At 70.4% G+C, this 54,388-nt stretch carries 60 protein-coding genes and 1 pseudogene (2 of these 61 only partly in view); 29 read left to right on the forward strand and 32 right to left on the reverse strand.

Translation table 11 applies throughout. The features are described from left to right. The 3 genes and pseudogenes from KZ829_RS44805 to KZ829_RS05335 all read left to right on the forward strand — a co-directional run. Positions 1–283, forward strand: a pseudogene (locus KZ829_RS44805) (serine/threonine-protein kinase); its annotated part reaches 785 nt to the left of the window's first position; the annotation flags it as partial. A 1,666-nt stretch (positions 284–1,949) separates the two neighbouring features. After that, on the forward strand, positions 1,950–2,165 hold the full coding sequence (locus KZ829_RS05330; protein WP_220142699.1) for a hypothetical protein: 216 nt from the start codon (positions 1,950–1,952) through the stop codon (positions 2,163–2,165). A 23-nt stretch (positions 2,166–2,188) separates the two neighbouring features. Next, positions 2,189–2,914 carry a M50 family metallopeptidase gene (locus tag KZ829_RS05335; protein WP_220142700.1) on the forward strand — a complete coding sequence of 242 codons (726 nt, stop codon included), beginning with the start codon at positions 2,189–2,191 and terminating at the stop codon, positions 2,912–2,914. Between the two features lie 137 nt (positions 2,915–3,051). Here KZ829_RS05335 and KZ829_RS05340 read toward each other — a convergent pair whose 3' ends face one another. Beyond that, positions 3,052–4,623: an acyl-CoA carboxylase subunit beta gene (locus KZ829_RS05340; RefSeq protein ID WP_220142701.1), complete on the reverse strand. Its 1,572-nt coding sequence runs from the start codon at positions 4,621–4,623 to the stop codon at positions 3,052–3,054. 124 nt (positions 4,624–4,747) lie between these two features. Here KZ829_RS05340 and KZ829_RS05345 point away from each other — a divergent pair, with 124 nt between their 5' ends. Genes KZ829_RS05345 through KZ829_RS05355 form a run of 3 tightly spaced genes read left to right on the forward strand, consistent with a single transcriptional unit; the run spans position 4,748 to position 7,001 of the window. Continuing rightward, positions 4,748–5,650: a hypothetical protein gene (locus KZ829_RS05345; protein ID WP_220142702.1), complete on the forward strand. Its 903-nt coding sequence runs from the start codon at positions 4,748–4,750 to the stop codon at positions 5,648–5,650. Positions 5,651–5,659: 9 nt separating this feature from the next. Continuing rightward, positions 5,660–6,481, forward strand: a complete 822-nt coding sequence (locus KZ829_RS05350) for a biotin--[acetyl-CoA-carboxylase] ligase (RefSeq protein WP_220142703.1) — start codon at positions 5,660–5,662, stop codon at positions 6,479–6,481. A gap of 4 nt (positions 6,482–6,485) precedes the next feature. Continuing rightward, complete coding sequence (locus KZ829_RS05355; RefSeq protein WP_220142704.1) at positions 6,486–7,001, forward strand: PH domain-containing protein; 516 nt, start codon at positions 6,486–6,488, stop codon at positions 6,999–7,001. On the opposite strand, the gene KZ829_RS05360 is transcribed toward KZ829_RS05355, so the two are convergent. From KZ829_RS05360 to KZ829_RS43830, 3 genes are read right to left on the reverse strand one after another with little or no spacing between them, the layout of a single operon-like run. Next, on the reverse strand, positions 6,998–7,537 hold the full coding sequence (locus KZ829_RS05360; RefSeq protein WP_183222660.1) for a GtrA family protein: 540 nt from the start codon (positions 7,535–7,537) through the stop codon (positions 6,998–7,000). The genes KZ829_RS05355 and KZ829_RS05360 overlap by 4 nt on opposite strands. Before the next feature lie 37 nt (positions 7,538–7,574). Continuing rightward, entirely contained in the window at positions 7,575–8,075 is a 501-nt protein-coding gene (locus tag KZ829_RS05365; RefSeq protein WP_308285348.1) for a GtrA family protein, read from the reverse strand. A 52-nt stretch (positions 8,076–8,127) separates the two neighbouring features. Next, on the reverse strand, positions 8,128–8,892 hold the full coding sequence (locus tag KZ829_RS43830; RefSeq protein WP_220142706.1) for a sigma-70 family RNA polymerase sigma factor: 765 nt from the start codon (positions 8,890–8,892) through the stop codon (positions 8,128–8,130). A gap of 299 nt (positions 8,893–9,191) precedes the next feature. Here KZ829_RS43830 and KZ829_RS05375 point away from each other — a divergent pair, with 299 nt between their 5' ends. Continuing rightward, a complete protein-coding gene (locus KZ829_RS05375; protein WP_183222663.1) occupies positions 9,192–10,997 on the forward strand; it encodes a phosphoenolpyruvate carboxykinase (GTP) in 1,806 nt (601 codons plus the stop codon). A gap of 162 nt (positions 10,998–11,159) precedes the next feature. Continuing rightward, positions 11,160–11,930: an isoprenyl transferase gene (locus KZ829_RS05380; protein ID WP_204294081.1), complete on the forward strand. Its 771-nt coding sequence runs from the start codon at positions 11,160–11,162 to the stop codon at positions 11,928–11,930. A gap of 271 nt (positions 11,931–12,201) precedes the next feature. Here KZ829_RS05380 and otsB read toward each other — a convergent pair whose 3' ends face one another. Beyond that, positions 12,202–13,008 (reverse strand): trehalose-phosphatase, encoded by an 807-nt coding sequence (gene otsB, locus KZ829_RS05385; protein ID WP_220142707.1) that lies wholly within the window; start codon positions 13,006–13,008, stop codon positions 12,202–12,204. A gap of 276 nt (positions 13,009–13,284) precedes the next feature. Here otsB and phoH2 point away from each other — a divergent pair, with 276 nt between their 5' ends. The 4 genes from phoH2 to KZ829_RS05405 all read left to right on the forward strand — a co-directional run bounded on the left by phoH2 (position 13,285) and on the right by KZ829_RS05405 (position 17,115). Then, the gene (gene phoH2, locus KZ829_RS05390) at positions 13,285–14,697 is read left to right on the forward strand and encodes an RNA 5'-3' helicase PhoH2 (RefSeq protein WP_220142708.1); all 1,413 of its coding nucleotides are present in this window, start codon (positions 13,285–13,287) and stop codon (positions 14,695–14,697) included. A gap of 212 nt (positions 14,698–14,909) precedes the next feature. Further along, positions 14,910–15,599 (forward strand): aggregation-promoting factor C-terminal-like domain-containing protein, encoded by a 690-nt coding sequence (locus KZ829_RS05395; RefSeq protein WP_220142709.1) that lies wholly within the window; start codon positions 14,910–14,912, stop codon positions 15,597–15,599. 67 nt (positions 15,600–15,666) lie between these two features. After that, the gene (locus tag KZ829_RS05400) at positions 15,667–16,449 is read left to right on the forward strand and encodes a S1 family peptidase (RefSeq protein ID WP_220142710.1); all 783 of its coding nucleotides are present in this window, start codon (positions 15,667–15,669) and stop codon (positions 16,447–16,449) included. A gap of 48 nt (positions 16,450–16,497) precedes the next feature. Further along, the gene (locus tag KZ829_RS05405) at positions 16,498–17,115 is read left to right on the forward strand and encodes a rhomboid family intramembrane serine protease (protein WP_220142711.1); all 618 of its coding nucleotides are present in this window, start codon (positions 16,498–16,500) and stop codon (positions 17,113–17,115) included. Between the two features lie 220 nt (positions 17,116–17,335). Here KZ829_RS05405 and glpX read toward each other — a convergent pair whose 3' ends face one another. After that, a complete protein-coding gene (gene glpX, locus KZ829_RS05410; RefSeq protein WP_220142712.1) occupies positions 17,336–18,373 on the reverse strand; it encodes a class II fructose-bisphosphatase in 1,038 nt (345 codons plus the stop codon). Positions 18,374–18,473: 100 nt separating this feature from the next. On the opposite strand from glpX, the gene KZ829_RS05415 reads away from it, so the two are divergent. After that, positions 18,474–19,031 carry a DUF4245 domain-containing protein gene (locus KZ829_RS05415; protein WP_308285349.1) on the forward strand — a complete coding sequence of 186 codons (558 nt, stop codon included), beginning with the start codon at positions 18,474–18,476 and terminating at the stop codon, positions 19,029–19,031. A gap of 3 nt (positions 19,032–19,034) precedes the next feature. Here the strand turns inward: KZ829_RS05415 and KZ829_RS05420 are convergent, their stop codons facing one another. From KZ829_RS05420 to KZ829_RS05435, 4 genes are read right to left on the reverse strand one after another with little or no spacing between them, the layout of a single operon-like run. Then, positions 19,035–19,238: an exodeoxyribonuclease VII small subunit gene (locus tag KZ829_RS05420; RefSeq protein WP_220142713.1), complete on the reverse strand. Its 204-nt coding sequence runs from the start codon at positions 19,236–19,238 to the stop codon at positions 19,035–19,037. After that, the gene (xseA, locus tag KZ829_RS05425; protein ID WP_220142714.1) at positions 19,238–20,464 is read right to left on the reverse strand and encodes an exodeoxyribonuclease VII large subunit; all 1,227 of its coding nucleotides are present in this window, start codon (positions 20,462–20,464) and stop codon (positions 19,238–19,240) included. Before xseA ends, KZ829_RS05420 begins: the two co-directional genes overlap by 1 nt. 9 nt (positions 20,465–20,473) lie before the next feature. Further along, positions 20,474–21,016, reverse strand: coding sequence for a hypothetical protein (locus KZ829_RS05430; protein WP_220142715.1), 543 nt, complete (start codon positions 21,014–21,016; stop codon positions 20,474–20,476). A 46-nt stretch (positions 21,017–21,062) separates the two neighbouring features. Further along, positions 21,063–21,554 (reverse strand): hypothetical protein, encoded by a 492-nt coding sequence (locus KZ829_RS05435; RefSeq protein WP_220142716.1) that lies wholly within the window; start codon positions 21,552–21,554, stop codon positions 21,063–21,065. 89 nt (positions 21,555–21,643) lie between these two features. Here KZ829_RS05435 and KZ829_RS05440 point away from each other — a divergent pair, with 89 nt between their 5' ends. Further along, entirely contained in the window at positions 21,644–22,612 is a 969-nt protein-coding gene (locus KZ829_RS05440; protein ID WP_220142717.1) for a 4-hydroxy-3-methylbut-2-enyl diphosphate reductase, read from the forward strand. On the opposite strand, the gene KZ829_RS05445 is transcribed toward KZ829_RS05440, so the two are convergent. After that, positions 22,609–23,742: a DNA recombination protein RmuC gene (locus tag KZ829_RS05445; RefSeq protein ID WP_220142718.1), complete on the reverse strand. Its 1,134-nt coding sequence runs from the start codon at positions 23,740–23,742 to the stop codon at positions 22,609–22,611. The genes KZ829_RS05440 and KZ829_RS05445 overlap by 4 nt on opposite strands. A gap of 53 nt (positions 23,743–23,795) precedes the next feature. Between KZ829_RS05445 and KZ829_RS05450 the strand changes: the two genes are divergently transcribed. Beyond that, positions 23,796–24,479, forward strand: coding sequence for a hypothetical protein (locus KZ829_RS05450; protein WP_372453838.1), 684 nt, complete (start codon positions 23,796–23,798; stop codon positions 24,477–24,479). Here the strand turns inward: KZ829_RS05450 and KZ829_RS05455 are convergent. From KZ829_RS05455 to KZ829_RS05490, 8 genes are all read right to left on the reverse strand, one after another. Next, positions 24,476–25,027: a hypothetical protein gene (locus KZ829_RS05455; protein ID WP_220142719.1), complete on the reverse strand. Its 552-nt coding sequence runs from the start codon at positions 25,025–25,027 to the stop codon at positions 24,476–24,478. The two genes, KZ829_RS05450 and KZ829_RS05455, sit on opposite strands and share 4 nt — an antisense overlap. Before the next feature lie 23 nt (positions 25,028–25,050). Continuing rightward, a complete protein-coding gene (gene valS, locus KZ829_RS05460; RefSeq protein WP_220142720.1) occupies positions 25,051–27,582 on the reverse strand; it encodes a valine--tRNA ligase in 2,532 nt (843 codons plus the stop codon). A gap of 86 nt (positions 27,583–27,668) precedes the next feature. Then, complete coding sequence (locus tag KZ829_RS05465; RefSeq protein WP_220142721.1) at positions 27,669–28,808, reverse strand: protein kinase family protein; 1,140 nt, start codon at positions 28,806–28,808, stop codon at positions 27,669–27,671. Continuing rightward, complete coding sequence (locus tag KZ829_RS05470; RefSeq protein WP_220142722.1) at positions 28,805–30,217, reverse strand: protein phosphatase 2C domain-containing protein; 1,413 nt, start codon at positions 30,215–30,217, stop codon at positions 28,805–28,807. The genes KZ829_RS05465 and KZ829_RS05470 overlap by 4 nt, the downstream gene beginning before the upstream one ends. A gap of 20 nt (positions 30,218–30,237) precedes the next feature. Then, entirely contained in the window at positions 30,238–30,957 is a 720-nt protein-coding gene (locus KZ829_RS05475; RefSeq protein WP_183222681.1) for a vWA domain-containing protein, read from the reverse strand. A 231-nt stretch (positions 30,958–31,188) separates the two neighbouring features. After that, entirely contained in the window at positions 31,189–31,914 is a 726-nt protein-coding gene (locus tag KZ829_RS05480) for a protein DA1 (RefSeq protein WP_220142723.1), read from the reverse strand. Positions 31,915–31,965: 51 nt separating this feature from the next. Beyond that, positions 31,966–32,460 carry a methylated-DNA--[protein]-cysteine S-methyltransferase gene (locus KZ829_RS05485; RefSeq protein ID WP_220142724.1) on the reverse strand — a complete coding sequence of 165 codons (495 nt, stop codon included), beginning with the start codon at positions 32,458–32,460 and terminating at the stop codon, positions 31,966–31,968. Between the two features lie 145 nt (positions 32,461–32,605). After that, on the reverse strand, positions 32,606–34,057 hold the full coding sequence (locus KZ829_RS05490; RefSeq protein ID WP_220142725.1) for an AlkA N-terminal domain-containing protein: 1,452 nt from the start codon (positions 34,055–34,057) through the stop codon (positions 32,606–32,608). Positions 34,058–34,167: 110 nt separating this feature from the next. Between KZ829_RS05490 and KZ829_RS05495 the strand changes: the two genes are divergently transcribed. From KZ829_RS05495 to KZ829_RS05510, 4 genes are read left to right on the forward strand one after another with little or no spacing between them, the layout of a single operon-like run. After that, on the forward strand, positions 34,168–34,962 hold the full coding sequence (locus tag KZ829_RS05495; protein WP_220142726.1) for an alpha/beta fold hydrolase: 795 nt from the start codon (positions 34,168–34,170) through the stop codon (positions 34,960–34,962). 22 nt (positions 34,963–34,984) lie between these two features. Beyond that, on the forward strand, positions 34,985–36,070 hold the full coding sequence (ychF, locus tag KZ829_RS05500; protein WP_220142727.1) for a redox-regulated ATPase YchF: 1,086 nt from the start codon (positions 34,985–34,987) through the stop codon (positions 36,068–36,070). Between the two features lie 39 nt (positions 36,071–36,109). Next, on the forward strand, positions 36,110–36,394 hold the full coding sequence (locus KZ829_RS05505; protein WP_220142728.1) for a hypothetical protein: 285 nt from the start codon (positions 36,110–36,112) through the stop codon (positions 36,392–36,394). Beyond that, positions 36,376–36,789 (forward strand): hypothetical protein, encoded by a 414-nt coding sequence (locus KZ829_RS05510; RefSeq protein WP_220142729.1) that lies wholly within the window; start codon positions 36,376–36,378, stop codon positions 36,787–36,789. The genes KZ829_RS05505 and KZ829_RS05510 overlap by 19 nt, the downstream gene beginning before the upstream one ends. A 376-nt stretch (positions 36,790–37,165) precedes the next feature. On the opposite strand, the gene KZ829_RS05515 is transcribed toward KZ829_RS05510, so the two are convergent. From KZ829_RS05515 to KZ829_RS05525, 3 genes are all read right to left on the reverse strand, one after another. Continuing rightward, positions 37,166–37,744, reverse strand: coding sequence for a Uma2 family endonuclease (locus tag KZ829_RS05515; protein ID WP_220142730.1), 579 nt, complete (start codon positions 37,742–37,744; stop codon positions 37,166–37,168). A 195-nt stretch (positions 37,745–37,939) separates the two neighbouring features. Then, entirely contained in the window at positions 37,940–38,551 is a 612-nt protein-coding gene (locus KZ829_RS05520) for a phosphatase PAP2 family protein (RefSeq protein ID WP_308285350.1), read from the reverse strand. 87 nt (positions 38,552–38,638) lie between these two features. After that, a complete protein-coding gene (locus tag KZ829_RS05525; protein ID WP_220142731.1) occupies positions 38,639–39,097 on the reverse strand; it encodes a MarR family winged helix-turn-helix transcriptional regulator in 459 nt (152 codons plus the stop codon). 186 nt (positions 39,098–39,283) lie between these two features. Between KZ829_RS05525 and KZ829_RS05530 the strand changes: the two genes are divergently transcribed. Beyond that, positions 39,284–40,147, forward strand: a complete 864-nt coding sequence (locus KZ829_RS05530) for a G5 domain-containing protein (protein ID WP_220142732.1) — start codon at positions 39,284–39,286, stop codon at positions 40,145–40,147. Between the two features lie 25 nt (positions 40,148–40,172). After that, on the forward strand, positions 40,173–41,006 hold the full coding sequence (locus tag KZ829_RS05535; protein ID WP_220142733.1) for a nucleotidyltransferase domain-containing protein: 834 nt from the start codon (positions 40,173–40,175) through the stop codon (positions 41,004–41,006). Between the two features lie 185 nt (positions 41,007–41,191). Here KZ829_RS05535 and KZ829_RS05540 read toward each other — a convergent pair whose 3' ends face one another. Continuing rightward, the gene (locus KZ829_RS05540; RefSeq protein ID WP_183222695.1) at positions 41,192–41,398 is read right to left on the reverse strand and encodes a hypothetical protein; all 207 of its coding nucleotides are present in this window, start codon (positions 41,396–41,398) and stop codon (positions 41,192–41,194) included. A 250-nt stretch (positions 41,399–41,648) separates the two neighbouring features. Here KZ829_RS05540 and KZ829_RS05545 point away from each other — a divergent pair, with 250 nt between their 5' ends. Then, positions 41,649–42,548 carry a hypothetical protein gene (locus KZ829_RS05545; RefSeq protein ID WP_183222696.1) on the forward strand — a complete coding sequence of 300 codons (900 nt, stop codon included), beginning with the start codon at positions 41,649–41,651 and terminating at the stop codon, positions 42,546–42,548. A gap of 6 nt (positions 42,549–42,554) precedes the next feature. Here the strand turns inward: KZ829_RS05545 and KZ829_RS05550 are convergent, their stop codons facing one another. Beyond that, positions 42,555–42,917 (reverse strand): PH domain-containing protein, encoded by a 363-nt coding sequence (locus KZ829_RS05550; protein ID WP_220142734.1) that lies wholly within the window; start codon positions 42,915–42,917, stop codon positions 42,555–42,557. Positions 42,918–42,941: 24 nt separating this feature from the next. Further along, positions 42,942–43,253, reverse strand: coding sequence for a 4a-hydroxytetrahydrobiopterin dehydratase (locus tag KZ829_RS42705; RefSeq protein WP_183222698.1), 312 nt, complete (start codon positions 43,251–43,253; stop codon positions 42,942–42,944). A gap of 184 nt (positions 43,254–43,437) precedes the next feature. On the opposite strand from KZ829_RS42705, the gene KZ829_RS05560 reads away from it, so the two are divergent. Next, positions 43,438–43,863: a (deoxy)nucleoside triphosphate pyrophosphohydrolase gene (locus KZ829_RS05560; RefSeq protein WP_220142735.1), complete on the forward strand. Its 426-nt coding sequence runs from the start codon at positions 43,438–43,440 to the stop codon at positions 43,861–43,863. Here KZ829_RS05560 and KZ829_RS05565 read toward each other — a convergent pair. Next, positions 43,860–45,410 carry a long-chain-fatty-acid--CoA ligase gene (locus KZ829_RS05565; protein ID WP_220142736.1) on the reverse strand — a complete coding sequence of 517 codons (1,551 nt, stop codon included), beginning with the start codon at positions 45,408–45,410 and terminating at the stop codon, positions 43,860–43,862. The two genes, KZ829_RS05560 and KZ829_RS05565, sit on opposite strands and share 4 nt — an antisense overlap. A 101-nt stretch (positions 45,411–45,511) precedes the next feature. Here KZ829_RS05565 and KZ829_RS05570 point away from each other — a divergent pair, with 101 nt between their 5' ends. From KZ829_RS05570 to KZ829_RS05590, 5 genes are all read left to right on the forward strand, one after another. After that, positions 45,512–46,141, forward strand: coding sequence for a TetR/AcrR family transcriptional regulator (locus tag KZ829_RS05570; protein ID WP_220142737.1), 630 nt, complete (start codon positions 45,512–45,514; stop codon positions 46,139–46,141). Continuing rightward, positions 46,138–47,547, forward strand: coding sequence for an aldehyde dehydrogenase family protein (locus tag KZ829_RS05575; protein ID WP_220142738.1), 1,410 nt, complete (start codon positions 46,138–46,140; stop codon positions 47,545–47,547). Before KZ829_RS05570 ends, KZ829_RS05575 begins: the two co-directional genes overlap by 4 nt. A gap of 73 nt (positions 47,548–47,620) precedes the next feature. Further along, a complete protein-coding gene (locus KZ829_RS05580; protein WP_220142739.1) occupies positions 47,621–48,709 on the forward strand; it encodes an alcohol dehydrogenase catalytic domain-containing protein in 1,089 nt (362 codons plus the stop codon). A gap of 106 nt (positions 48,710–48,815) precedes the next feature. Beyond that, entirely contained in the window at positions 48,816–49,037 is a 222-nt protein-coding gene (gene vapB / locus KZ829_RS05585) for a type II toxin-antitoxin system VapB family antitoxin (RefSeq protein WP_220142740.1), read from the forward strand. Next, positions 49,034–49,444, forward strand: coding sequence for a PIN domain nuclease (locus KZ829_RS05590; protein WP_308285351.1), 411 nt, complete (start codon positions 49,034–49,036; stop codon positions 49,442–49,444). Before vapB ends, KZ829_RS05590 begins: the two co-directional genes overlap by 4 nt. A 60-nt stretch (positions 49,445–49,504) precedes the next feature. On the opposite strand, the gene KZ829_RS05595 is transcribed toward KZ829_RS05590, so the two are convergent. Next, complete coding sequence (locus KZ829_RS05595; RefSeq protein ID WP_220142742.1) at positions 49,505–49,858, reverse strand: helix-turn-helix domain-containing protein; 354 nt, start codon at positions 49,856–49,858, stop codon at positions 49,505–49,507. Positions 49,859–50,064: 206 nt separating this feature from the next. Here KZ829_RS05595 and KZ829_RS05600 point away from each other — a divergent pair, with 206 nt between their 5' ends. After that, positions 50,065–50,607 carry a DUF6886 family protein gene (locus KZ829_RS05600; protein ID WP_220142743.1) on the forward strand — a complete coding sequence of 181 codons (543 nt, stop codon included), beginning with the start codon at positions 50,065–50,067 and terminating at the stop codon, positions 50,605–50,607. On the opposite strand, the gene KZ829_RS05605 is transcribed toward KZ829_RS05600, so the two are convergent. The 5 genes in view from KZ829_RS05605 to KZ829_RS05625 are tightly spaced (each overlapping or abutting the next) and all read right to left on the reverse strand, a layout consistent with a single transcriptional unit that may run on beyond the window. Further along, positions 50,604–51,203 (reverse strand): TetR/AcrR family transcriptional regulator, encoded by a 600-nt coding sequence (locus KZ829_RS05605; protein ID WP_220142744.1) that lies wholly within the window; start codon positions 51,201–51,203, stop codon positions 50,604–50,606. The two genes, KZ829_RS05600 and KZ829_RS05605, sit on opposite strands and share 4 nt — an antisense overlap. Beyond that, on the reverse strand, positions 51,200–52,399 hold the full coding sequence (locus KZ829_RS05610) for an acyl-CoA dehydrogenase family protein (RefSeq protein WP_220142745.1): 1,200 nt from the start codon (positions 52,397–52,399) through the stop codon (positions 51,200–51,202). The genes KZ829_RS05605 and KZ829_RS05610 overlap by 4 nt, the downstream gene beginning before the upstream one ends. Beyond that, the gene (locus KZ829_RS05615) at positions 52,399–53,376 is read right to left on the reverse strand and encodes a phosphotransferase family protein (RefSeq protein ID WP_220142746.1); all 978 of its coding nucleotides are present in this window, start codon (positions 53,374–53,376) and stop codon (positions 52,399–52,401) included. The genes KZ829_RS05610 and KZ829_RS05615 overlap by 1 nt, the downstream gene beginning before the upstream one ends. Continuing rightward, on the reverse strand, positions 53,373–54,152 hold the full coding sequence (locus KZ829_RS05620; RefSeq protein WP_220142747.1) for an SDR family oxidoreductase: 780 nt from the start codon (positions 54,150–54,152) through the stop codon (positions 53,373–53,375). Before KZ829_RS05620 ends, KZ829_RS05615 begins: the two co-directional genes overlap by 4 nt. Then, on the reverse strand, positions 54,149–54,388 hold the final stretch of the coding sequence (locus KZ829_RS05625) for an SDR family oxidoreductase (RefSeq protein WP_220142748.1). Its footprint extends 507 nt past the window's final position; only the last 240 of its 747 coding nucleotides appear in the window; its start codon lies beyond the right edge, outside the window; its stop codon occupies positions 54,149–54,151. Before KZ829_RS05625 ends, KZ829_RS05620 begins: the two co-directional genes overlap by 4 nt.

Below are 54,388 nucleotides of genomic sequence, written 5' to 3' on the forward strand. Positions count from 1 at the left end.
GGCCGAGCGCCTGCTGAACCGGGCGGCCGGCCGCCGGTCGAAGATCACCTTCCCGATGAGCCCGACCATGCGCCGGCCCGGTGTGGGCCGGGAGCGGCCGTCGTTGCCGAGCGGTCCGGGTGGTCCGCCGGTTCTGCCCGGTTCCGGGTGGGGCACCGCCACCGGTTCGGCGCCGGTGGTGCCCAATCCGCGTCCACCGGTCGCCCAGCCGCCGGCCGCCGACGGCCGGCAGCCGCATCGTCCGGCGGGCCAGCCGCAGCATCCGGCGGCGCCTTTCGCGCAGGGCAAGGCCCAGGTCGGCGGCCAGGTCCCGCCGGTCGGCCGGGACGGCAAACCCCTCGAGGCCACGCGCCTCGACACGCCTCCGGTCCGCGACTCCTCTTCGGGTACGGCGCAGGCGCCCCCGACCGCACCGCAGGGCGGCCCGGCCGCCACCCCGTCGTCGGTGGCGAGCGGTTCCGCTCCCACCAACGCGCTGCGCACCGGTTTCACGGCCGCCGACGTGGCCGCCAACCGGCGTAAGCAGGCCGCCCCCGAGCACGAGCAGTCGTTGGCTCAGGCCACGGCCGGCTACCCGGTGGTGACCCCGCGCAAAGAGGCGCCCGCGGGCGAGCAGGCGGAGACGCCGGCCGTCGAGGCGCCGCCGGTGACCGAGGCCGAGGCGGCGGCGAAGACGGTGACCAGCACCGAGCCGGAGGCCGCCACCAGCGCTGACGCCGGTTCCGAGCCGGACGCCGCGACGAGCGCCGGGACAGCCGAGCCCGTCACTGCCGACGACACCGGATCGGAGTCGAAGGCGGCGTCCGAGGTGACGACCGAGGCGGACGCCGGGTCCGAGGAGCCGCCGGCCGAAGCAGGGGCGGCGATCGGCACCGAGGCGAAGGACGAGCCGGCCGCGGAAGCGGACACGCCCGCCGAGGCCGTCGAGGAGACGGTCACGGCCCCGCCCGTACCGGAAGAGAAGACGACGCTGCTGGCACCGGCCGCCGAGGCCGGCCCCGCGGTGGAGGAGATGACCTCGGTGCTGGCCGCGCCGGCCGAGGAGAAGACCACCATGCTGGCGCTGGACGACGACCGCACCTCGGTGGTCAACATCCCGCCGCGGCGGCGCCCGGTGACGGACGCCACCCGGGTCGGTGACCTGGCGACGGTGCCGGAGTTCGCCCGGCCGTCGCGCCCGGCGTGGACCCCGATGCAGTTGCGGCCGTCGGACCGCCGTACCGGTGGGGTGACGATCTTCGGAACCACCCTGACCCGCCGGCAGGCGGCGATCGGTCTCGGCATCGTGATGACGTTCGTGCTGCTCGTCGGCATCATCGTGGTGCAGGCGTTCGGCACGGACGGCGACGACAAGAAGGTCTCGCAGGCCGGTGCGTCGGCCGCCGTGCAGCAGTCCGGCGGCAAGCAGTCGCCGGACAAGCCGAGCACGCCCGCGAGTCAGACGCCGTCGACTTCGCCGACCGCCGCCGGGCTTCCGGAGGGCTGGCGCCTCTACCGGGGTTCCGGTTACGCCCTTCCGGTTCCGGACAACGCCCGCAACGAGGGTGGCGCTGTCGGCGGTGGGCGCACCTTCGGGTGGGGCAAGAGTCGGCAGATCCGCCTCGACATCGTCGACAGCGGCATGGACCCGATGGAGTACCACGCGCAGGACAACACCGGCGGGTACGACGAGGTCGGCCCGACCAGGGTCGAGTTCAAGGGGTACGAGGCGGCTGACAAGGAGTACTTTCGCTCGATCAGCAGCGGCCCCCAGCACGTGGTGCGGCGGGTGATCCGGGTCGGGGACAAGATGTACGTGCTGACCTGGTACACCGAGGACCAGGACTGGGAGAAGGCGAAGTCCGACCTGCAGAGCATCTACGAGGGGTTCGAGCCTCGTAAGTGACCTCCGTCATGCGTGATTCCCGGGTGGCTGGGTAGTTATCCACGATCACGGATGGAGGTGGATCATGAACTGTCGACGGCACGGCGGTAAGCCCACGATCGCACTGTGGATGCTGGTCGCGGTGGCTGACGTCGCGATCCTGGCGTCCACCGGGCTGCTGGCGATCCTGCTGGTCCTGACCGCTCTCGCGGTGGTCACCGGAGTCGGCGTGGTCGCTGCCCGATCCCTGGGCCGGCCCGATCCGGAGCCTGCGAAGGTCGTGGTGCGCCGCCGTTCGTAGCGGGATCGGCTACAGTCCCCGGCGTGTTGTCGATCGACGGTGTGACTGACCTGTGGGACCAGCTGTTCAGTGCGCAGCCCGACCCGCCCGGGATGCTGGTGCTGCTCACGGCGCTGGCCGGGTTCCTCGCGGTGGCGATCCGCCCGGTGTGGCGGGTGGCCCGCAACGCCGTCACGATCGCCCACGAGGGCGGGCACGCGCTGTTCGCCCTGGTGACCGGGCGCAAGCTGCGGGGCATCCGGCTGGAGTTCGACACGTCCGGGCTCACCCTGTCGGCCGGCCGCCCGACCGGGTTCGGCATGATCCTCACCCTGCTCGGCGGCTACATCGCGCCGTCGCTGGTGGGTCTGCTGGGCGCGTGGCTGCTCGGCGGCAACCGGATCACGCTGCTGCTCTGGCTCGCGGTGGCCCTGCTGCTGCTCATGCTGATCAACATCAGGAACCTGTTCGGCGTGATCTCGCTGCTGGTGACGGGCGCGATCGTGTTCGCCGTCTCCTGGTACGCCGAACCCGACGTGCAGGCGGCCTTCGCGTACGCCGGGGTGTGGTTCCTGCTCTTCGGCGGGATCCGCCCGGTCTTCGAGCTGCAGAACCTGCGCAGCCGGGGCCGGATGCGTGACTCCGACCCCGACCAGCTGGCCCGGCTCACCCACCTGCCGGCCCTGTTCTGGGTGACCGTGTTCCTGGCGGTGAACGTGGCGGCCCTGCTGGCCGGCGCCTTCCTGCTCGCCGGCCAGTGGCTGAGCTAGCTGGCTTCGCTTCGCTCCGCGGCGATTCGCCTTGTAACCGGTGAGATGGCAGGCGATTTTCTGCCGTCCGCAAACCCCACGGACGTCGAAAAATCGCGTGCCATCTCACCGGCGGCGAATCGCGGGTTCACAGATGGCTACAACGGGATGTTGCCGTGTTTCTTCGGGGGCAGGGACTCGCGCTTGGTGCGCAGCATCCGCAGCGACCGGACGATCTGGGTCCGGGTCTGCGACGGCTGGATGACCGCGTCCACGTACCCCCGTTCGGCGGCGATGTACGGATTGGCGAGCGTGTCCTCGTACTCCTGGATGAGCTCGGCCCGGCGCTGAACCGGATCCTTCGCGGCGGCCAGCTCCGCCCGGTAGAGGATGTTGACCGCGCCCTGGGCGCCCATCACCGCGATCTGCGCGGTCGGCCAGGCGAAGTTGACGTCGGCCCCGACGTGCTTGGACCCCATCACGTCGTACGCCCCGCCGTACGCCTTCCGCGTGATCACGGTGACCTTGGGCACAGTGGCCTCGGCGTACGCGTAGATGAGTTTCGCCCCACGCCGGATGATGCCGTCCCACTCCTGTCCGGTGCCGGGCAGGAAGCCGGGGACGTCCACGAAGGTGAGCACCGGGATGTTGAACGCGTCACAGGTGCGCACGAAGCGGGCGGCCTTCTCGGACGCGGCGATGTCGAGCGTCCCGGCGAGGCTCATCGGCTGGTTGGCGACCACGCCGACGGGCCGTCCCTCGACACGCCCGAAGCCGATCACGATGTTCTGCGCGTAGAGCGGCTGGACCTCGAGGAACTCGTCGACCACGGTCTCGATGACGGTCTTGATGTCGTACGGCTGGTTCGGCGAGTCCGGGATGAGGGTGTCCAGCGCCCGGTCCCGCTCGGACAGCTCCAGGTCGGCCGGCTCCTCGTAGACCGCCGGCTCGTCCAGGTTGTTGCTGGGCAGGTAGGAGATCAGGGCCCGGACGTACTCGATCGCGTCCTCCTCGTCGCTGGCGAGGTAGTGCGCGTTGCCGCTGCGGGTGTTGTGGGTACGTGCCCCGCCCAGCTCCTCCATGCCGACCTCTTCACCGGTGACCGTCTTGATGACGTCGGGTCCGGTGATGAACATGTGCGACGTCTGGTCGACCATGACGGTGAAGTCGGTGATGGCCGGGGAGTAGACGGCGCCGCCCGCGCAGGGGCCCATGATCAGTGAGATCTGCGGGATGACGCCGCTGGCTCGTACGTTGCGGAAGAAGATGTCGGCGTAGAGGCCGAGCGCCACCACGCCCTCCTGGATCCGGGCGCCGCCGGAGTCGTTGATCCCGATGATCGGGCAGCCGATCTTCATGGCCAGGTCGAGGACCTTGACGATCTTCTCGCCGAAGACCTCGCCGAGGGATCCGCCGAAGACCGTGAAGTCCTGCGAGAAGACGCACACCTGCCGGCCGTCGATGGTGCCGTGGCCGGTGACCACGCCGTCGCCGTACGGCCGGTTGCGGTCCAGGCCGAAGGCGGTGGACCGGTGCCGGGCCAACTCGTCGAGCTCCACGAAGGAGCCCTTGTCGAGCAGCAGCTCGATGCGTTCCCGCGCGGTCTTCTTGCCGCGGGAGTGCTGTTTCTCGATGGCCCGCGCGGAGCCCGCGTGCACGGCCTCCTCGGTTCGGCGGGTCAGATCGGCGAGCTTGCCGGCGGTGGTGTGGATGTCGGGCTCTGTCGTCACGAAGGTCTCCACCCTCTGAGCGCTCGTTAAGGCAACGATCAGCATCGTAACCAGATCCCGTCGCACGCGGAGGGCGTCGCTACGCGTGCGTTTCATACCCAATGCCCCATTCGTTACGACTGGCGTGACGAACTGGATGACCGCGGCCGGGCTCGCCTTCATCGCAGGCGGCCTCGCCACACTGATCAGCTTCCGCACCGTGCTCTTCGGCGGCGAGGCTCGTCGGGCGAACCGGGCCGGCTCATCCGCTCGCCGCCGGCGCTCGGAATCCACCGTGAGGTCCACACCCGGACCTCGCTCCGCGGTCGACGCCGGTCCGGTAGCGGGCGGGGAGCCCCGGTTCGGCCGCCGTCGCAGGCTGGCGGCCGCCTTCAGCGGACAGCCGGCCGAGCCGGACGCACTCCCGAGCGGGCCGGCCTCGAGCGGACTGGCCTCCATCGGGCTGGCCGACGAGGAGGACGAGGATGCCCACCGCCGGATCGGCTTTGCCGACCACGACCCCGGAGAGGAGGAGGACCTCGGCGAGCTGGGGCCGCTGTTCTTCGACGAGGAGGAACGGCTCGGCTACGAGGACGGCTATCTCGAGGACGATTTCTGGCCGGCCCGCCGCCGGCGGGAGCCGGAACCGGACGGCCCGGCCTGGGCGCGGCGAGACGCCGAGAACCCCACGGGGTACGCGGGACGCTATGCCGAACCGGACGACGAGAAGCCGGTGCCGGACTGGGACTGGCCCCGCTGGTCCGACGTCGACGACCGCCCGCCGGCCGGCGACTACTGGACCCCGGTGCCCGACGACCTCTACCCGTCCCAGAGTTTCGACCGGCTGCCACCGGTGCCGTCCTACGAGCCGGCCACCGGATTCGACCTGCCGGTGGTGCCCGCCGAGCCGGAGTGGCCCCCGCACGAGCAGCGGGCCCGGCAGCCCCGATCCTGGGCGGACCGTGACGACCAGCGGGATGGGGAGTCCCGGCCCAGTCCGCGGCCCCGTCCGTACGTCAGCCGCCACTCCGCGCGTCCACCGGCTTAAGCTGCCGGAGTGGCCTACACCGAGCTCGACCGCCCGCCCCTGTCCGTCCGGGCGCTGACCCGCGCCCTGGTGGTGCCCGGCGGGCTGTGGTCGCGGCTCGAGATCCCGGAGGAGACCGGCTCGACGAACGCCGACGTGGCCGCCGCCGCCCGGACCGGAGAACCGGAGGGCCTGGTCGTGGTGGCCGAGAGCCAGGTCTCCGGGCGCGGCCGCCGGGACCGGCAGTGGACCTCGCCGCCCCGGGCCGGGCTCACGCTGAGCGTGCTGCTGCGGCCCGGTCCGTCGGTGCCGGCCGCCTCCTTCGGCTGGCTGCCGCTGATGGCCGGGGTGGCGCTGGCCGAGGCGGTGACCCGGGTGGCCGGTGTGGAGGCCGCCCTGAAATGGCCCAACGACCTGCTGGTCGGCGAGCGCAAATGCGCCGGGATCCTGGCCGAGGTGTCCGGTGACGCCGTGGTGATCGGGATCGGGCTGAACGTCAGCACCCGGGCCGAGGAGCTGCCGGCCACCACCGGCGCCGAGGCCACCTCGCTGCGGGTCGCCGGCGCGGAGAACACCGACCGCGATCCCCTGCTGCGGGCACTGCTACGTGGCCTGGAGCGCTGGTACACCGGCTGGCGCGAGGCGGGCGGTGACGCCGAGATGTGCGGGCTGACGGGGGAGTACCAGCGGGTCTGCGCGACCCTGGGCCGCCGGGTGCGGGTGCTGCTGCCCGGCGGTGACGAGCGGTCCGGGGAGGCGGTCTCGGTGGACGCCGACGGGCAACTGGTGATCCGTACGGTGGAAGGGCTTGACTTCTCCGTCTCGGCCGGGGACGTCCTGCACGTACGCTGAACGCGTGGCGTTCCCGGAAGACGTGCTCGCGGACGAGGAGGAGATAGTTCTCCACCTGCGTCCGCATTGGAAGGCTGCGGTCGCCCCGGTCCTGATCCTGGCGCTGACCCTGACCGGCCTGGTCCTGGGCTGGGTGAAGCTGCCGGGGACCGAGGCGGGCCGGATCGGCCTGCTGCTGGTGGCCGCGATCATGCTCTACTACGCGGTCCGCTACGGCGTCCTGCCGCTGCTGGAGTGGCACGCCACCCGCTACGTGCTGACCACCGAGCGGATCCTGCTCCAGCGCGGCCTGTTCACCCGGGAGCGGCGGGACCTGCCGCTGAACCGGATCAACGATCACGCCCTGACCCAGTCGCTGCTGGACCGGCTGCTCGGCAGCGGCACCCTCACCGTCGACTCGATCGGCGAGCAGAACGTGGTGCTGGCCGGGGCGCCGGCCGCCGAACTGGTGCAGAGCACCCTCTACGAGCTGATCGAGCTGGCCCCGGCCGGCGAGCCCGAGGAGGAGGAGGTCGGCTAGCGCAGGTCGAGGCTGGCGACGCTGCCCGGCTCGTCCACCGCGCTCAGCTCGGCGAGGCCGGCGGTCGCGTCCAGGTCGGCGATGGCGCCCTCGTGGCCGTCGACCGGCGGCTTGAGGAAGACGAACGTCCGGTACGCCCAGAAGCGGAACAGTGTCGCGAGCCCGATCCCGAACGTGGTGAGCGCCAGCAGCGCCATCTTGTCGTCGTGCTCGGAGAAGCCGAACCCGTACTTGCCCAGGTAGGTGAGGCCGGACTGGATCAGCATGCCGATCAGGTTGAACCCGAAGAACAGCGTGTACTCACGGCGCAGCGCGGTCCGGGTGTGGTGTCGGTACGTCCAGTAACGGTTCGCCACGTACGCCAGGGTGGTCGTGATGACCGTCGCCAGAACGCTCGCCTTCACCGGGCCGATCGGCATCGACACGTAGTAGATCGCGAGGTACAGAAGCGTGTTGCCGGCCCCGATGATGCCGAAGGCGATGGCTTCGGGTGCGAGACGGCGGAGGCGTTCCGTCAGCGTGCTGGCTGAGGGCATTGGGCAACCTTAAGGGAACGGGGGTGATTACGCCGAGTCACTGTGAGGAGGGCGACGGCGTCGCAGCGGGCACCGGGGCGGCAGCGGCCCGGAAGACGAAACGGCGGTAGGACCAGAAGCGGAACAGTGTCCCGAGGGCGGTCCCGATCATCACGCCGGAGATGTTGTCGGCGAACGGGCTGCGCAGCGCGGGCCAGATCTGGCCGAGGCCGTAGTGGCTGATCCCGAGGCAGGCCAGGGCGATGCCGAGGCCGATGGCGTTCAGCACGAAGAAGGTCGTGTACTGGCGGGCCATGTTGGTGTGGTCGCCGTCCCGCCAGGTCCAGAACCGGTTGCCCAGGAAGGCGATGGTCGTGGCGATCACGGTGGAGGTGGCCTTCGCGGTGAGCGTTTCGGCGCCGGCCCGCAGCAACAGGTTGTAGAGCACGAAGTCGACGGTGAACGCGAAACCGCCCACCAGGCCGAACTTGCCCAGCTCAGGGATGAGTGCCTTGATTCGGGTGCGCAGGCCACTCGCCTGCGGGGAATTCGGGGGCACGGATCCGAGGGTACCGGCGCGGGTCACGGATCGCTGTCCCCGTTGCCGGGTCTTAACCGGACGTCCCGGCGGGGTGACGCTGTCGGTACGGAGGGTTACGGAAGCCGTCGACCTCGCGGATCTCGGCGAGCCGGTTGCGGCAGTCCGCGCACCACCCGAGATGGGTACGCATCCGGTGGGCGTCGCGCGGGGCCAGCCGGCCGCGCACCTGGCCGCCCAGCCGCTCGCCCGCCCACCGGCACTCCGGGTGATCGGCCGCGGTCACGTGCTGCTGGAGATAGAGGCTGCGCAGACCCTCCCGGGCGCGGTGGGCAAGCACCGCCACCGCGTTCGGGGTCAGGCCCATCCGCGGGGCCAGTTCGGCCGGGGTGCTGCCCTCCACCTCGGTCTGCCACAGCACGTCCCGCCAGCGGGGCGGCAGTTGCCGGAACGCGGCGGCGGCGAAACTGCGCTCCAGGCGGTCCAGGGCCGGGTCGGTGAACGGTTCGCACGCGTCGTACCGGGTCAGGTCGTCGGTGAACTCCAGCCGGCGGTCCACCCGGGCCCGCCGGTAGGAGAGGTGCCGCATGGTGGTGTGCAGGTAGGCGCGGAAGGCGACCAGTGGCCCCCGCCCGGCCCGGAGCGTGGCGAACACGTTCACGAACGTCTCGGCGACCAGGTCGTCGACGTCCGCCGGATCGCTCACCAGACCGAAGGCGAACCTGCGGGCTGCCGCTTGGTGCCGCTGATAGAGCGTCCCGTACGCGGCCGTGTCACCGGTCCGGACCGCTCCGAGCAGATCGGTGTCCGAGTCCGCGCCGTCACCCGGCATCGTCATTCCGCCTCCTGTGGCCGGAACTGCGAGGAAAGCCCGATTAGGTGAAAGTCTAAGGTGCTAAGTCCGTTTTGTGAAAGTTGTCGCGAGAACGGTGTGGCTCAAGCGGCCTTGCAAGCTCGTGCACTTTCCGGCGAAGAATCGATCGTTTACGCGCACAGCAGCCAAAGAATGTGCGGTTGTCCACAGGTGAAGCCGATGAACTCAACGCGCTGTCGGGCTTACGCTGACGTAACTCCCATGAAGACGGCCGGATCCCGGCTGTTTCGTCATAGGTCAGTGCCGACCGAAGGAGCTTCACCTTGTCTCAGCCCCCTACCTCGCATCCGCGCCTGCTGGCGTGGATCGACGAGGTCGCCGCCCTGACCACGCCCGACCGGATCGTCTGGTGCGACGGTTCGGAGGCCGAATGGACCCGCCTCACCGACGAGCTCGTCGAATCGGGCGCACTGGTCCGCCTCAACCACGAGAAGAAGCCGAACTCGTTCTGGGCGCGCACCGATCCGTCCGATGTGGCACGCGTCGAGGAACGCACCTTCATCTGCTCGGTCGACGAGGCCGACGCCGGTCCCACCAACAACTGGATGGACCCGGCCGAGATGAAGCAGCTCATGACGGGGCTGTACAAGGGCTGCATGACCGGCCGGACGATGTACGTCGTCCCGTTCTGCATGGGCCCGCTGGACGCGGCCGAGCCGATGTTCGGCGTCGAGCTCACCGACAGCCCGTACGTCGTGGCCAGCATGCGCATCATGACCCGGATGGGCGCCGAGGTCCTCAAGGTGATGGGTGACGACGCCGACTTCGTGCCGGCACTGCACTCGATCGGTGCGCCACTGGCGGAAGGCCAGGACGACGTCGCCTGGCCGTGCAACGAGACCAAGTACATCTCGCACTTCCCGGAGACCCGGGAGATCTGGTCGTTCGGCTCGGGTTACGGGGGCAACTCGCTGCTGGGCAAGAAGTGCTTCGCGCTGCGCATCGCCAGCGTGGCCGCCCGCGACGAGGGCTGGCTCGCCGAGCACATGCTGATCATGAAGCTGACCTCGCCGGAGGGTGTGGTCCGCTACATCGCCGGCGCGTTCCCGTCGGCCTGCGGCAAGACCAACCTCGCGATGCTGGACCCGACTCTCGACGGGTGGAAGGTCGAGACCATCGGTGACGACATCGCCTGGATGCGGTTCGGTGAGGACGGCCGGCTCTGGGCCACCAACCCCGAGTTCGGGCTGTTCGGCGTCGCGCCCGGCACCGACTTCCACACCAACCCGAACGCGATGCGCACCCTGGCCAAGGGCAACTCGGTCTTCACCAACGTGGCGCTCACCGACGACGGCGACATCTGGTGGGAGGGCATGGGCGAACCGCCCGCGCACCTCATCGACTGGAAGGGCAAGGACTGGACGCCCGGGTCGGAGGCCGTCTCCAGCCACCCGAACAGCCGGTTCTGCACCCCGATCGAGCAGTGCCCGATCCTCGCCGACGAGTACCACGACCCGCGCGGCGTCCCGATCGACGCGATCCTCTTCGGCGGCCGCCGCAAGACGACCATCCCGCTGGTCAGCGAGGCCCGCGACTGGGTGCACGGGGTCTACCTGGGCGCCACCCTGTCGTCCGAGACCACCGCGGCCGCGGTCGGCCAGGTCGGCGTGGTCCGGCGTGACCCGATGGCCATGCTGCCGTTCATCGGCTACCACGCCGGCGACTACTTCCAGCACTGGATCGACATGGCCAAGGGCGCGTCCGGCGACGCCGCCAAGCTGCCCAAGGTCTTCTACGTCAACTGGTTCCGGCGCGGCGACGACGGCCGGTTCCTGTGGCCCGGTTTCGGCGAGAACAGCCGGGTTCTCAAGTGGGTGGTCGAGCGCCTCGACGGCAAGGCCGACGCCGTCGAGACCCCGATCGGCCACGTGCCCACCCCGGAGGCGCTCGACCTGACCGGCCTGGACCTCGACCCGGCCGACCTGGCGGCGGCTCTGCGGGTCGACCCGGAGGAATGGCAGGCCGAGATCCCCCAGGTCACCGAGTGGTTCAACAGGTTCGGCGACAAGCTCCCGGCGGTCCTCTGGGCCGAGCTGGACGCGCTGAAAGCCCGTCTCGCCGACGCATGAACAACCGGCTGGTCCCCCGCTCGCGGCAACGGCGCCCGGGCGGGGACCGGCCGGTCGGCCGATGCGCCCGCTAGCACGATCGGGCGCATCCTCCGGGCAGTTGGTCCCGGGGCGGGCCGTCCCCGCTTGAGCCTGCGGCAGGGGTGGCTACGCTTTGGGGTGATGAGCGTGCGTTCTCTGGTCTACACCTTTTACGAACGGCGGCTGGCGGGGAAGCTGGCCGGAAAGCCCGTGCCCCGGCACGTCGGCGTCATGTGCGACGGCAACCGGCGCTGGGCCCGGGAGATGGGCTTCGTCGACCCGAACGACGGCCACCGCGTCGGCGCCAGCCGCGTCAAGGAGCTGTTGACCTGGTGCGACCAGGCCGGCATCGAGCACGTCACGCTCTACCTGCTGGCCACCGACAACCTGCGCCGCCCGTCCGCCGAGCTGGACCCGCTCGTCAAGATCATTGAGGATCTGGCGACCGAGCTGGCCGAGGAGGGCAACCCCTGGCGGCTGCGCATGGTCGGCGCCCTCGACATCCTGCCCGCCGCCACCGCCGCCACCCTCAAGGCCGCGCAGGAGAAGACCCGCGACCGCGGTGACGGCGTCGAGGTCAACATGGCGGTCGGCTACGGCGGCCGTCGGGAGATCACCGACGCGGTCCGCTCCCTGCTCTACGAGCACGCCGCCACCGGCGGCACCATCGAGGAGCTCGCCGAGATCCTCGACGTCGAGCACATCGCCGAACACCTCTACACCCGCGGCCAGCCCGACCCCGACCTGGTCATCCGCACCAGCGGTGAACAGCGACTCTCCGGCTTCCTGCTGTGGCAGTCGGCGCACTCGGAGTTCTACTTCCACGACGCCAACTGGCCCGACTTCCGCCGCATCGACTTCCTCCGGGCGCTGCGCTCCTACGCCACCCGCCAGCGCCGATACGGGGCCTGAAGGAAGGCACGTAGCGCGCCCGCCGGGGCGGGGTGAGCGGTCGCCGACCAGCTTTCCCACCACGAAACGGTCCCTGTCACCCCGACGGCGGTGCACTCAACATCCCCCGCAAAACGCCGCCGGTGTCGAGGCAAGTGATTTGCCGACGCAGCGGGGTGTGCTGCGGCGGGAAATCACCTGCCTCGACACCGGTTACAAGGCGTTTTGCCGCGGAGCGAAGCGGAGCCATCAGGCCCAGCGCCGCGAAGCGAAGCGGAGCCATCAGGCACAGTCAGAACCGGCGTAGGCCCTCGGTCAGGAAGGTGGCTACGGCCTGGGGGGACTCCAGGGTCAGGTCGGCGGCGCTGGAGACCTCGGCGCCCGTCTCCGGGTTCGCCACGGCCACCGCCATGCCGAAGAAGGCCGGGTCGACGGCCTCCCGGGCACGCAGCGCGTCGAAGGCCTTGACGTCCGACATGTCGTCGCCGAAATACCACGCGCAGCCCGCGTTGCGGACGCCCTCGGTGATGACCATGCCCTTGTCCTGGTCGACCGGGGGCTTCAGCTCGACCACCATGCGGCCGTGCTGGATGCGCAGCCCCAGGCGCTCGGCCTGCTCGTGGGCCCAGCGCTCCACGGTGCGGGCGTGGTCGGGGGCGGTGCGGTAGTGCAGTGCCACGGAGAGCCGTTTGTACTCCACCAGGATCTCGGCGGGCAGCTCGGCGCGGGCGGAGTCGGCCAGGTCGGCCATCGTGGGCACGAAGTCGAGGGCGGCCGGCTCGGTGACCACCTGGCCGTCGTGCCACACCTCGAGGCCGTAGAGGCCGTGCAGGTCGACATTGCCGAGCGTCTCGAAACGGGACCGCAGGAAGCTGACCGGGCGGGCGGAGACGATGGCCACCCGGGCGACCGACTCGGCCAGTCGCTCCAGGACTCCGAGCACCTCGGGCACCGGCTGGGAGGCGTCGGGGTCCTCGGTGACGGGAGATAGGACGCCGTCGAAGTCGAAGAAGAACGTCGTCGCGGAGGCGCGCTCGGCGGTGAACGCCCACGCCTCGTCGGTGGTCAGTGGATGGGTCGGACGTGCAGTCTCTGCCACGGGCCCAGACTACCCGCGGATGGTCGTCTTTTAAGCCTGGTGATTTTCGGGTGCGGCGGTCGTCACCCTTGTGGGACTGATTTTGCGCACTACCGCCAGGCGTAGTTGACCGCTAGCGTTTGAGTCATGGCGCGGGGTCGTCCCGGGCCAGCCGGTCGGCCCGGACCTGCGACGACTGCGCCACGGGGACCGCAATCCGACCCCGTGCAGAGGGCCGGCGACCGGTAGGTGGCGGACCGCGGGCGGACCGGGTTGCACGCCCGCTGGAGCAGGCCTGTGACATCTCGCCGTACCGATGCCGGGATCGACCAGAACCCGGCCGACAAAGTGCCCAGCAGCCGCGCCACCACCGGGCGCCGTAAGACCCGGGACCGGCACGCCGACGCGGAACCCGCCCCGGCCGGCCGGGTCTTCGTTCTGGACACTTCGGTCCTGCTGTCCGACCCGGCGGCGTTCCGCCGGTTCACCGACCACGAGGTGGTCGTCCCGCTCGTGGTCATCTCCGAACTGGAGGGCAAACGTCACCACCCTGAGCTCGGCTGGTTCGCGCGGCAGTCGCTGCGGATGCTGGACGAGCTGCGGATCAAGTTCGGCCGGCTGGACCAGCCGGTGCTCTGCAACGACGAGGGCGGCACCCTGCGGGTGGAGCTGAACCACGCCGACCAGAGCGCTCTCCCGCACGGGTTCCGCAACGACTCGAACGACACCCGGATCCTCTCCGTGGCGCTCGGTCTGGCCGCCGAGGGGCGCGACGTCACCCTGGTGAGCAAGGACATGCCGCTGCGGGTGAAGGCGGCGTCGGTCGGCATCACCGCCGACGAGTACCGGCACGGCCAGGCCAGCGATCCCACTTGGACCGGTATGTCCGATCTGGAGCTGTCGGAGGAGCAGGTGAACTCGCTGTACTCCGGCGAGGAGCTGGAGGCCGAGGAGGCGGAGAACCTGCCCTGCCACACCGGCCTGGTGATCCACTCGCCGCGTGGCTCGGCGCTGGCCCGGGTCAACCCGGACAAGACCATCAAGCTGGTCCGCGGCGACCGGGACGCGTTCGGGCTGCGGGGCCGGTCGGCGGAGCAGCGGGTGGCGCTGGACATCCTGCTCGACGAGCAGATCGGCATCGTCTCGCTGGGTGGCCGGGCCGGCACCGGCAAGTCGGCGCTGGCGCTGTGCGCGGGCCTCGAGGCGACCATGGAGCGCAACCGTCACAAGAAGGTGGTGGTGTTCCGCCCGCTGTACGCGGTCGGCGGCCAGGAGCTCGGCTATCTGCCCGGCAGCGAGTCGGAGAAGATGTCGCCGTGGGCCCAGGCGGTCTTCGACACCCTCGGCTCGGTGGTGCACGCCAACGTGGTCGAGGAGGTGCTGGCCCGCGGCATGCTCGAGGTGCTGCCGCTGACCCACATCCGCGGCCGGAGCCTGCACGACGCGTTCGTGATCGTGGACGAGGCGCAGTCGCTGGAACGCAACGTGCTGCTCACCGTGCTGTCCCGGATCGGGCAGAACTCGCGCGTGGTGCTGACCCACGACGTGGCCCAGCGCGACAACCTGCGGGTCGGCCGGCACGACGGCGTGACCGCGGTGATCGAGGCTCTCAAGGGGCACCCGATTTTCGCCCATGTCACTCTCACCCGCTCCGAGCGGTCGCCGATCGCTGAGGTTGTCACCGATTTGCTGGAGGAGATCCCTCTGTGAGGTAGCGCCAGCGCGGGGATTTCGTGCCGAATTCCCCCAGAAAGTCATGTGATTGAGGTCACAACTCCGCGCTGGCGTTTCACATCCACTTCACCTTGCGCCATGGTCTTTGGCGAGCGCCATCTGGTGGCCCCGGTCGGGTCGCGGTGCTCCCGGCGCGATTCGCCCTGAGCGGACGCGCCGTGTCATTGCCCCCGACGAAGGGAATCTTCGTGAAGCGGCTCTGGAGCCGGCTCGGAGTTCGTGCTGCGTCCGTCGCTCTTCTCGTGGCGGGTCTCACCGGCGGCGTGTACCTCGGCCAGGACCGGGATGTCCAGCAGCAGGGCGCCGAAGCTCAACTCGTCGCGCAGGCCAATCAGGACGAGATCCGGCTGCTGAAACAGCGTCAGGCGGATCACGCCGCGGCCCGGGCGCATCGCGTGCAGGCCGAGGAGGCCGCCGCGGCCAAGGCGGCCAGCGAGGTCAAGGCCGCCGCGTCCAAGGCGCGCACGCTGGAGAAGAAGGTCATCGAGGCCAAGGAGGCCGAGGAGGCCAAGAAGGCCGAGGAGGCGTCCGGCCCGGTCGTCTTCACCGGGGAGATCCCGTCGTCCTGCAACGAGTACAACGGCAGCCGGGAGATCGGCTGCGCCCTGATGCTCGACGCCGGTTTCGGCCTCGACCAGTTCCCCTGCCTGGACAGGCTGTGGAAGAAGGAGAGCGGCTGGAACTACAAGGCCGAGAACAGCTCCTCCGGGGCGTACGGGATTCCGCAGGCTCTGCCGGGCAGCAAGATGGCCTCGGTCGCGGACGACTGGAAGACCAACCCGGCCACCCAGATCAAGTGGGGTCTCGGCTACATCGAGGGTCGCTACGACACTCCGTGTGGCGCCTGGGGTCACTCACAGGATGTCGGCTGGTACTGATCCGAGCTCGTTGACGGGGCTGCGCGGCAACCGCGCGGCCCCGTTTTCGCTGTGATCCAATGTCCATATGGTCCCCAAAGCGGGTTTTTGTCTGCTCACGGTCCTGGTTTCGGTCACACCGGGCGGAAGCGAAGCCCGCGCCGAGCCCGCGAAACCACCGGTCCGTGAGGTGGTCGGCGGAAAGATCGCCGGCAACGGCCGGTTCCCCTGGGCGGTACGGCTCTCGATGGGCTGCGGCGGCGCCCTCACAGCGCCCCGGGTGGTGCTCACCGCCGGGCACTGCGTGGGGCCGACCGGACCCAACGACCGCATCACCGTGACCGCCGGCTCCACCGACCTGGAGTCCCGGCAGGCGATCACCGTGAAATCCGTCGAGGTCTATCGTTCGCCGGACTTCGTGACCGAGACCTCCGGGGACGACTGGGCGGTGGTGCGCCTGGAACGCGAACTGGCACTGCCCACCCTGGAACTCGTCGCCGACAACGCCGATCAGGGCACCTTCACGGTGATGGGGTGGGGGCAGACCCGGGAGAGCTCGCCGCAGCAGGAACGCCGCCTGCACTACGCGAACGTGCCGACGATCCCGGACGCCGAGTGCGCGGCCGCGTATCGCAAGGTCGGCGTCAAAGTGATGAAGGAGAAGTCGATCTGTGCCGGGCGGCGGGGCGTCGACACCTGCCAGGGCGATTCCGGCGGGCCCATGGTCCGCCGGGACCGGGCCGGGCGCTGGGCGCAGGTCGGGATCGTCAGCTGGGGGCTGGGCTGTGCGCGGGACGGATATTTCGGTGTCTACACGCAGATCTCGGTCTATCGGGAGGCGATCCGGGAAGCGGTGCGCAAACTGAGCTGACAGCCTCCTCCGGTGGCCGAGGGTGCGCCGCCCTGCGACCATCGATGCATGGAGTACGGGTGGGCAGCCGGCGCACGCACGGACGACGCGGGGCGTTTCGGCACCGAGGCTTTCTACGCGTCGCTGGGACGCGCGTTCGTGACGATGTGCGCCGTGGTCCCGGCGCTGTTCCTGATCGAGGCGATCGACGTTGCCCTCGGCGCCGGCACGCTGGACGTGGCCGGCGGCATCATCCCGCACACCGTGGCGGGGCTCGACGGGGTGCTGTTCAGCCCGTTCCTGCACGGCGACTGGGAGCATCTGTACGGCAACGCCGTCCCGCTCATCCTGCTCGGCACGTTCGTGCTGGCCGGGGGAGCGCGCCGGTTCCTCTGGTCGACCGCCCTGATCATGCTGGTCGCCGGGCTCGGCGTCTGGTTCGTCGGCGACCCGGACACGGTGGTCGTCGGCGCCAGCGGTGTGATCTTCGGCTATCTCGGGTTGCTGCTGACCCGCGGCCTGGTCGAGCGCAGCTGGTGGCATCTGGCGGTGGCCGCGTTCATCGGCCTGCTGTACTGGTACCAGTTCTTCAACATCCTGCCCACCGACCAGCGGATCTCCTGGCAGGGGCACGGGCTCGGCCTGCTCGGCGGCGTCATCGCCGCTATCGTCTTCCGCCGCCGCTGATCTTTCCAGCTGGCGCTCAGGGCCGCCTCAAGGCGTTTGAAACAGCTCTGGGAGCCAGCCGGACCCACCGCTCACGCCCGGCGGTCGCGGCATGGTCTGGACCATGCACGGGCCTCGCGGTGCGCCAGGGGGCGCCCGGAATGCGGTGGGGAACGCTCCACCCCGTACCGGAAAGGGGTCTTGATCCGGGCCGTGCAGGAGACGGCCCGGATCGGGACACTCAGGAGGCCGGGTCGCCCAGCGGGACCGCCGGCAGGTGGCCGTCGAAGTCGACCGCCGAGTAGAGGGCGAGTTTCTCCAGGCGGTGGTAGGAGTCGATGACCCGGATGGTGCCGCTCTTGGACCGCATCACGATCGACTGGGTGTGCGCGCCGCCGGAGCGGTAGCGGACGCCCTTGAGCAGGTCGCCGCCGGTCACGCCGGTCGCCACGAAGAAGCAGTTGTCGCCGGTGACCAGGTCGTCGGTGGTCAGGACGCGGTCGAGGTCGTGCCCGCCGGCGATCGCCTTCTCCCGCTCGGTGTCGTCCAGCGGCCACAGCTTGGCCTGGATCATGCCGCCGAGACATTTGAGCGCACAGGCCGCGGTGATGCCCTCCGGCGTGCCGCCGATGCCCATCAGCACATCCACGTCGGACTCCAGACGGGCCGCGGAGATGGCGCCGGCGATGTCACCGTCCGAAATGAACTTGATGTTGGCGCCGGCCTGCCGCACCTCCTCGACCAGCTTCGTGTGACGCGGGCGGTCGAGGATGCACACCGTCACGTCGGAGACGCTGGACCGCTTGGCCTTGGCGATGCGGCGCAGATTCTCCTTCACGCCGGCGTCGATGTCGATCACGTCGGCGCAGTCCGGGCCGACGGCGATCTTGTCCATGTAGAAGACCGCGCTCGGGTCGAACATGGCGCCGCGCTCGGCCACCGCGAGCACCGCGATCGCGCCGGGCATGCCCTTGCTCATCAGCGTCGTGCCGTCGATCGGGTCGACCGCGACGTCCACCTCGGGGCCGGTGCCGTCGCCGACCCGCTCCCCGTTGAAGAGCATGGGCGCCTCATCCTTCTCGCCCTCACCGATGACGACGACGCCGCGCATCTGGATCGAGTTGATGAGTTTGCGCATGGCGTCGACGGCGGCGCCGTCACCGCCGTTCTTGTCACCGCGGCCGACCCAGCGGCCGGCTGCCATCGCGGCGGCTTCGGTTACGCGGACGAGGTCGAGGGCGATGTTGCGGTCGAGGTCCTGAGGGACTCGGGCGGGCACGGCGGCCTCCTCGCGACGTTGCGGGGCTGTCAATTCTCCTGATCCTGGCACTTCGGGACGTGCCAAGTCTCGGTTCAGCGACATGGTTAACAATGGCGGGGTGGAACCCACCCCAGCCGGACCCCAGCCTTCGCCTCGCCTTTCCACCCGGGAGGGCCGGTCGCCGCGCGACATGATGATGTCGCTGTTGGTGCTGCTGGTGCCGATCGCGCTGTTCCTCACCTTCTACCGGGTGGTGCTGGACGGCGACAAGCCGATCTCCATCGATCCGGCCGAGACGATCCAGACGGCCCAGCGGGAGTTCCCGGTGGCCCAGCCGCAGGGGCTCGGTGAGGACGACTGGCACGTCTCGTCGGCCGCCTTCCGCCGTGTCGACGGCGGCGGCGCCACGCTGCGCATCGGCTACGTCGGCCCGGCCGGCAAGGCCCTGCAGCTCGTCCAGAGCACCGTCGCCTCGACCACGCTGATCCCGGCCGAGGTCGGCGGCTCGGGCAAGCGGATCGGCGCCTACCGCACCGACGAGCGGGTGTGGATGCAGTACGCCGGGCGGCCCGGCGAGACCGCGCTGATCTTCACCGAGCCGGCCCGGACCATCGTGATCATCGGTGACGACGGCGACACCGAGAACCTGGAGAAGCTGGCCTCGTCGCTGTCCTAGCGCCTAGTCCTCGGTGCGGGCGGCGCGGGCGGTCTCGATGCGCTCGCGGGCGCCGTCCAGCCAGCGGCGGCACACGTCGGCCAGCTTCTCGCCGCGCTCCCACAGGGCCAGCGACTCCTCCAGGGTGCCGCCGCCCTGCTCCAGCCGCTCCACCACTGTCGCCAGCTCGGTGCGGGCCTGCTCGTACGTCAGCTTCTCGTCGCTCATCAGCTCTCCACCACCGCAGCCTGCAGCTCGCCCTCGGCGAGCCGGATCCGAAGAAGGTCACCCGCGGCCACCTCGTCCGCGGAGCGGACCACGTGACCGTCGGGGCGTTGCACGATCGCGTAACCGCGCTCCAGCGTCTTGGCCGGCGACAGGGCGCGCAGCCGGGCCAGGGTGTGCTCCAGCGCGTCGTCGGCGCGGCGCAGCCGGTGATCCAGGCTGCGCCCGGCCCGGTCGCGCAGCGCCGTCACCTCGGCGCCCCGCTGATCGAGCAGCACCTCGGGGCGGGCCAGCACCGGCCGGGACCGCCACGCCTCGATCCGCTGCCGCTCCCGGTCGATCAGGGTGATCACCGCCCGGTCCAGGCGGGCCCGGGCGTGGGTGATCAGCTTCTGCTCCTCGGCCAGGTCGGGCACGATGCGCTTGGCCGCGTCGGTCGGCGTGGACGCGCGCAGGTCGGCCACGTAGTCGAGCAGCGGCGTGTCGGTCTCGTGGCCGATCGCGCTGACCACCGGCGTGCGCGCCGCGAACACCGCCCGGCACAGCGCCTCGTCGGAGAACGGCAGCAGATCCTCCACGCTGCCGCCGCCCCGGGCGATGACGATCACGTCGACGGTGTCGTCGTGGTCGAGCACCTTGAGCGCGTCGATGATCGGCGGCACCGCGGTGGCGCCCTGCACCGGCACGTTGATCACCCGGAAGTCCACCGACGGCCAGCGGCGCCGCGCGTTCATCAGCACGTCGCGCTCGGCGGCGCTGGCCCGGCCGGTGATCAGGCCGATCCGCCGCGGCAGGAACGGCAGTCGCCGCTTGCGCTCGCGGGCGAACAGGCCCTCCGCGGCCAGCAGGCGCTTCAGCTTCTCCAGCCGGGCCAGCAGCTCGCCGAGGCCGACCTGGCGGATCTCGTCGGCGCGCAGGCTGAGCGTGCCCCGGGCCGGGTAGAACTCCGGCTTGGCGTGCATCGTCACCCGGGCACCCTCGGACAGCTCGGGGGCGCCGGCGTCGAGCACGTCACGGTGCGCCGTCACGGTGAGGCTCAGATCGGCCGACGGGTCACGCAGGGTCAGGAACACCACGCCGGAGCCGGGGCGGCGGCTGATCTGCGCGACCTGCCCGTCGACCCACACCCAGCCGAGTTTGGCTATCCACCCGCTGATCTTCTGGCTGACCACGCGGACCGGCCACGGGTCCTCGGGGGTGCTGCGCGCCGTGCTGTCGGGCTCGTTCACCCGGCCAGACTACGTAAGCCCTCCGACATTTTCGCCGGTGCGATCCTCGGCGGTGTCTCTCGCGCGGGGCTCGGCGTGGCCGCCGTACCGGGTCAGATCGACCGGCGTGCGCCGCTCCGGCAGGAGGGCCTCGACGAGCGCGATCACGGCCAGCGTGAGCAGCCCGGCACAGGCCCAGAAGATCAGGTCGGCGACCAGGTACTTGACGTCCACGTGCACGCCGCCGTCGATGCCCAGGAACGGGTACGGGAAGCCGTGCCGCGCCGGGTACTCCGCCATGCAGCACCGCGTCGTGGTGGGGATCGTGGTCGCCACCATCGCGGCCAGGGTGAGAACGGTTCCCACCAGGATCCCGGGCCGGCTCGGGATCAGCCGCCGCCGCATCAGCAGCAGCACGCCGCCGGCCACCAGGACCAGATGAAAGATCAGGAAGGTGTCGGTGAGGCCACCGTCGGCCGAGACCGCCAGGTTCAGCACGCCGATGCCGAGCAGGAACCAGCCGGCCATCACGCGGAGGACGGCCGGAATCGAGGGCCACAACTTCGCGTTCACGTACCGATTATCAAGCCGCTAACCGCTTATCCGGGCCAAAACGGGCTTACCGGCTGCGGATGGCCCTCACGACGAGACCGATCAAAACCGCCAGGACCATTCCCGCGTACGCCCAGACGACCAGGTCGATGAGCAGATCCGTCGGGTAGACGCCCCACGACTCGAGCCGGGCCAGCCGGATCGCCTCGTCCGACGTATCGGCCACCGCGCCCCGGCCCAGCCAGGTCAGCGGCCAGCCACGCGACTCGAAGAAACTGAACATGCAGCAGATGCCGCTGGCGTACACGGTCAGGCCGGCCAGAGTCCCGGTCACCCCGGCCGCCCCCGCGGCGACCGAGACGGGCCGTCCGGACAGCCCGAGCCGATGCCACAGCAGCAGCACCAGCCCGCCGGCGGCCACCACGGCACCCAGGAACGCGTCCGTAAGGTCGCCGCCGAACGGGCTCATGACCAGCCAGAACCCGCCAATGAGCAGGCTCATCAGACCGATCGCCGCGCGGGCCGGCCCCACCATCTCGACCTTATCGGTCACCGTCATGCGCGCAGTATGGCAAGGCCGCGCCAGCTCCGGTTGTGGCGCTGATCGCAGAGCGGCGGGGCACCCGGCGGGGCACGTACCATGGCCGGGTGACTGAACCTCGTAAGCGGGTGTTGCTCGCCAAGCCGCGTGGCTACTGCGCCGGTGTCGACCGCGCCGTGCAGACCGTCGAGGAGGCGCTGAAGCTCTACGGCGCCCCGGTCTACGTGCGCAAGCAGATCGTGCACAACAAGCACGTGGTCAGCACGCTCGAGGCCCGCGGCGCGATCTTCGTCGAGGAGAACTTCGAGGTTCCCGAGGGCTCGACCGTGGTGTTCTCCGCCCACGGCGTGGCGCCCGAGGTGCACGACCAGGCCCGTGAGCGCAACCTCAAGGCGATCGACGCGACCTGCCCGCTGGTGACGAAGGTGCACCACGAGGCCAAAAGGTTCGCCGCCGCCGACTACGACATCCTGCTCATCGGCCACGAGGGCCACGAGGAGGTCATCGGCACCGCCGGCGAGGCTCCCGAGCACATCCAGCTCGTCGACGGCCCCGACGACGTGGACAACGTGGTGGTCCGCGACCCCGCGAAGGTGGTGTGGCTGTCCCAGACCACGCTCAGCGTCGACGAGACCATGGAGACGGTGGCCCGCCTCAAGACGCGGCTGCCGCTGCTCCAGTCGCCCCCGAGCGACGACATCTGCTACGCCACCTCGAACCGGCAGCACGTGATCAAGGAGATCGCGCCGGAGTGCGACGTGGTGATCGTGGTCGGCTCCACCAACTCGTCCAACTCGGTCCGCCTGGTCGAGGTGGCTCTCGGCGCCGGCGCCCGGGCCGGTCACCTGGTCGACTACGCCTCGGAGATCCAGGACGAGTGGCTGGCCGGCGCCACCACGGTCGGCGTCTCGTCCGGCGCCAGCGTGCCCGACGAGCTGGTCATGGAGGTGCTCGCGCGCCTCGCCGAACGCGGCTTCGGCGAGGTCACCGAGTTCACCACGGCCGAGGAGCGCCTCACCTTCTCGCTGCCGCAGGAGCTGCGCCGCGACATGAAAGCCGCGGGGAAGGCGAGCTAGCTGAGCTCGGGCGCCTGCGGCTGGCGGGGGGCCACCTCCACCTGTACGGGCGGGAGCAGCTCCTCGTCGGAGACGCCCATCTCGGCCAGCTTGCGGGCGCTGACCAGCACCCGCGACTCCAGCGACCCGACCGCCCGGTTGTAGGCGCCGACCGCCGCGGACAGCGATGTCCCCAGCTTGTCCACATGGTCGCCGAGGGTGGACAGCCGCCCGTAGAGTTCGCGGGCCAGCCCGTGCACGGCGGCCGCGTTGCGGGTCAGCGCCTCCTGCCGCCACGAGTAGGCGACGGTCCGCAGCATGGCGATCAGCGTGGCCGGGGTGGCCAGCACGATGTTGCGGCGGAAGGCGTGCTCCATGAGCGCCGGGTCCCGTTGCAGGGCGGCGTCCAGGAACGGGTCGGCCGGCACGAACAGCACCACGAAGTCGGGCGCCGACTCGAACGCCGACCAGTACCGTTTCCCGGACAGCGCGTCCACGTGCAGGCGCAGGTGCCGGGCGTGCTGGTCGAGGTGCCCGTCGCGGGTGTGCTCGTCGCGCGCCTCCATCGCCGACAGGTAGCCCTCCAGCGGGGCCTTCGCGTCGACCACCACGGTCCGCCCGCCGTGCAGCCGGACCACCAGGTCGGGCCGCACCCCCTGATCGTCGGTGGCGGCGGTCACCTGCTCGGCGAAGTCGCAGTGCTCCAGCAGCCCGGCCGCCTCGACGATGCGCCGCAACTGGTGCTCGCCCCAGCGGCCGCGCACCTGCGGGGCCCGCAGAGCGGCCACCAGCTGCCGGGTCTCGGTGCGCAGCTCACCCGAGACCACACCCATCGACCGCACCTGTTCGCGCAGCTCCGCGTAGGCGTCGACCCGGTCGTGCTCGAGCTGGGCGACGCGCTGCTCGTACCGTTGCAGGGTGTCGTGCAGCGGAGCGACGGCCCGGGCCACCGCCTCCTGGGACTGGGCGGTCGCCTCATAGGACAGCGCCCGCAGCGACTGCTCCAGCCGCCGCTCACCCTCCCGGGCGGCCTCCAGTGTCGCCTCCAGGCGGGCGATGTCGGTGGCCGCGCGGGCCCGCGCGGCGAGCCAGCCGATCGCCGCCCCGGCGGCCAGACAGGCGAGAACCACGGCCAGTGTCGAGAACGTCACCACCGCAGATTGCCAGAAAGCCCGGACACGACAGGCGGGGGTAGCGTGGAAACATGATGCGCGTGTTGCTGCTCCTGGCCATCGTCGCGATGGTGCTGCTGTTGATCGCCGCCGTGCAGCGCACCGGGCAGGCCCGCCGCCAGACGCAACTCGACGACGCCCGCGCCGAGGCCCAGCGGTGGTACGAGCGGCTCGGCGGCCAGGTGATGAACCTCAGCTCCGAGGAACCGGCCGCCCGGCAGGCGCTCGCCGACGCGGGCGAGCGCTACAACGCCGCCGGCGGTCAACTGCAACAGGCCAACTCGGTCCGGCAATTCGCGCTGGCCCGGGAGTCGGCGCTGGAGGGCCTCACCTATGTGCGGGCCGCCCGCCTGGCCATGGGCCTCGACCCGGGCCCCGACCTGCCGTCGCTGCACGCCGCCCAGGGCGCCGGGCAGATCACCCAGGAGCGCGAGGTGACGGTCGAGGGGCACTCGTACAAGGCGGGGCCGCAGCCGGGCGCCGACACCCCCTACTACTACCCGGGCGGGCGGGTGCAGGGCCGTCCGGTGCCGGCCGGCTGGTATTCGACGCCGGTGTGGAAGACAGCGCTCGGTGCCGGCGCCGGAGTGCTCGGCGGCATGCTGATCTTCGACGCGCTGCTGTCACCCGGTTTCGGCGACATGGACTTCGGCGGCGACGGCGATGCCTTCGGTGGCGACTTCGGCGACTTCGGGGATTTCGGCGGCGACTTCTAGCCCCGCTTCTCGCCTCGTGTGCGGCGGGCGATCTCGCGGCGCAGCGCGCGCGGGCTCGGCCAGATCTGGGTGAGGTCGGCGGTGAACACCGGACCGCGTGGGGTGTCGGCCAGCGCCGGCCCGCCGGTGGCGCCCCCCTGCACCGGGTGCACGCTGTCCATGCCGGCCGGCAGCACCTCGAGCACGGTCCGCAGCCCGTCCCGCCGGAACACCACGGCCACGATGTCGCCCCAGTCCAGCAGGATCGGGTCGGATTCCTGCGAGGCCAGCTCCAGGCCGGCGGAGGACACCCGCACCCAGGTGGTGAGAGCGGCCCGGGCGGACAGCGCGTAGGCGCCGGCGAAGCCCGCCCCGATCAGCGCCCCCTGGAGCAGGATCGCCCACCACGGGTCGCCGGCGCTCCCGGTGATCCAGTCGACGAGCGGCGACACCACCAGGTAGGCGCCCATCAGCACGGCGAAAACCACGACGAAGGTCCGGGCCCGCGACGACCGGAACACCACCGCGTCGCGGGCCGGGGCCCGAACCTCCTCAGGGGTGAGCGACATGCCTCCTATGGTGGCGGCCCCGCTCAGAATGCGCAGGCGATCACCAGCTCCGGGGTGCGGTCCCGGAGCAGGTCCAGCTTGCCGATCCGGCCGGCCGCCCGGAAGTCGCCGTCGATCAGCGCGAGCCGGTCCAGCATGTCGGCCGGGCCGAGCGCCTCGGCCAGCGGGATCTCCGTCCGCATCGACAGTTTCCGGTCCGACTTGGCCCGGCGGACCTGCCGCAGCGCCTCACCGGCCAGGTCCAGCAGACCCGGATCGCTCTCCGGCGCCACCCGGGTCAGCTCGTACCTCGTCGGCCAGGTCGAGCGGTGCACCGAGCCGTAACGCCACCACGACCAGACCTCCTCGGTGACGTACGGCAGGAACGGCGCGAACAGCCGCAACAGCACCGACAGCCCGGCCGCCAGCGCCGCCCGGGCCGAGTCGCCGCCCGGGCCCTGCGCGTACGCCCGGTCCTTGACCAGCTCGACGTAGTCGTCGCAGAACGTCCAGAAGAACGTCTCGGTGGTCTGCAACGCGTCGGTGTGCTGGTACTCGTCGAACGCCGTCGTGGCCGTGACGACCACCTCGGCCAGCCGGCCCAGCATGGCCCGGTCCAGCGGTTCGGTGACCGGCTGCCGCAGCGCCGCCGCCGCGCCCAGCCCGAGCGCGAACTTCGACGCGTTCAGCAGCTTCGTCGCCAGCCGCCGCCCGACCTTCAGCTGCGCGGGCTCGAACGCCAGGTCGGCGCCCGGCCGGCCGTTCGCGGCCCAGTAGCGGACCGCGTCCGACCCGTACTGTTCGAGCAGCTGGATCGGCGTCTCGACGGCGTTGCCCAGCGACTTGGAGATCTTCTTGTGGTCCGGGTCGAGGATCCATCCGGACAGCACTGCCCGCCGCCACGGCAGACTGTCGCCGAGCTGGTCGGCGCGCAGCACCGAGGAGAACAGCCAGGTCCGGATGATCTCCTGCCCCTGCGGGCGAAGATCCATCGGGTACGTGCGGGCGTGCAGGTCGGCGTCGGTGCTCCAGCCGGTGACGATCTGCGGTGACAGCGACGACGTGGCCCACGTGTCCATGACGTCCGGGTCGGCGGTGAACCCGCCCGGGACGTCCCGCTGATCCTCGATGTAGCCGGGCGGGCAGTCCGACGACGGGTCCACCGGCAGCGCCGCGTCGTCCGGGACGAGCAGCCGGGTGTGGTCGGGTTCGCCGTGGGCGTCCAGCGCGTACCAGATCGGGATGGGCACGCCGAAGAACCGCTGCCGGCTGATCAGCCAGTCCCCGGTCAGGCCACCCACCCAGTGGTCGTAGCGGTGCCGCATGCTCTCCGGCGTCCACCGCAGCTCCCGGCCCCGGGCCAGCAGCCGCTCCCGCAGCCCGGCGTCGCGCCCACCGTTGCGGATGAACCACTGCCGGCTCGTGACGATCTCCAACGGCCGGTCGCCGCGCTCGTAGAACTTGACCGGATGCGTGACCGGGCGCGGCTCGCCGATCAGATCGCCGGACTCGCGCAGCAGCCGGACCGTCTCGGCGCGGGCCGCCGCCACGGTCAGCCCGGCCAGCCCACGGTAGGCGGCGACCGGGACACCGGGCGGGGCGTCCGGCAGGAACCGGCCGTCCCGGCCCAGGACCACCCGCGTGTCCAGAGCCAGATCGCGCCACCAGGTGACGTCGGTCAGGTCGCCGAACGTGCAGACCATCGCCATCCCCGTACCCTTGCCCGGGTCGGCGAGCGGGTGGGCACGGACCGGGACCTCGACGTCGAAGAGCGGGGTCCGCACGGAGGTGAGACCCGCGAAGCGGGGATCGTCCGGATGATGCACCAGGGCGACACACGCCGGCAGCAGCTCCGGCCGGGTGGTGTCGATCTCGACGGGTCCGTCCGGGCCGTGGAAGCGCAGCTTGTGGTACGCCCCCGGGCGCTCCCGGTCCTCCAGTTCGGCCTGGGCGACGGCGGTGCGGAACCCGACGTCCCACAGCGTCGGGGCCTCCGCCGTGTACGCCTGACCGGCCGCCAGATTCGCCAGGAACGCCCGCTGCGAGACGGCCCGCGCCGTGGCGCCGATCGTCGTGTAGGTCAGCCCCCAGTCGACCGACAGCCCGAGCCGCCGCCACAGCGCCTCGAAACCCTTCTCGTCCTCGACGGTCAGCCGGCCGCACAGCTCGACGAAGTTGCGCCGCGAGATCCTCTCCTCGCCGCCGCCCGTCGACGGCTCCCAGGCCGGGTCGTAGGGCAGCGACGGGTCACATCGGACACCGAACAGGTTCTGCACCCGCCGCTCGGTCGGGAGCCCATTGTCGTCGAAGCCCATCGGATAGAAGACCGTCCGGCCGCGCATCCGCTGGAAGCGGGCGACCGTGTCGGTGTGCGTGTACGAGAAGACGTGGCCGACGTGCAACGAGCCGGATACGGTCGGCGGAGGTGTGTCGATCGCGTACACGTCGGCCCGCTCCTTGGAACGGTCGAACGCGTACGTGCCCTCCTCCTGCCAGCGCGGCGCCCACCGGTCCTCGAGGCCGTCCAGCGACGGCTTCTCGGGGAGACCGTGGCGTCCGGTTCCCGTATCAGTCATGCCGGTCAGCGTAGGACGACCCGGCCGGACCGGCCAGGCGTTTCCGCCGTCCCTCCGCATCGGACGGCAACCGCCCGGACGGGCTGCTAGGGCCGCGGCCGGGAACTCCGCCGCACCCAGCCCTGGCCCTCGACCCACACCCACTGGCCGACCTGATGGCCGTTCGCCAGCAGCGTGGACGTCTTCTCCACCGCCGGCGTCTCGTCCGCGGCCACTCGTGGGGACGGCGTCTTCGACCCCGGCTTGCGGTGCTGGAGGGCGTCGTACCAGTCGCGCATGGTCGGCCGCTGCTTCGCGTCGTCGGAGAAGCTCGCGTCCAGCAGATCGGCGGCGGTGTCGCCGATCCGGGCCTTCAGGACGCCGCGCGCCCGCGCCGGATCCCGGCTCACCGCGCCACCCCGGCCGTTGCTGAGGATGCGCACCGTCATCAGGGCGAACTTGTACACATCCGTGGCCGTCGTCTGGATCGCCCACCGGCTGCGCAGCCGGTCCAGCATCTCCACCGGCGGGGACGGCGAGGACCGGGACGCCCGTTGCAGGGCCGCGCTCGCCAGCAGCGCCTCCGGCGGCTGCCAGTTCGGGGTGTGCGGCTGCATCCCGAACACCGCCCGGTTGCCCTTGATCCGGGCGCTGTCGACATCCACCACCATGATGCTCGGCCGGGCCGGATCCGGATCGTAGATGATGTTGCGGCCGGAGATGTCGCCCACCACCACGTTCTGCTTGTGCATCATTCCGTACGCCGCGGCGATGGCCCGGATCAGCCGGATCCGCGCCGGCAGATCGACCCCCGGCAGACCCTTCCGCGCCGACGTGACGTCGTCGCCGAACAGCGTCTCCACCTCACGCGGCTTCCGGTTCACCCCACCGGCCCGCTTGGTGAACTCCTGGAAATACCGCTCCGGGATCAACCGCATGATCACCCCGTCGGCGCCGCCGGAATCGTCCAGCACCACCGACACCGGCCAGATGATCCGCGCGTCCCACGCCTCCCGCTGCTCCTCCGGCAGCCGCTCCCGGAACCGCACGAAGTTCGACAGACCGGTGCCCAGCGACGGCCCCGCGCTCTGCTTCGTGGCCTCGTTGTACTTCTTGTAGACGAACCGCTCGTCATCCAGGCCCGGCAGCCGCAACTCCGGGGCGAGATAGACGGTCGCCGTGCCGCCGCGGGCCAGCTCGTCCAACCGGCCGAGCTGCCCCGGCGTCAACTCCAGCGGAGCGGTCATCGCCCGCTCCGGACCGGGCCCGGCCACACCACCACGGCCGTACGGTCGTCGGTGAACGTCTTCCGGTAGAACGCCAGATGCTGCGCGAACGCCAGCAGGTCCGGAGGCGTGTGCCATTGGGTGCCGAGGAACCGGCTCACCGCGCCCCGGGCCGCCCCCAGTGGATCACCGAGGCCGTCCGTCATCATGATCAACGGCTGGCCCGGCTCCAGGTAGAACGGCTTCGCCTGCACGTCGGTTTCGGCCGGCAGCGCCTTCACTGAACTGGAGAAGATCGCCTCGCCCTCATTCTTGATCATCGTGAGCGGCAGCCAGTGCCCGTCCTGCACCACGAACGCCGCCGAATCGCCCGCCACATTCGCCAACATCGCCCGGAACGTGCCGTTCGGCGACGGCTCCGTCGCCACCACGAACGCCAGCGCCGTCCCCGACATGATCAGCCGGGCCTGCGCGAACGGCACCGGGTCCGCCGGATCCACCGGCGGCGGCCCACCCCGCTTCTGCGCCGACTTCCGCAGGTACGGCCGGGCCAGCTCACACACCGCGGCGTTCGCCGACCGGACCGCGTCCTTCCACCGGATGCTCCCGATCTCCTCCGGCCAGCGCCCGCTGTCCGCCGACGGCGGCGACGCGATCAGATGATCCACCAGAGCGCGGCTGATCCGCTCACAGATGGCCGCCGCCGCCTCGTGCGAGCGCGTCCCCTGCGACACCCCGTCCGAGATGCACCCCACCAGCCAGTCCTGGTCACGGGTGAAATGCACGGCGTACGCGTCCTGCCGCGGCTCACCACGCTCCTGATGACTGATGCCGCGCACCGACGCGGCACGGTAGGAGATCGAGCCGATCTCCGCCCCGTCGATCACCGTGTCCGGCGGCGGATTACGGAACTTGTGCGGCACCCGCGGCCGCACCGCCGGCTGGTTCCCGGCGTCGCCGACCACCCAGCGGTCGTTCGGATACCGCTCCCACGGCCGGGCCCGATCCTCGCCCTCCTCGGGCCGCCGCGGGGCGGGCGCCGTGTCCCACTCCTCCTCGGGAGCGGTCACCTCACCGGCCTCTTCCTCGTGCCGGAGCGGCTCCTCGTATCCCTGCCCGCCGCCGTCGAGGTGTGGTGGCATCTCGAACGACTCGTACGGATCCTGCGGCGGGGCCGGATTGGCATACCGCGCGTCCTCGTCCGGATCGTCGTACCGATCCATCTCATGTCGGCGGGAGACATACACCTGCCCCTGCGGGCGCCGGGTCGGTGCCGGCACCTCCGGTTCGGGAATCTCCCGGCCGGACGGCCCGTTCTCCGGCGGCTTCTCCCAGGTCTCCTGCCACGACTCCGGCAGGTTCGCCGGGACATGCGGCGCGAACTCCACCCTCGTCGGCTCGGGCTCCTGCGGCTTCCTCCGATTGACCATGCCGATCCGTCGTCCCCGCGCTAGATCCAGTCGTCCAGGTCGTCGTCGTCCGGAGGAACGAATCCGCCCGCCGCACCCGCGTCGTTCACCGATGTCGCCGACGCCACGATGCTGCTGATCAGCACCTCGGCGATCTGCTTGATCGCCGTCGCCGCATCACCGGCTCCGTTGTAGACGTAACTGCGCATCGCTTTGTTGCTCTCCGCCGGCTTCGGCGACACCCACGGATCCAGCACCGCCTTCGACAGCGACGGCGACACCCCGAACGGAATGATGTTGGGACGGCCCCGGAAACCCGGATCGGTCAGATCGCTGAACGCCGCCTGCACATCAGTCATGTTGTCGGTCGGCGCGCCGTCGGTGATGAAGAAGACCGCCGGCCGGTAGACCTTGTAGCCGTCGCTCTTCAACTGCGCCAGATCGTGCTCGATGTCCTTACGGAGCTGGCGGAAAGCGGCCGCATAAGACGTGCCGCCGCGAGCCGTGAAACTCGGAATGTTCTCCACATCCCGCAGATCGCCGAGCGGCAGAACGGTCCGGGCGTCATCGGCGAAGTCGAGCGCCCCGAACCGCACGATGTCACCGAGCGTCGGGCTCTCCTCGATCGTGTCGATGACCTCCGGCAGAATCCGGTTCACCGCGTCCAGTGGCGCGCCGTCCATCGAATACGAGACGTCGACCAGGAGATAGAACGCCAGGGCCAGAACCCTGTCGTCATTTGCTTGTCGTGAGTCGGCCATATCCGCTCCTGCGCTACTAGGTCAGGAATTGTGCTGGCAAAGTCGGGGATCCCGCCCCACGATGAAGATCAATAGCTGCGACGTTGTGCGTGAGCCTATCGAGGCCCGCCCGCCCGATGCCAGATTCGCCCCTCCAGGTCGGACCCCAGCCCGGCGAAATCACCGATTCGGCTGCCGCCGGCCGGACGATCATCCACAAGCTCCGCCGCAACACGTGATCCGCTTTCCCGATCACGGAAACGAGCCGTTTCGGCGCACGTGATCGAGCATCGCCCGGACACCCGCCCTTTGGGACGCGGCCCGCGCCGCCCGGAAACCGTCGCCATAGACCGGCCCCGGATCCTCCGCGATCCGGCGCCGCTCCACCGCCGCCAGCGGATCCGGCTGATCCCGCAACCACGCGTAGGCGAGCAACTGACAGAGGCCCTCCGCCACCGGCGGCGGCAACACCCCGAAACCCTGCTGCGCCAGATAGGCGTGCATCACCTCGTGCGCCACCGTCGAACCGAACTGAACCAACGGCAGATCCCGCACCACCATCAGATCCAGCACCCGGGTGCCCATCGAAATCGTCATACCCAGCGCATTCGCGCCCTCCGGATGGTGGCCGCGCAACTCGTCGCGCGTCACCAGGCGCACCCGCACCGGCGTCGTCGTCCGGATCGACAGCGCCCGGATCCGCTTCGCGATCGGCGGCAGCACCCGCTTCACCGCCGCCTGATCCCGCACCGCCGTCGCCGCGCAACGACCGCACAGCGGAATCTCCATGACCAGCCGCGGATCCGACGGCATGCCACAACACAGGCACGGCCGCTCGCCCGCATGCCGGGCGCAATACGTCTCCCCGGTCGACGCCCGAAAGAACGACGACGTCATCGGCCGGCCGCACACCGAACAGACGTGCACCACCCTCGACGCCAGACGACGATAGGCGGCGAGCCACTCCGCGAACCCCATGACACCTCCGCGCGGCGGTCACGTGAAGTGTGCCCGCCCCGCGCCACCGTCTCAATCGCCCGACTCGTGCTTCAGCAGCCACTCCTTCACCTCGAGACCCCACCGGTAGCCGCCCAGCGAACCGTCCGTCCGCAACACCCGATGGCATGGCGTGAACAGCGCCACCGGATTGCGGGCACACGCCGCCGCGGCCGCCCGCACCGCCGCCGGACGGCCCGACAACTCGGCGAAAGCCGTATAGGTCACCGGGGCACCCGGCTTGATGCTCCGCATCACCCGCCACGCATGCCGCATGAACGCGCCGGCCGTGTGCTGCTCCACCGGCACCGCGTCGATCGCCGTCAGATCGCCGTCGAGATATGCCCGGACGGGCTCGTCGGCCCCGGTGGCGTCGACCGCCTGCGCCGGCTCCCGCAGCATCGGATGCACCAGGCTGAGCAGCTCCGGCACATCGGTCGTGAAACCGGCCGCCCGCACCGCCCCGGCCGGGCTCACCACCAGCGTGAACGGGCCGACCGGGGTGTCCATCGTCGAATAGCTCAACATCGTCTTCTCCTCACGAGGGGCCACCAGCGTGGCGCGTTCTCCGGGGGCGTGGGCGGAAATCCGGTCCGCCTGTGGACAACCGCGGCAGCAGGGCCGCCAATGTGGACAACGGTCCGGCCGGTGCCGGAACGGGGTAGGTTGCTGGTCAGGCCGCGCGCCAGAGACGGATCAACGCGTAGGAACGCCAGGGACGCCAGCGTTCCGCGTGTTCGGCGAGGGCTCTGGCCGTGTCCGGCAGGCCGAGTGCCGCGGCGCCGCGGCGGGCGGCCAGGTCGGTCGCCAGGAAGATGTCCGGGTCACCGATGGCGCGCATGGCGATGTAACCGGCAGTCCAGGGGCCGATGCCGGGCAGGTCGGTCAGGCGGGCGGCGGTCTCGGCGCGGTCGGCGCCGGGGTCCAGGTCGAGCTTGCCGTCGGCGACCGCCCGGGCCAGGGCGCGGATGGTGTCGCGGCGGGCGGCCGGCATGCCGAAGGCATCGTCAGGCAGTTCGTTGATGGTGTGCGCGTCCGGGAAGCCGGCCAGGCGGCCGGAGGCGCTATCGGTTCGGGGAGAGGGGGAGCGCGATGCCGCGGCAGCACGCAGCATCCGTCCCAGTGTCGTCCGGGCTCCCGCCACGCTCACCTGCTGTCCCACCACCGCCCGGACAGCCATCTCGAACCCGTCCACGGCCCGGGGCACCCGCACCCCCGGCTCCGCCGCCACGACCTCCCGCAGCCCTGGGCCGGCCCCCAGCATCCCGTCCACGGCCACCGGGTCGGCGTCGAGGTCGAACAACCGCCGGCACCGCGCCACCGCCGGCGCCAGGTCCCGCACATCCTCGAGCCGCAGAGTCGCGTGCACCCACCGGTCTCCCGGCCGCAGCGCGACCTCCGCGCCGCCGTGCGGCAGGTTCAGCCCTCGCCGGTACGTCTGCCCGTCCACTTCGTCCACCCCCGGCAGGGTCCGGGCCGCGAAGAACGACAGCAGCGCCCCGGCATGCAACGGACTCCGGTAGGCGAGCCGCAGGTTGACCACCCCGGCCTCGCCCCGTTCCGCCGGCCGCCGTTCCCGCAGCTGGCTGGGCGCCTGCGCGTACACCTCGAGCATGGTGTCGTTGAACTGCCGCACACTTCCGAACCCGGCCGCGAACGCGATCTCCGCGAGCCCCAGGTCGGTCGTCTCGACGAGGATCCGCGCGGTCTGGGCACGCTGGGCCCGGGCGAGCGCGAGCGGCCCGGCCCCGAGTTCGGCGGTGAGCATCCGGTTGAGGTGCCGTTCGGTGTAGCCGAGCCGCCCGGCGAGTCCGGGCACTCCTTCCCGGTCGACGATGCCGTCGCCGATGAGCCGCATGGCCCGTCCGACGGTGTCGGCGCGGCTGTCCCATTCCGGTGAGCCGGGGGCGGCGTCGGGCCGGCACCGTCGGCAGGCCCGGTAGCCGCCGCGCTGTGCGGCGGCCGCGCTGGCGTAGAACGAGACGTTCTGCCGTTTGGGGGTGACGGCCGGGCAGGACGGCCGGCAGTAGATGCCGGTGGTGCGTACGGCCGTGTAGAAGCACCCGTCGAACCGCTGGTCGCGGCTGTCGACGGCCCGGTAGCAGCGTTCGAAGTCCAGCTCCATGCCGTCGAGTCTGCCCCCGCGCCGAACCATCCGGCTGGCGGGATTCGGACATGAAGGATGCTGTCAACTGAGGTTGACGAACGTCGTGGCTGTCAACTACGGTTGACGGCATGAAGGTGATGGTGGCAAGGACGGACATCCGGTGGCGCGCCCTCGGTGGCGGCCCCAAGGTCGTGCTCCTGCACGGCGGCATGCAGACCTCGGCGAATTTCACGAAACTGGCCCAGGCCCTCGCGCCCGAATTCACCGTCTACGTCCCGGACCGGCGCGGCCGTGGGCTCAGCGGTCCGGCCGCTCCCGGCCACGGCCTGCGCGCCGAGATCGACGACCTGGCGGCGCTGCTCGACGAGACCGGGGCGCGCAACGTCTTCGGCCTCAGCTCGGGCGCGGTGATCGCGCTGCGCGCGGCCATGGAGCTGCCGATCGTCCGGCTCGCGCTCTACGAGCCGCCGCTCAAGCACGGTGACCACGATCCGGTGGCCTGGCTGCCGAGGTTCGAGAAGGAGCTGTCCCGGGGCCGGCGGGCCGCCGCGTTCGTCACCGTCGCGAAAGGCACAGGCGATTTCCGGTACGCGCCTCGCGCGGCCCTGATCCCGATGGCCGGCCTGGCCCTCCGTGCCGGGGAGGGCCGCCGGATCGGTGACCTGGTCCCGACGATGCGCCTGGACGCGGCGGTCGTCGAGGACGCGGCCGGCCCGCTGAGCACCTATGCGGGCGTCACCGCGGAGACGCTCCTGCTGGGTGGCGAGCGCTCCCCGGCGTACCTCAAAGGGGTCTTGAACGGCCTCGAGCCGGTCCTGCCGCGAGTGCGCCGGGTGACCCTGACCGGCGTGGGCCATGTCGCCGCGGACAACAGCGGCCGGCCCGGGCTGGTCGCTGCCGAACTGCGGAAGTTCTTCCGATAGCCACTGCGTAGACTGGCGTTCCGTGAGCCTCACCATCGGAATCGTCGGCCTGCCCAACGTCGGCAAGAGCACCCTGTTCAACGCCCTGACCAAGAACGACGTGCTCGCCGCGAACTACCCGTTCGCGACGATCGAGCCCAACGTCGGCGTGGTGGGCCTGCCCGACGAGCGGCTCGGGAAGCTGGCCGAGCTGTTCGGCAGTGAGAAGATCCTGCCGGCGCCGGTGAGCTTCGTCGACATCGCCGGCCTGGTCCGCGGCGCGTCGAAGGGGCAGGGCCGGGGCAACGCGTTCCTCGCGAACATCCGTGACGCGTCGGCGATCTGCCAGGTGGTGCGGGCCTTCTCCGACCCGAACGTGCTGCACGTCGACGGCAAGGTGTCGCCCTCCGACGACATCGAGACGATCAACACCGAGCTGATCCTGGCCGACCTCCAGACGGTCGAGAAGGCGCTGCCCCGCCTGCAGAAGGAGGCCAAGCTCAAGAAGGAGAAGGCCGCCACGGTGGCCGCCGCCGAGGCCGCGTTCAAGCTGCTCAACGACGGGGTCACCCTCTATCAGGGCGCCGGCGCCGCCGGCATCGACCTGGACCTGCTGGGCGAGCTGCACCTGCTCACGACCAAACCCTTCCTGTACGTGTTCAACGTCGACGAGGCCGAACTGGGCAACGAGGCGTTCCTGGACGAGCTGCGCGCCCTGGTCGCCCCCGCCGAGGCGGTCTTCATGGACGCGAAGATCGAGTCCGAGCTGATCGAACTCGACGACGACGAGGCCCTGGAGCTGCTCCAGTCGACCGGCCAGTCGGAGCCTGGCCTGAACCGGCTGATCCGCGTCGGGTTCGACACCCTGGGCCTGCAGACCTACCTCACGGCCGGCCCGAAGGAGGCCCGCGCCTGGACGGTCCCGGTCGGCGCGACCGCCCCCGAGGCCGCCGGTGTCATCCACTCCGACTTCCAGCGTGGCTTCATCAAGGCTGAGATCGTCAGCTTCGACGACCTGATGGCGGCCGGTTCGATGTCGGCAGCGAAGGCCGCCGGCAAGGTCCGCATGGAGGGCAAGGACTACGTCATGAAGGACGGCGACGTCGTCGAATTCCGCTTCAACGTCTAGATCGTGGCCCTTTTCCTACTCGTTTGACACACTCGGATAATGGGCGAGACGGTCTACAGCATCGGGGAAGGTCCGGCGACGCGGGTGAGCCTGTCGCTGCCGGAGGGGACCGCCGAGGCGATTCGGGCGCGGGTCGGCAAACGGGAGTTTTCCGCGTTCATCGCCGAGGCGGTCGAGCGGGAGTTGCGCGGGCAGGTGCTTGACGAGTACCTGGCGGATTACGAGAGCCGCAAGGGGCCGGTTTCCGAGAAGGCTCGTCAGCGGGCGCGGCAGATCTTCGACGAGGTGTTCGCCGAGGAGGGCGCATGGCCCGCCGCAAGCTGATCCACCAGGGGACGTTGATCCTCGACAGCGAGGGGCTCTCGAACCTGCTCGCCGACGACGAGCAGGTGGTGGCGATGATCGCCGAGGCGCGCTCGCGTGGCATGGAAGCCGTGATCAGCGCACTCACCATCATCGAGGCCGTCCATGCCCGCACCCACAAGGCTCGCCTGAGCTGGGTGCTATCCGGGTTACGCGTGATCCCGGTGGGCGAGGAGGAAGCGAGGGCGGCGTCGAAGCTGCTGATGGGTGCCGGTCTGCATGGGCACAAGTATGCGATCGATGCAGCGGTCGCCGAGGCCGCGTTGCGTCAGCACCGGCCCGTGGTCATGTTGACCTCCGACATCGGCGACATGGCCAAGCTCTGCGGCGATCGTGTCCGACTGGTGGCGGTTTGAGTCCGCCTACGGCGACCCTGGCGTAAGACGGAACCTGGTCGAGTTGCGCTTCGACCTGTGAGGGGATGCCGCCGGGGCCGGGTGCGTGCCCGGCCCCGGCGGCAACGGTCTCAGAAGAGGTTGGCGCCTGTACCGAAAATCGCGCGGCCGGCATCGCCGAGGTCGACGAACTTGAGGCCGTCAGGGTCGCTGAACAGCATGAAAAGGGGCATGAACATTGCTGACTCCTTGGTCGGCTGTAGATTCCGAGCCAATTTCATGTTGAAGCAGCCGACGTGGCCCCCATTTCGGTGGGAGATCACGCTTTAGGGCGAACCTGGCGCATTCGGTGCACAGGAGCGTCATAACGGGGTTCTTGGGTGCTGGTGGGCGGCTGTCATGGGCCGGATGGGGTGAGCCCGTCCAGGTCGATCGTGATGTCGAAGGGCGCCGGGCTGTGCAGGGTTCCGCGGAAGATGCCGGTGGGGGCGTAAGCGCGGGTCGGTTGATCTAGTTCGTAGGCGTGGACGACCGGTCTGCCGTCCTCCTCCTCGACGCGCCAGTAGTGCGGGATTCCTGACTCCGCGTATTTGCGGAGTTTGACAGTGCGATCTCGGTGGGCGGATTCGGGGGAGACGACCTCGATGACCAGTCGCACGACGTCGGGCGTGAAGTAGGTGCGGCCGGGGTCGTAGGCGGCGGTGGTCACCACGACATCCGGCTCCGGCCGATTGCGTTCGTCGAGCCGGATCGTCATCTCCTGGTCGACCTCGAGACCTGCCGGCGCCTGTGCCGCGAGCTCGTGTTTGAGAGCGGAGACAGTGCGGCTGTGCCAGGCGCGCTGCGGGGACATCATGAAGACGAGCGCTCCGTCGATGAGTTCGGTGTGGCGGGGGGCCTCGGGGAGGCGGTCCAGGTCGTCGGCGAACCAGCCTTCCGCGCGTGGCGGGCGCATCCAGTCGGGCAGCGCTGTCATAGGACTAGGTTAGCGAACCAGTGATGCCCAGGGAGCGCTCGTAGCGAATCGAGAGATCGGAGCCGATGTACGCGACGAGTCTGATCTTCTGGGTGACCAGAGGCTCACGCCCGGCGCGGGCGCTACGGCCGGGACCAGCGGTGAGGCCGCTTCATTGGTACGGCGGCTTCTCCCGTAGACGTACCGGAAATGGTTTCAGCGGAGCGCCGGGAAGATCGTGCCCGCGATGATCAAGCCCGCCAGGGCCCCGGCCACCACCTGGGCGGGAGTGTGCGCGGTGAGCCGGACCCGAGCCCAGCAGCCGAGCAGCACCAGCGGGGTGCCGATGAGGACGACCGGGCCGTAGACCGCGGTGAGCGCGGTGAGCGTGCCGGCGGCGACGCCGGCGTGGATGGACATCTTCCACCAGTGGGTGACCAGGGCGAACACGGCCAGACCGGCGCCGCCCGCGGTGAGCAGGGCGAGCACCTCGCGCGGGGCGCCGAGCGCGAGCATCACCAGCAGGCCGGCGATGAGCGAGGCGGTGCCGAACAGCAGCGGGATCCGCCGGGCGGCGCGTTCCGGGATGTGGTGGTTGGTGAGCCGTCCCTTGCGGACGCCGTGCAGCACGTAGCCGAGCGGGATCACCGCGGCGAAGAGCGCTCCGGGCAGGCCCCACCAGCGGGAGACGCCAGGGGTGTCGCCGGCGTGCCAGCCGACGGTCAGCAGCAGCACGGCCACCAGGACCGCGGGGGCCAGCACCTCGGAGACGACGGTGGCGAGCCGGTCCAGAGCGTTCCGGCGATCTTCGGCGACGGCGTTGATCACGTCACCATCATCGCAACAGCTGCCATATAACCCGCAAAACACCGGTTACAAGGCGTTTTGCCGCGGAGCGAAGCGGAGCCATCAGGCTCAGTCATCAGGTCCGGTCATAGCTTGGAAGGCGGTGGCCAGCGCTTTCAGGTCGAGGTCGCCGAGGTGATCGAAGATGTGGCGGCGGACGCTGGCCAGATGGGTGGGCCAGGCCTCGCGTAGGCGGGCCAGCCCCTTCTCGGTGAGGACGGCGTTGGCGCCGCGGGCATCCTCCTGACAGCGGATCCGGCGCAGATGGCCGAGCGACTCGAGTTTCGCGGCGAGCCGGGTCATCCCGCTCAGTGACATGTCACACGCGGTGGCCAGCTCGCTCATCCGCATCAGCTGTCCGGGGGTCTCGGAGAGGTGGCGCAACACCGCGTACTCGCTGGCGGACATGCGCTGCTCGCGCATCAGATCAGCGTCCAGCGCACGCGGCATGACCAGCAGGAACCGGCCGAGCGCCCGCATCACGGCCTCCTCGTCCGGGCTGAGCGGTACGGGGCCGGTCGGGGACATGGAATCGATCGTACGGCGGGGCGCGAACCACTCTGCGCCTCGCCGGGGCAACGCGTGAGCCCGGTCGCGGGCTGCGCGGGTCCCCGATTCGGGTGACCGCGGGAGACTTGCCTGCGCGCCGGGGCAAGTAACAATGCTTTGGTGCAAAACCAGACAACTAGTGACTCTTGGCAGCATCTGCTCGAAATGCCACGAAAGTCTTGGTGGGCCCAGCTGCCGTTCGGTGTCCGGATGGCCGCCGGTGCGGGCGCGCTGTTCGTGCTCGTCGGCGGCGGAGCGGCGGGGATCTCCACGATGACCACCCCGGACGGGACGCCGGTCGCGGCCACCGCCGAGGCGGCCCTCCAGCCGGACCCGGGCGCCGCCCGGCTGGAGGAGGACCCGGAGGTGGTCAGCCGTGCCGCGGCCGCCGCCCAGCCGCTGCCCAAACGCCACGGCCACACCCCGGCGGCGCCGGTCCCCTCCGGGAAGCCGGCCGGCACCGACCAGCTGAGCCGCGCCCGGGTCGCCGACGAGCGCGCCGACCGGACCGGGCCGCGGCCCGCGCACACCAGCGTGAAGCGCGCCGGCCGGGACCGGCGGGAACCGGCCGCCGGCCCGGTCGTCACCACCCGCACCGACGAACAGACCCGGCCCATCCCGTTCCGGACGAAGGTGGTCCGCGATCCGGCGCTGCCGCGTGGCACCCGGTTCGTGCGGTCGCCGGGCGCGCCCGGTGTGGAGACCGCGCGGTACCTGGTCACCCTCACCGACGGAAAGCAGACCGCGCGCCGGCTGCTCGGCAGGACCGTCACGCGGAAACCGGAGAACCGGGTCGTGGTCTTCGGCGCCTTCCACAAGCCGGACCTGGACGCGGCTTGCGAGCAGGCGATGGCTCTCTGCGTGCCGATGGGGCGTACCGCGGTGTGCCCGCCGGAGGCCACCCCCGGCCCGGCGGTGACGGTGGCGGCGACGCCGTCGCCCGGGACCGTCGTGACCGAGGAGGACCTGCTGGCCGCCGGGGAGGAGTTGCTCGACGGCGTACTCCTGGAACCCGCCTCCCTGTGCTGACCGCCGCGAGGTGATGATCGGGGACATGGGACTGACCGATGCCCGTCTGGGCGAGCTGGCCGAGCACCTCGTCACCGTGCCCGGCGTGGTCGGGGTGCTGCTCGGCGGAAGCCGGGCCCGTGGCACGCACACTCCGGACTCCGACACCGACCTCGGCCTGTACTACCGGGGGCCGCTGGACACCGGCCGCCTCGGCGAACTCGCCGCGGAGGTGGCCGGCCCGGGCGCCCGGGTCACGGCGACCGGCGAGTGGGGGCCGTGGGTGGACGGTGGCGGCTGGCTGACCGTCGACGGCGGCCCGGTGGACTGGATCTACCGGGACGTCGACCGGGTCCGGGCCTGCTGGGCCGACGCCGAGCGGGGCCGGTACGCGTTCCACGTCCAGGCCGGCCATCCGTTGGGCGTGACCGACTTCTCGTACCCCGGTGAACTGGCATCCGGCCGCATCCTGGCCGATCCCTCCGGTGAGCTGGCCGATCTCCGGGCGGGGATGCGGGTCTATCCGAGGCCGTTGGCCGAGGCCCTGGTGGCCGGGCTGTGGGAGGCCGACTTCCTGGTCGGGCTGGCCCGCAAGGCGGTGTCCCGCGGCGACAGCGCGTACGTCGCGGGGTGCCTGTTCCGGATGGCCGGGGTGCTGGCACACGCGCTGCACGGCGCGGCCGGCCACTGGCTGATCAACGAGAAGGGCGCGGTCGCCGCGGCGGCCGCGCTGCCCGGGGCGCCGGCCCGGTTCAAGACCCGGATGGACGCCGTGTTCGCCACGGTGGACGGCGATCCGGTACGCCTCGCCGCCGCGATCGATCTGGCCGCCGATCTGGTCCTGGAGACCACCGACGCGTGCGCGACGATGTTGCGGTGACCTGCGGTTCTGTGGACTCCGCTGCCGCCCGCCTGCCGGCTCGCTAGGCTGAAGTCGAAAATCCGCAACCCGGAGGCGACCGGCTCCGTTGTGACTTCGGAGTCCATTCGTAGGTGTGAGGAGAACCATGTCCGGCAAGGGCGGCGAAGGCGGTAGCTGACGTTGACGTGGGTCTCCGTCCCCGGTCAGTGCAGAGCGACCGTGGCGAGGCCCACCAGCACCGCCGACAGGAGCATCGCCACCGCGAAGACGGTGTTGTGACCGAGCAGGATCGCCCGCCGACGGGGTTGACCGCCCTCACCACCGCCCGGCGCCGGGACCGGATCCAGGTCGTGACCGAAGAGTTCCGGCCGATATCTCCGGGTCAACGGCCTCGTCAGATGGGTGAGCACCGGTGATCGCCTCCGGGGGTCGAGGATCGAACGGCGTTACTCGATCGATTGCGATGACTCCCGGTAGCATGCGGCGGGCCGGAATCGGCGAGCAATGGCTACTCGTCAGTAACCGTCGTGGGTGGGCCGGTCTGGCATGGTCGTTCCCCTGATCGGTCACCGGATATCGGGCGAACAGGCGTCCCGTGCCGTGACCATTCACTCCATGTGAGGATTTGTCGGTAACGCTCACTTCGCCATCATTAGGGCGATGCCGGAGACACCATCGACGTATCACGCACTGTTCAGGGGCACCCTGAACGCCTCGGTCGTGCTCATCGGTCTGGCATCAGGTGTCGCGCAGCTGGCCGAGATACCCACCCGGATCGGCCAGTGGGCGCTCACCGCGATATCCCTCGCCTGCCTGCTCTACTTCGTGGTCCGCCTGTGGCAGCTCGCCTTCGTGGTCCGGATCCGCGACCTGAAGGCCGACCTGCGGGAGACCACCAGCCGGCTCGCCCTCCAGCAGGCCGGGCACCAGCACTACCTGGACGCCATCCAGCGGATCAGCGACCGGGAGAAGCCGCTCTTCACGGAGACCCTCGAGGTGCTCGTCGCGATCGGCGCCGACGACGACAGCGACCGCATCGTGGAGAAGCGGGTCACCACCCCGGAACCGCTGGTCACCCACCGGACCATGCGCCCGATCGTGCCCACCGACACCGACCGGCTGGCCCGCCTCGACGAGATCTCGTTCAAGACGCTGCGGCCGGTCGGCGGCACCATCACCGCGCTGCCCCTGGAACAGACCCGGCTGCTGCGGGTCTGGCTCATCTTCGACCCGGCGATGACCACGCCGACCGAGTGGCAGGTCGAGTACCGCCCCCGGGGACTGTGGCGGCCACTGCGCGAACGCGGCTGGGACCAGCTGGTCTGGGAGGACCGCCTGCCCACCGCGAGCGGCACCCCGTCCGCCTTCACCCGCTTCCAGGTGACCTTCAGCTTCCCGGACAGTGATCAGCCGCCCAGCGTCAAGGAACGACAGGGGTACGGCCAGATGAGCGAACCCGAGCGCGACGCCCGCGGCCGGTGGGAGGTGGTGTGGCGGGACGAGAAACCCGCCGGCCGCCGCTACGTCTGGGATCTCACGCAGGCGGTCGGCGGGCACTGAACCCGGTCAGGAGGCGTGCGACAGGATCAGGTTGTGCACGTGGTGGGCCTTGTCGGAGCCACGGAACTCGATCTCGTACACGTGGGTGCCGACGGTGATGCCGATCGTGCCGGACGAGAAGAACTGGCCGGCCCAGCTCTTGTTGCTGATCACGCTGACGCTGCTCACCTTGGAGTAGGGGATGCTGGTGATCGCGAAGCGCTTACCGACGAAGGACTTGTCCTGGATGATGATCCGCCGGCTGGTGAGACCGATGAAGCCGGTCCCGGCGCCGATCGCGTCGTAGACCGCGATGATCTGCTCGCCATCCAGCAGACCGCTCTGGATCTGCTCGAACTGGCCCTTGTTGTCGTACGCCACGTCAGTCATATGGCGCAGCGTAATCCGCCCGTTCTACGGCCTTCCGACCACGGTGCGGTAGAAATCCTCGATCCGGGCCGCCAGGGTGACCTCACCGTCGGTGATGGTCGAACCGTCCTGCGGGCCCAGGCAGATCTGAGTGTGACCGTTGACGCGCCGGATGGTCGGCCTGATGTGAAGAGTGTCCGCCGCGACCTTGATCCGCTCGGTCAACGCGGCGTGCTGACTGTCGTCACATGCCAGATCCCGGCGGAGCTGCACCCCGTCACGGGTCCATCCGCTCAGTAGAGCAAGGGCGTCGCTGAGATAATCCGCGCCGGAGTCCCGGCGTTTTCTGGCCCGCACTGCCGCACCCCCCCTAGCGTCGTTGCCGGCTTGTGGCCGAACTGTCGCCGTGTCGTCATGGTCGGTGCTCCACAGTTTCGTCCGTCCGGACACTCGTGTCCACGGCCACATATCCGTGATTGCGTGACGATCAGGGCACCAGTGGGCAACCTGAACGCCGAACTTCTGTGCGATCTTTGATCGCATGCGGCCCGAACAGTACGTCAAGCGCCACCCGTCACCCAGGGTGATCGTGGCTGCTGTGATCATTACCGCCGGCCGGGTGCTGGCCTGCGAGCGCAGCTCCCCGCCGGAGGCGGCCGGACGGTGGGAGTTCCCGGGTGGCAAGGTCGAGCCGGGGGAGACCGAGCGGCAGGCGCTGGCCCGGGAGTGTGCCGAGGAGCTGGGCGTCCGGGTGGAGGTCGGCGACCGGGTCGGCCCGGACGTGCCGCTGGCCCACGGCCGGGCCGTGCTCCGCGTCTACGCCGCCACCCTGCTCGGTGGCGACGTGCCGGAGGCGCTGGAGCACCGCTCCATGCGCTGGCTGACCGTGGACCAGCTGGACAGCGTCCCGTGGCTGCCCGCCGACGTGCCGATCGTGGCGGAGCTGCCGCCACTGCTCAAGGTCTAGGAGTACTGCTTACGCAGCTCCCGCTTGAGCACCTTCATGCTCGGGCCGAGCGGCAGCGACTCGGTGAACCGCACCTGACGCGGGTACTTGTGCTTGCCGAGCCGTTCCTTCGACCACTCGATGAGTTCGGCCTCGGTCAGGCTGTTCTCCTCAGGTTTGGGGTCCTCCAGCACCACGACCGCACAGATCTCCTCACCCAGGGTCTCGTCGGCCACACCGATCACCGCGACCTGCTGGATCGACGGGTGCCGGGCCAGCACCTCCTCGACCTCGCGCGGGTAGACGTTGAAGCCGCCGCGGATGATCAGGTCCTTGGTGCGGTCGACGATGCTGATGAAGCCGTTCTCGTCCCGTACGCCCAGGTCGCCGGTGCGGAACCAGCCGTCGATCAGGGCCTCGGCGGTCGCCTCCGGGCGGTTCAGGTAGCCGCCGAAGACGTTGTGGCCGCGGATCACGATCTCGCCCAGTTCGCCGTCCGGCAGGAACTCGATCCGCTCCGGCACCTCCGGCCGGGCGATCTCCACCTCGACACCCCAGATCGGGTGCCCGACCGTACCGGGCTTCGCCCCGAACGCCGGCTGGTTGGTGGTCGCCGTCGGGGAGGTCTCGCTCAGCCCGTACCCCTCCCAGATCGTCGAGCCGAAGGCTCCCGCGAATTTCTCCAGAACCGCGACCGGCAGCGAGGCGCCACCGGAGACGCAGAGCTTGAGCCGCGGCAGGGTCTCCGCCTTGCCCGCCGCCTCCAGCAGGCCGATGTACATGGTCGGCACGCCGTGGAAGATCGTCACCTTCTCCTTGAGCATCAGCTCGATCGCCGCCTCACCGGTGAACCGGGGCAGCAGCACCAGCGTCCCGCCGAGCCGGAAGGTCGCGTTCATCCCGACCGTCTGGCCGAACGTGTGGAACAGCGGCAGACAGCCGAGAACCACGTCGTCACCGGTCAGCGGGTGGACGTCGAACACGTTCACGGCCGCGTTCATGACCAGGTTGAGGTGCGTCAGCATGGCGCCCTTGGGCTTGCCCGTCGTCCCGCTGGTGTAGAGGATCACCGCGACGTCCTCGGCCTCGCGGGTCACGTAGGTCCGCAGCGGCTCCACCGTCGCCGAGATCTCCTCCAGGCGCGGCGGGTACTGCGGCAGATCGGCCGGGAGCGGGCCGACGTTGACCAGTTCGGTACCGGCCGCGGCCGCCGCGGGAGCGCCCGCCGCCAGGAACGCCGAGTGGGTGACCAGCAGCTTCGCGCCGCTGTCGGCCAGCACGTAGCCGACCTCCTCGGCGTTGAGCAGCAGCGAGACCGGCACGATCCGGGCGCCGACGGCCAGCGCGGCGAAGTAGACCCGGGGGAAGTCGCCCACGTTGGGGATCATGATCGCCACGGTGTCGCCCGGCCCGACGCCCAGTTCGCGCAGGCCCGCCGCGTACGAGCGGGTCTGCGCCCACAGCTCGCGATAGGTGATGCGCTCCCCGCCGGCGTCGACGATCGCCACCTTCTCGGGGTACCGGCGCGCGGCCTCGGCCAGAACGGTGGCGAGGGATAGCGTCGTCATGATGATCTCCCTAAGTGATGTACGTCGCAGCTGTGCTTAAACTAGCGGCGTAAGTTTTTACACGTCCAGTGCTGATTTCGGTTTTCTCGCAGGGAGTACTCATGGCCCGGCCCCGGCAGGCGCTGCTCACCAAGGAGCGCATCGTCGAGGCGGCGGCCGCCCTGATCGACGCCGAAGGGCTGGAGGCGTGCTCGATGCGGCGCCTCGCCACCGAACTGGGAGTGCAGGGCCCGTCGCTCTACAACCACTTCGCCACCAAGGCGGAGATCGTCGACGCGGTCGCCGAGGCGGTGGTCGCGCAGGTCGACATCTCGGTGTTCCACGGCAACGACTGGCGTGAGGCGCTGCGGCTGTGGGCGAAGTCGTACCACGCGGTCCTCGCCGCGCACCCGAACATCGTGCCGGTGCTGGCCACCGGTCCCGGCCGCCGCCCGGCCGGGCTGGCCATGGCCGAGGCGGTCTACGGCGCGCTGATCGACGCAGGCTGGTCACGGGCCAGGGCCACCCACATCGGAGCCCTGATGCGCTACCTGATCACCGGCTCCGCACTGGGCTCCTTCGCCCTCGGCTTCGACGCCGACCCGGAGCTGTACGACCACTATCCACACCTGCACCGCGCCCACGAACTCGCGGCCCACCGGGACGCGGTCGACGAGGGCGCCTTCCAACTCGGGCTGGATCTCCTGATCACCAGCCTGTCCGACCGCTACGACCTGGGGGTACGCCGATGACGCCGGTCCACCGTGACGAGCTCTGGATCGGGGGCGCGTGGGTGCCCCCGGAATCCAGCGAACGGATCGGAGTGGAGAACCCGTACACCGAGGAGGTGTTCGGGCACGTGCCGGCCGGCACGGCCGAGGACGTCAACCTCGCCGTCTCGGCGGCCCGGGCCGCCCTGCCCGGCTGGGCGAACCTGCCGGCCGCCGAGCGCGGCGCGGCCCTCGGGCGCCTGCACCGGGCGCTCGCGGCCCGCGCCGACGAGATCGCCCGGATCGTCGGCCTCGAACTGGGCACACCGCTCAAGATCGCCAAGGCGGTCCAGGCGGGCCTGCCGCTCACCGTCCTCGCGGGGTACGCCGAACTCGCCGCCCAGCCGTGGGCGGAGGAGACGATCGGCAACTCCCTGGTGGTGCACGAGCCGGTCGGCGTGATCGGCGCCATCACCCCGTGGAACTACCCGCTGCACCAGGTCATCGCCAAGGTCGGCGCGGCCCTGGCGGCCGGGAACACGGTGGTGCTCAAGCCCAGCGAGATGACCCCCCTCGTGGCGTTCCTGCTCGCCGACGCGGCCGCCGAGGCGGACCTGCCGCCCGGCATCCTCAACCTGGTCAGCGGCACCGGCCCGGTGGTCGGCGCGGCCATCGCCGGGCACCCGGACATCGACATGGTGTCGTTCACCGGCTCCACGGCGACCGGCCGGGCGATCAGCCACGCCGCCGCCGACCGCGTCGCCCGGGTGTCGCTGGAGCTGGGCGGCAAGTCCGCCAACGTCATCCTGGAGGGCGCCGACCTGGTCAAGGCGGTCAAGGTCGGCGTCGGCAACGCCTTCCTCAACTCCGGCCAGACCTGTACGGCGTGGACCCGCATGCTGGTCCACCGGGTCCACTACGACGAGGCCGTCGAACTCGCCGCCAAGACGGCCGCCGGCTACACCCTCGGCGACCCGTTCGACCCGGCCACCCGGCTCGGCCCGCTCGCCTCGGCCGTCCAGCGGGACCGGGTCCGCGGGTTCATCGAACGGGCCTCCGCCCGCCTCGTCGCCGGTGGGCTGGACGCGCCGGTGCCCGCCACCGGCCACTTCGTCGCGCCGACCGTCTTCGCCGACGTCGACCCGGACAGCGAACTGGCCCAGGAGGAGATCTTCGGCCCGGTCCTGTCGATCATCGGCTTCGATTCCGACGACGAGGCCGTCGCGATCGCCAACAATTCGAGGTACGGCCTGGCCGGCGCCGTCTGGGGCAGCGACGAGCGGGCCCTGGCCGTGGCGCGACGGCTGCGTACCGGCGCGGTCGACGTCAACGGCGGGGCGTTCAACCCGTTCGCCCCGTTCGGCGGCTACAAGCAGTCCGGTATCGGTCGTGAGCTGGGCGCGTACGGCCTGGCCGAATTCCAGCAGGTGAAGGCGATCCAACAATGAGCGAGCTTGCGAGCGAATCATTCGGCACAGTTGGCAACTCATCGCGACGCCGGAGCGAAGCGGAGGGGGCGCGATGAGCCACTACATTCGGGGCCTGGTCGTTCGTAGTGCGGGCGTTCCGGCTGAGCTTGTCGAGCTGCGGCTGCCCGAGATCGGGCCGGGCCAGGTGCGGGTCAAGGTCCGTGCGGCCGGTGTCTGCCACTCCGACCTTTCCATGATCAACGGTACGCTGCGCCCGCCGCACCCGCTCGTGCTCGGTCACGAGGCGGCCGGCGAGGTGGTCGAGGTCGGCGAACACGTCACCCGCACCCGGGTGGGCGACCACGTGGTCCTCAACTGGCAGCCGGCCTGCCGGACCTGCTGGTTCTGTGAGCACGGCCAGCCGTGGCTGTGCAGCACCTCGTCCGGCGTCGCGGCCCTGGAGAACGGGCTCACCCTGGACGGGGCGCCGGTCCACGTCACCCTTGGGCTGGGCGCCTTCGCGGAACAGGTGGTGGCCCCGGAGAACGCGGTCATTCCCGTACCGAAGGAACTGAATTTCGAAGTGGCGGCCCTGCTCGGGTGCTCGGTGCTCACCGGCAGCGGCGCGGTCCGCAACACCGCCCAGGTCCAGCCGGGCGAATCGGTGCTGGTCATCGGCCTCGGCGGGGTCGGCCTGTCCGCGGTCGCCGCGGCCCGCGCGGCCGGTGCCGGCAAGGTCATCGCCGTCGACGTCACCGAGGCGAAGAAGGGCCTGGCCGAGGCGGCCGGCGCCACCGACTTCGTGGTCTCCTCGGACAGCCTGTCCAAGGAGATCCGCAACCTGACCGGCAAGCTCGGCGCCGATCACGCCATCGAATGCGTCGGCCGCGCGTCGACCATCCGCGCCGCGTGGCGCGCCACCCGGCGCGGCGGCCAGGTCACCGTGGTCGGCATGGGCGCGGCCGACGACATGGTCCAGCTGGGCGCGCTCGACATCTTCTCGTCGGCGCGGACGCTCAAGGCATCGGTGTACGGCCAGGCCGACACCGACATCGAGGTGCCGGCCCTGGCCCGCGACGTCCTCGACGGCAAACTCGACCTGGACCACCTGATCACCGACCGGATCACCCTGGCGGAGGTCCCGGCCGCTTTCGACCGCATGTCCCGCGGCGAGGGCGCCCGCTCCGTAGCCCTCCTCTGACCGCCGAAAGGGTGGGCCCCGCCGCTCGGTGGCTCACCCTTTCGGGGGAACATCGGCCAGGGGTGATTGATATCGTGATATCACTGCCTGCATGCCGGAGGTCGCCATGCCGAACATTCTCATCCGGGACCTGAGCCAGGAAGCCGTCGACCGGATCGACGCCGCTGCGGCACGGCTCGGGCTGTCGCGAAACGAATACCTTCGCCGTAGGTTCGAGGAAGGCATCCCCCCGGCCGAACGCACGGTGACCGCTGCGGACTGGGACCGATCCGCCGAGGTCTTCGCGGACCTGGACGATCCCGACGTGATGGAGTCGGCGTGGCGGTGACGAGCTGGTTGATCGACAAGTCCGCCTATGTCCGCCTGCAAACCGGCCTGGTAGCGAACCGGGACGAGTGGAGCGCCCGGATCGGCCGTGGACTGGTGCGGCTCTCCACGATCACCCGGCTCGAGCTCGGCTACTCGGCGCGCTCGGGTGAGGCCGGCCGGCGACAGTTCGCACGCCCACCGCTGTCATACATGCCGGTCGAATACCTGACGCCCGCCATCGAGGACAGGGCCCTGGAAGTGCAGATGATCCTCGCTGACCGAGGCCAGCACCGGGCCCCGTCGATTCCGGACCTGCTCATCGCGGCGACCGCTGAGAAGGCCGGCCTGACCGTGCTCGCGGTGGACAAGGATTTCGAGCTCATCGCCACGATCACCGGTCAACCGGTGGAATCCCTGGTCGGCTGATCGCGCGGACCGCTGCCGATCGTCCGGAGCCGACCACGTCGCGGCCGGCTCCGGGCGATCTCAAGCCGCGTCGGACCGGGCGTTTTCGTCGGTCTCGGTGCTGCGCAGAATGTAGAGATCGTCGCCGAAGACGGCGGCGATCTGGAGATGACCCCCGAGCGCCTGAACATAGCGTGCGATGGCATCGACGGTGGACACGTCGCCGTTCTCGATCTGCGAGACCCGGCCCTTGGTGACACCCATCCGTTCGGCCACCTCCGCCTGGGTGAACCCGAACGCCTTACGACGTTCGGCGAGACGGTAGCCGTCGATGTAGGCCTGCTGGCGGCGGCGAGCCTCGGTGATTCGCTCCTCGCCACCCGCCTTCTCGACGAACTCGGCGCGGACGTCCTTCCACAGCGGGAATTCGGTCATCGGTTTCGCTCCTCGTCTTGGCGTTCTTGCCCGTCCTCGGCGAGCCGGTCGATGGCCGCTGTTATCTGGTCGTATGAACCTGCGTCCAGGGTTTCGGCCCAGGCCAGGAATTCATGCGTAACTCGGATCTCCCACTCCTCCACGTCGATGGAGGTTAGATAATTCTATACACGCGAGCCGGACTGGTTGTGCGATACAAAGGTCGGATGCGCACAGATGCGGGACAGGTCTTGCACTTCTCGGAGGACCCCGGAATCCGGGCCTTCGTGCCGCACGTGGCGGCGACGGCGCGACAGCCCGAGGCGTACGTCTGGGCCGTCGATCACGAGCAGGCGCCCGCCTACTGGTTCCCACGGCAGTGCCCGCGCGCGATGGCCTGGGTGCGGCCCGGCGTCACGACCGGCGCGGACCGGGACCGGATCATCGGCGCGGGCTGCGGGACACGCGTGCACGCCATCGAGTACGCCTGGCTGGACGCCGTGCGCACCACCACCCTGTACGCCTACCGCCTGCCCGCCGACCGGTTCCGCCCGTTCGGGGAGCCCTGTCCGCACGCGTGGGTGGCGACCGATCCGGTCGAGCCACTGGGCCCGCCGGAACCGGTCGGCGACCTGATCGCCTGCCACGCCGCGGCCGGGATCCAGCTGCGGATCCTCGACAACCTGTGGCCGTTCTGGGACCAGGTCACCGCCGGCACCGTGGGTTTCAGCGGCATCCGTTTGCGTAACGCTCAGCCCCGGCTCTTTTAAACGCGGGCTGCCGCGCCCGGGTTGATCAGCGCACCCACCGTGCGGGCCAGGGCTGACCGGGCCGACTCGACAGACAGCTCCATGCCGTCGCGCCACGAGGCCCACGTCGGCCAGAGGCTGACCGCGGTCAGAGCGTTGAGCAGGTCCTCGTCGCTGCCGATCTCCGGGGCGAAAGTGGTGGTCAACTCGTCCCGTACCCGTGCGGTGTGCAACTTGCGATAGCGCTGCAATCCGGCCGAGAACGGCTCCTTGAGCGCGGAAGCCCGCGCAGCGGGCCCGATCTCCTCCAGCAGGCGGGCCCGCTGGTGGCTGAACGCCTCGATCCGCTCGGCCAGCGGAAGATCCGCCGGGATCGGCCGGTACGACGCGTCGCGCTGCTCCAGGACACGCTGACCACTCGCGGCCATCAGCGCCTCCATGTCGGCGAAGTGGCTCCACAGGGCGCGCAGCGACACCCCGGCCAGCTTGGCCACCCGGTCGGCGGTGGGGCGCATGTCCCCTTCGCCGATCAGCCGGAGGTGCGCATCGACGATCGCGTTGCGGGTCCGCTCGGACCGTGCGGTGCGACCGTCGACGCGGGTGGGCGGTGTGGTCACGAACCGCTCCGGTAACGCTTCAGCTCCCGGTGGGCCAGGGAACGCTTGTGCACCTCGTCCGGGCCGTCGGCCAGGCGCAGCATGCGGGCGCTCGCCCACAGCCCGGCGAGCGGGGTGTCCTGGCTGAGCCCGGCCGCGCCGTGCGTCTGGATCGCCTTGTCGAGGATCCACTCCACGGCGGACGGCACCACGATCTTGATGGCCTGGATCTCGGTGTGCGCGCCCCTGTTGCCGACCGTGTCCATCAGCCAGGCGGCCTTGAGCACCAGCAGGCGGGCCTGTTCGATGCGGACCCGCGACTCGGCGATCCAGTCCTGGATGACGCCCTGCTCGGCGAGGGTCTTGCCGAAGGTGGTGCGGGCCAGCGCCCGGGTGCACATCAGCTCCAGCGCCCGCTCGGCCATGCCGATCAGCCGCATGCAGTGGTGGATCCGGCCGGGGCCGAGCCGGGCCTGGGAGATGGCGAAGCCGCCGCCCTCGACGCCGATCAGGTTGGCAGCCGGCACCCGCACGTTCTCGAAGATCAGCTCGGCGTGACCGCCGTGGTCGCCGTCGGTGTAGCCCATGACCGTCATGCCGCGCTTGACGGTCAGGCCCGGCGTGTCCCGGGGCACCAGGATCTGGCTCTGCTGCACGTGCCGGGCGGCGTCCGGATCGGTCTTGCCCATCACGATGAAGATCCTGCAGTTCGGGTTCATCGCGCCGGTGATGTAGAACTTGCGCCCGTTGATGACGTAGTCGTCGCCGTCCCGCTCGATCCGGGTGCCGATGTTGGTGGCGTCGGACGAGGCGACCTGCGGCTCGGTCATCGCGAAGGCGGACCGGATCTCCCCGGCCAGCAGCGGCTTGAGCCAGCGTTCCTGCTGCTCCGGAGTGCCGAACTCGGCGAGTACCTCCATGTTGCCGGTGTCCGGGGCGGCACAGTTGAGCGCCGCCGGCGCCACCGCCGGGCTTCGGCCGGTGATCTCGGCGAGCGGCGCGTACTGGAGATTCGTCAGGCCGGCGCCGTGCTCACCCGGAAGGAAGAGATTCCACAGCCCGGCCTCCTTGGCGGCCTCCTTCAGGCTCGCCAGGATCGCGGGCGGCTCCCAGCCGTCGGTGTGGAACGAGGCCTCGGCGGGGTAGACGTACTCGTCCATGAAGGCGAGCAGTCTCTTGCGGTAGTCCTCGGTCTTCGCGTCGTACTCGAAGTCCATCAGTTTCCTTCCAGCGCTCGGTGGCCCTGCTCGACCAGGGCGGGAACCATCGCCCCGACGGTGTCGAAGCCGGGGCCGACCGTCTGACCCTTGGTGTAGCGGTAGTGCACGCCCTCGAGGATGACGGCGAGTTTGAAGGCGGCGAAGCCCACGTACCAGTGCAGGTCGCTGACGTCCCGCTTGCTCCGTTCGGCGTACCGGGCGGAGATCTCGTCGAGGGTGGGATGGCCCGGGATGTCGATCGGGGCTACCGGCACACCGTCGCGCTCCAGCATGGGGCGCCCGGCGTAGATCAGCATCAGCGCCAGGTCGCTGAGCGGGTCGCCCAGTGTGGACATCTCCCAGTCCAGCACCGCGTTCACCGTCAGCTTGTCGCTGACCAGCACGTTGTCGAGCCGGAAGTCGCCGTGCACCACGGCGCCGGCGCCGTCCGGGATGTCGGTGGCGAGACGGGCGTGCAGCTCGTCGATGCCGGAGAGCTCCCGGCTGCGGGACGCGTCGAGTTGCTGCTTCCAGCGGCGCACCTGCCGGGCGTTGAAGCCCTCCGGCTTGCCGAAGTCACCGAGCCCGATCGCCTGCGGGTCCAGTGCGTGCAGGTCGGCGAGGGTGTCCACGAGCGTGAACGTCAACTCCCGGAACTCGGTGGGGGAGAGGCCCGCGGCGTCCCGGTAGATGGTGCCGTCGACGTGCTCCATGAGGTAGAACGGCGCCCCGATCACCTCGGTGTCAGTGCAGAGCAGCACCGGCTTCGGCACCGGGAAACCGGCCTTGGAGAGGGCGTCGAGAACCTTGTGCTCGCGGGCCATGTCATGGGCGGTCGGCAGCACGTGCCCCAGCGGCGGGCGGCGCAGCACCCACCGGTTGACGCCGTCGGTGACCGCGTACGTCAGGTTCGACCTACCACCCGCGAACATCGTCCCGGAGAGCGGCGGGCTGTCCAGATAGGCCTGGAGTTTCTCCAGGTCGAGGCCCTTCACGAGGACGCCTGCCGCTCGAAACCGCGCTGAAGTTTGTTCATGCCACCCAGCCAACGGTCCGGATCGCTCGCACGCAAGCGGTAGTAGCCCGCGACTTCCTCGTGCGGGAGGATCAGGAAACCCTCGCCGTCCAGCGAATCGGCGACCAGGTCGGCGACCGTCTCCGGGGCCAGCGCCCCCTCGGCGAGCAGCGACGCGGACCCGCTGCCGCTGTCGTTGCCGCGGGTCAGCATGTCGGTGCGCACGCCCTGCGGGCAGAGCGCCTGCACGATCAGACCCCGATGGGCGTACGTCGCTCGCAGCCACTCGGCGTAGGCCAGCGCCGCGTGCTTCGTGACCGAATAGGTGGCGCTCCCCAGCAGGGTCAGCAGCCCGGCCGCGCTCACCGTGATCAACAGTCGCTTCGGCTCGCCGCTGTCCAGCCAGCGCGGCAGCAGTGCCCGGCTCACGTAGACGTGCGACATCACGTTGACCCCGAAGTCGCGCTGCCACTGCGCGTCCGGCGTCGTCTCGTCACCGGACGACAGCACCCCGGCGTTGGAGCAGAACAGGTCGATGCCGCCCAGCTCGGTCCAGGCGGTGTCGATCAGGTGCTGGACGTCGGCCTCGCTCGCGGCGTCACCGGGCACCGCGATGCCGCCGATCTCCCCGGCCACCGAGCGGGCGGCGTCGCCGTTCAGGTCGTTGACCACGACCCGGGCGCCGTCGGCGGCGAACCGGCGGGCCAGCGCCGCCCCGATCCCGCCGCCGGCGCCGGTGACCACGACCCGTTTCACTGGACGGCTCCGGTGAGGGTGAGGCCGCCGTCGATCACGATCGTCTGCCCGGTGATCCAGGCGGCGTCCGGCGAGCAGAGGAACGCCACGGTGCCGGCCACGTCATCGGTGTTGCCGAGCCGCTTGAGCGGATACGTGGCCGCCACCTCCGCCTCCCGCCCCTCGTAGAGGGCGGAGGCGAACCGGGTCTTCACGACCGCGGGCGCGACCGCGTTGACCCGGATCTTGGGGGCCAG

It is taken from the genome of Actinoplanes hulinensis (assembly GCF_019429605.1).
Lineage (GTDB): Bacteria > Actinomycetota > Actinomycetes > Mycobacteriales > Micromonosporaceae > Actinoplanes > Actinoplanes campanulatus.

Coding starts and splice junctions, on each gene's coding strand:
- KZ829_RS05330 (WP_220142699.1), top strand. CDS start 1,950: ATGAACTGTCGACGGCACGGCGGTAAGCCCACGATCGCACTGTGGATG.
- KZ829_RS05360 (WP_183222660.1), bottom strand. CDS start 7,537: ATGCCCTCAGCCAGCACGCTGACGGAACGCCTCCGCCGTCTCGCACCC.
- KZ829_RS43830 (WP_220142706.1), bottom strand. CDS start 8,892: ATGACGATGCCGGGTGACGGCGCGGACTCGGACACCGATCTGCTCGGA.
- KZ829_RS05380 (WP_204294081.1), top strand. CDS start 11,160: ATGAGCGTGCGTTCTCTGGTCTACACCTTTTACGAACGGCGGCTGGCG.
- KZ829_RS05400 (WP_220142710.1), top strand. CDS start 15,667: ATGGTCCCCAAAGCGGGTTTTTGTCTGCTCACGGTCCTGGTTTCGGTC.
- KZ829_RS05405 (WP_220142711.1), top strand. CDS start 16,498: ATGGAGTACGGGTGGGCAGCCGGCGCACGCACGGACGACGCGGGGCGT.
- KZ829_RS05420 (WP_220142713.1), bottom strand. CDS start 19,238: ATGAGCGACGAGAAGCTGACGTACGAGCAGGCCCGCACCGAGCTGGCG.
- KZ829_RS05435 (WP_220142716.1), bottom strand. CDS start 21,554: ATGACGGTGACCGATAAGGTCGAGATGGTGGGGCCGGCCCGCGCGGCG.
- KZ829_RS05450 (WP_372453838.1), top strand. CDS start 23,796: ATGATGCGCGTGTTGCTGCTCCTGGCCATCGTCGCGATGGTGCTGCTG.
- KZ829_RS05455 (WP_220142719.1), bottom strand. CDS start 25,027: ATGTCGCTCACCCCTGAGGAGGTTCGGGCCCCGGCCCGCGACGCGGTG.
- valS (WP_220142720.1), bottom strand. CDS start 27,582: ATGACTGATACGGGAACCGGACGCCACGGTCTCCCCGAGAAGCCGTCG.
- KZ829_RS05465 (WP_220142721.1), bottom strand. CDS start 28,808: ATGACCGCTCCGCTGGAGTTGACGCCGGGGCAGCTCGGCCGGTTGGAC.
- KZ829_RS05470 (WP_220142722.1), bottom strand. CDS start 30,217: ATGGTCAATCGGAGGAAGCCGCAGGAGCCCGAGCCGACGAGGGTGGAG.
- KZ829_RS05475 (WP_183222681.1), bottom strand. CDS start 30,957: ATGGCCGACTCACGACAAGCAAATGACGACAGGGTTCTGGCCCTGGCG.
- KZ829_RS05480 (WP_220142723.1), bottom strand. CDS start 31,914: ATGGGGTTCGCGGAGTGGCTCGCCGCCTATCGTCGTCTGGCGTCGAGG.
- KZ829_RS05485 (WP_220142724.1), bottom strand. CDS start 32,460: ATGTTGAGCTATTCGACGATGGACACCCCGGTCGGCCCGTTCACGCTG.
- KZ829_RS05490 (WP_220142725.1), bottom strand. CDS start 34,057: ATGGAGCTGGACTTCGAACGCTGCTACCGGGCCGTCGACAGCCGCGAC.
- KZ829_RS05495 (WP_220142726.1), top strand. CDS start 34,168: ATGAAGGTGATGGTGGCAAGGACGGACATCCGGTGGCGCGCCCTCGGT.
- KZ829_RS05505 (WP_220142728.1), top strand. CDS start 36,110: ATGGGCGAGACGGTCTACAGCATCGGGGAAGGTCCGGCGACGCGGGTG.
- KZ829_RS05510 (WP_220142729.1), top strand. CDS start 36,376: ATGGCCCGCCGCAAGCTGATCCACCAGGGGACGTTGATCCTCGACAGC.
- KZ829_RS05515 (WP_220142730.1), bottom strand. CDS start 37,744: ATGACAGCGCTGCCCGACTGGATGCGCCCGCCACGCGCGGAAGGCTGG.
- KZ829_RS05525 (WP_220142731.1), bottom strand. CDS start 39,097: ATGTCCCCGACCGGCCCCGTACCGCTCAGCCCGGACGAGGAGGCCGTG.
- KZ829_RS05530 (WP_220142732.1), top strand. CDS start 39,284: ATGCCACGAAAGTCTTGGTGGGCCCAGCTGCCGTTCGGTGTCCGGATG.
- KZ829_RS05535 (WP_220142733.1), top strand. CDS start 40,173: ATGGGACTGACCGATGCCCGTCTGGGCGAGCTGGCCGAGCACCTCGTC.
- KZ829_RS05545 (WP_183222696.1), top strand. CDS start 41,649: ATGCCGGAGACACCATCGACGTATCACGCACTGTTCAGGGGCACCCTG.
- KZ829_RS05550 (WP_220142734.1), bottom strand. CDS start 42,917: ATGACTGACGTGGCGTACGACAACAAGGGCCAGTTCGAGCAGATCCAG.
- KZ829_RS05560 (WP_220142735.1), top strand. CDS start 43,438: ATGCGGCCCGAACAGTACGTCAAGCGCCACCCGTCACCCAGGGTGATC.
- KZ829_RS05565 (WP_220142736.1), bottom strand. CDS start 45,410: ATGACGACGCTATCCCTCGCCACCGTTCTGGCCGAGGCCGCGCGCCGG.
- KZ829_RS05570 (WP_220142737.1), top strand. CDS start 45,512: ATGGCCCGGCCCCGGCAGGCGCTGCTCACCAAGGAGCGCATCGTCGAG.
- KZ829_RS05575 (WP_220142738.1), top strand. CDS start 46,138: ATGACGCCGGTCCACCGTGACGAGCTCTGGATCGGGGGCGCGTGGGTG.
- KZ829_RS05580 (WP_220142739.1), top strand. CDS start 47,621: ATGAGCCACTACATTCGGGGCCTGGTCGTTCGTAGTGCGGGCGTTCCG.
- vapB (WP_220142740.1), top strand. CDS start 48,816: ATGCCGAACATTCTCATCCGGGACCTGAGCCAGGAAGCCGTCGACCGG.
- KZ829_RS05595 (WP_220142742.1), bottom strand. CDS start 49,858: ATGACCGAATTCCCGCTGTGGAAGGACGTCCGCGCCGAGTTCGTCGAG.
- KZ829_RS05600 (WP_220142743.1), top strand. CDS start 50,065: ATGCGCACAGATGCGGGACAGGTCTTGCACTTCTCGGAGGACCCCGGA.
- KZ829_RS05610 (WP_220142745.1), bottom strand. CDS start 52,399: ATGGACTTCGAGTACGACGCGAAGACCGAGGACTACCGCAAGAGACTG.